Origin of the sequence: Bowdeniella nasicola, assembly GCF_900107735.1 — a bacterium.
GTDB classification, from domain to species: Bacteria; Actinomycetota; Actinomycetes; order Actinomycetales; family Actinomycetaceae; genus Bowdeniella; species Bowdeniella massiliensis.
In genome coordinates this window covers 54,886-112,556 of sequence record NZ_FNQV01000007.1, presented here as the reverse complement: position 1 = coordinate 112,556, position 57,671 = coordinate 54,886, and the positions used below count along the sequence as shown (strand labels likewise).

48 protein-coding genes and 2 tRNA genes (2 of these 50 only partly in view) are annotated in these 57,671 nt (G+C 66.5%); 33 read left to right on the top strand and 17 right to left on the bottom strand.

What is annotated here, in order from left to right; genetic code table 11:
• The 5 genes in view from BLU67_RS06815 to BLU67_RS06795 are tightly spaced (at most 5 nt apart) and all read left to right on the top strand, a layout consistent with a single transcriptional unit that may run on beyond the window.
• Window positions 1-818 carry the 3' portion of a carbohydrate ABC transporter permease gene (locus tag BLU67_RS06815; protein WP_092564075.1) on the top strand. Its footprint begins 19 nt before the window's first position, so the window shows 818 of its 837 coding nt (coding positions 20-837); its start codon lies off the left edge, out of view; its stop codon occupies window positions 816-818.
• A complete protein-coding gene (locus BLU67_RS06810; RefSeq protein ID WP_092564072.1) occupies window positions 815-2,248 on the top strand; it encodes a glycoside hydrolase family 3 N-terminal domain-containing protein in 1,434 nt (477 codons plus the stop codon). Before BLU67_RS06815 ends, BLU67_RS06810 begins: the two co-directional genes overlap by 4 nt.
• Window positions 2,249-2,253: 5 nt before the next feature.
• The gene (locus tag BLU67_RS06805; RefSeq protein ID WP_176780724.1) at window positions 2,254-3,441 is read left to right on the top strand and encodes an anhydro-N-acetylmuramic acid kinase; all 1,188 of its coding nucleotides are present in this window, start codon (window positions 2,254-2,256) and stop codon (window positions 3,439-3,441) included.
• The gene (locus BLU67_RS06800; protein WP_092564065.1) at window positions 3,438-4,379 is read left to right on the top strand and encodes an N-acetylmuramic acid 6-phosphate etherase; all 942 of its coding nucleotides are present in this window, start codon (window positions 3,438-3,440) and stop codon (window positions 4,377-4,379) included. The genes BLU67_RS06805 and BLU67_RS06800 overlap by 4 nt, the downstream gene beginning before the upstream one ends.
• 4 nt (window positions 4,380-4,383) lie before the next feature.
• Complete coding sequence (locus BLU67_RS06795; RefSeq protein ID WP_092564062.1) at window positions 4,384-5,277, top strand: MurR/RpiR family transcriptional regulator; 894 nt, start codon at window positions 4,384-4,386, stop codon at window positions 5,275-5,277.
• Here the strand turns inward: BLU67_RS06795 and BLU67_RS06790 are convergent.
• Together BLU67_RS06790 and BLU67_RS06785 are read right to left on the bottom strand one after the other, a co-directional pair.
• Entirely contained in the window at window positions 5,229-6,257 is a 1,029-nt protein-coding gene (locus tag BLU67_RS06790) for a BadF/BadG/BcrA/BcrD ATPase family protein (RefSeq protein WP_092564059.1), read from the bottom strand. The genes BLU67_RS06795 and BLU67_RS06790 overlap by 49 nt on opposite strands.
• A 276-nt stretch (window positions 6,258-6,533) precedes the next feature.
• Window positions 6,534-7,406, bottom strand: coding sequence for an alanyl-tRNA editing protein (locus tag BLU67_RS06785; protein WP_092564056.1), 873 nt, complete (start codon window positions 7,404-7,406; stop codon window positions 6,534-6,536).
• Between the two features lie 341 nt (window positions 7,407-7,747).
• Between BLU67_RS06785 and BLU67_RS06780 the strand changes: the two genes are divergently transcribed.
• Window positions 7,748-8,656: an EamA family transporter gene (locus tag BLU67_RS06780; RefSeq protein ID WP_222842410.1), complete on the top strand. Its 909-nt coding sequence runs from the start codon at window positions 7,748-7,750 to the stop codon at window positions 8,654-8,656.
• Here the strand turns inward: BLU67_RS06780 and BLU67_RS06775 are convergent.
• Window positions 8,653-9,609 carry a DNA topoisomerase IB gene (locus BLU67_RS06775; protein ID WP_092564053.1) on the bottom strand — a complete coding sequence of 319 codons (957 nt, stop codon included), beginning with the start codon at window positions 9,607-9,609 and terminating at the stop codon, window positions 8,653-8,655. The genes BLU67_RS06780 and BLU67_RS06775 overlap by 4 nt on opposite strands.
• A 151-nt stretch (window positions 9,610-9,760) precedes the next feature.
• On the opposite strand from BLU67_RS06775, the gene BLU67_RS12255 reads away from it, so the two are divergent.
• Complete coding sequence (locus BLU67_RS12255; RefSeq protein ID WP_176780723.1) at window positions 9,761-9,913, top strand: hypothetical protein; 153 nt, start codon at window positions 9,761-9,763, stop codon at window positions 9,911-9,913.
• A 74-nt stretch (window positions 9,914-9,987) separates the two neighbouring features.
• On the opposite strand, the gene BLU67_RS06770 is transcribed toward BLU67_RS12255, so the two are convergent.
• The gene (locus tag BLU67_RS06770; protein WP_092564050.1) at window positions 9,988-11,184 is read right to left on the bottom strand and encodes a DUF6882 domain-containing protein; all 1,197 of its coding nucleotides are present in this window, start codon (window positions 11,182-11,184) and stop codon (window positions 9,988-9,990) included.
• Between the two features lie 404 nt (window positions 11,185-11,588).
• Between BLU67_RS06770 and BLU67_RS06765 the strand changes: the two genes are divergently transcribed.
• Entirely contained in the window at window positions 11,589-12,857 is a 1,269-nt protein-coding gene (locus BLU67_RS06765) for an MFS transporter (RefSeq protein WP_092564047.1), read from the top strand.
• A gap of 27 nt (window positions 12,858-12,884) precedes the next feature.
• Here the strand turns inward: BLU67_RS06765 and BLU67_RS06760 are convergent, their stop codons facing one another.
• The gene (locus BLU67_RS06760) at window positions 12,885-14,801 is read right to left on the bottom strand and encodes a dolichyl-phosphate-mannose--protein mannosyltransferase (protein WP_092564044.1); all 1,917 of its coding nucleotides are present in this window, start codon (window positions 14,799-14,801) and stop codon (window positions 12,885-12,887) included.
• Window positions 14,802-14,866: 65 nt separating this feature from the next.
• On the opposite strand from BLU67_RS06760, the gene rsmI reads away from it, so the two are divergent.
• The 9 genes from rsmI to BLU67_RS06715 all read left to right on the top strand — a co-directional run bounded on the left by rsmI (window position 14,867) and on the right by BLU67_RS06715 (window position 27,842).
• Window positions 14,867-15,763, top strand: a complete 897-nt coding sequence (gene rsmI / locus BLU67_RS06755) for a 16S rRNA (cytidine(1402)-2'-O)-methyltransferase (RefSeq protein WP_092564041.1) — start codon at window positions 14,867-14,869, stop codon at window positions 15,761-15,763.
• A 126-nt stretch (window positions 15,764-15,889) separates the two neighbouring features.
• Window positions 15,890-17,857, top strand: coding sequence for an acyltransferase family protein (locus BLU67_RS06750; protein WP_261977059.1), 1,968 nt, complete (start codon window positions 15,890-15,892; stop codon window positions 17,855-17,857).
• Between the two features lie 64 nt (window positions 17,858-17,921).
• Entirely contained in the window at window positions 17,922-19,709 is a 1,788-nt protein-coding gene (gene metG, locus BLU67_RS06745) for a methionine--tRNA ligase (RefSeq protein WP_092564035.1), read from the top strand.
• Between the two features lie 104 nt (window positions 19,710-19,813).
• Window positions 19,814-20,800 (top strand): TatD family hydrolase, encoded by a 987-nt coding sequence (locus BLU67_RS06740; RefSeq protein ID WP_092564032.1) that lies wholly within the window; start codon window positions 19,814-19,816, stop codon window positions 20,798-20,800.
• A 130-nt stretch (window positions 20,801-20,930) separates the two neighbouring features.
• A complete protein-coding gene (locus BLU67_RS06735; protein ID WP_092564030.1) occupies window positions 20,931-22,040 on the top strand; it encodes an aggregation-promoting factor C-terminal-like domain-containing protein in 1,110 nt (369 codons plus the stop codon).
• A 101-nt stretch (window positions 22,041-22,141) separates the two neighbouring features.
• Window positions 22,142-23,410, top strand: coding sequence for a resuscitation-promoting factor (locus tag BLU67_RS06730; protein WP_176780722.1), 1,269 nt, complete (start codon window positions 22,142-22,144; stop codon window positions 23,408-23,410).
• Between the two features lie 147 nt (window positions 23,411-23,557).
• On the top strand, window positions 23,558-24,712 hold the full coding sequence (rsmA, locus tag BLU67_RS12555) for a 16S rRNA (adenine(1518)-N(6)/adenine(1519)-N(6))-dimethyltransferase RsmA (RefSeq protein WP_261977058.1): 1,155 nt from the start codon (window positions 23,558-23,560) through the stop codon (window positions 24,710-24,712).
• A gap of 3 nt (window positions 24,713-24,715) precedes the next feature.
• Entirely contained in the window at window positions 24,716-26,011 is a 1,296-nt protein-coding gene (locus tag BLU67_RS06720; RefSeq protein ID WP_092564024.1) for a 4-(cytidine 5'-diphospho)-2-C-methyl-D-erythritol kinase, read from the top strand.
• Between the two features lie 19 nt (window positions 26,012-26,030).
• Window positions 26,031-27,842 (top strand): ABC-F family ATP-binding cassette domain-containing protein, encoded by a 1,812-nt coding sequence (locus tag BLU67_RS06715; protein ID WP_092564021.1) that lies wholly within the window; start codon window positions 26,031-26,033, stop codon window positions 27,840-27,842.
• Here BLU67_RS06715 and BLU67_RS12100 read toward each other — a convergent pair.
• The 6 genes from BLU67_RS12100 to BLU67_RS06690 form a co-directional block, all read right to left on the bottom strand.
• A complete protein-coding gene (locus BLU67_RS12100; protein WP_143027362.1) occupies window positions 27,839-28,690 on the bottom strand; it encodes a hypothetical protein in 852 nt (283 codons plus the stop codon). The genes BLU67_RS06715 and BLU67_RS12100 overlap by 4 nt on opposite strands.
• A 46-nt stretch (window positions 28,691-28,736) precedes the next feature.
• On the bottom strand, window positions 28,737-29,426 hold the full coding sequence (locus tag BLU67_RS12095; protein WP_143027361.1) for a DUF6318 family protein: 690 nt from the start codon (window positions 29,424-29,426) through the stop codon (window positions 28,737-28,739).
• Window positions 29,427-29,486: 60 nt separating this feature from the next.
• Window positions 29,487-30,029: a MarR family winged helix-turn-helix transcriptional regulator gene (locus tag BLU67_RS06705; RefSeq protein ID WP_092564014.1), complete on the bottom strand. Its 543-nt coding sequence runs from the start codon at window positions 30,027-30,029 to the stop codon at window positions 29,487-29,489.
• A gap of 118 nt (window positions 30,030-30,147) precedes the next feature.
• Entirely contained in the window at window positions 30,148-31,356 is a 1,209-nt protein-coding gene (locus tag BLU67_RS06700; RefSeq protein ID WP_092564011.1) for an ABC transporter permease, read from the bottom strand.
• The gene (locus BLU67_RS06695) at window positions 31,353-32,306 is read right to left on the bottom strand and encodes an ABC transporter ATP-binding protein (protein ID WP_092564008.1); all 954 of its coding nucleotides are present in this window, start codon (window positions 32,304-32,306) and stop codon (window positions 31,353-31,355) included. Before BLU67_RS06695 ends, BLU67_RS06700 begins: the two co-directional genes overlap by 4 nt.
• Window positions 32,307-32,413: 107 nt before the next feature.
• A complete protein-coding gene (locus BLU67_RS06690; protein WP_092564159.1) occupies window positions 32,414-33,013 on the bottom strand; it encodes a TetR/AcrR family transcriptional regulator in 600 nt (199 codons plus the stop codon).
• A 74-nt stretch (window positions 33,014-33,087) separates the two neighbouring features.
• On the opposite strand from BLU67_RS06690, the gene BLU67_RS06685 reads away from it, so the two are divergent.
• The 12 genes from BLU67_RS06685 to BLU67_RS06630 all read left to right on the top strand — a co-directional run bounded on the left by BLU67_RS06685 (window position 33,088) and on the right by BLU67_RS06630 (window position 46,772).
• Window positions 33,088-33,159 (top strand) — tRNA-Gln (locus tag BLU67_RS06685).
• Between the two features lie 91 nt (window positions 33,160-33,250).
• Window positions 33,251-34,366, top strand: a complete 1,116-nt coding sequence (locus tag BLU67_RS06680) for a bifunctional UDP-N-acetylglucosamine diphosphorylase/glucosamine-1-phosphate N-acetyltransferase GlmU (protein WP_261977057.1) — start codon at window positions 33,251-33,253, stop codon at window positions 34,364-34,366.
• Window positions 34,367-34,378: 12 nt separating this feature from the next.
• Window positions 34,379-35,359, top strand: a complete 981-nt coding sequence (locus BLU67_RS06675; protein WP_092564005.1) for a ribose-phosphate diphosphokinase — start codon at window positions 34,379-34,381, stop codon at window positions 35,357-35,359.
• 214 nt (window positions 35,360-35,573) lie between these two features.
• Window positions 35,574-36,227 carry a 50S ribosomal protein L25/general stress protein Ctc gene (locus tag BLU67_RS06670; protein WP_092564002.1) on the top strand — a complete coding sequence of 218 codons (654 nt, stop codon included), beginning with the start codon at window positions 35,574-35,576 and terminating at the stop codon, window positions 36,225-36,227.
• A gap of 87 nt (window positions 36,228-36,314) precedes the next feature.
• Entirely contained in the window at window positions 36,315-36,947 is a 633-nt protein-coding gene (gene pth, locus BLU67_RS06665) for an aminoacyl-tRNA hydrolase (RefSeq protein WP_092563999.1), read from the top strand.
• A gap of 20 nt (window positions 36,948-36,967) precedes the next feature.
• Window positions 36,968-38,875, top strand: coding sequence for an ABC transporter ATP-binding protein (locus BLU67_RS06660; protein WP_222842409.1), 1,908 nt, complete (start codon window positions 36,968-36,970; stop codon window positions 38,873-38,875).
• 9 nt (window positions 38,876-38,884) lie between these two features.
• A complete protein-coding gene (gene mfd, locus BLU67_RS06655; protein ID WP_092563993.1) occupies window positions 38,885-42,400 on the top strand; it encodes a transcription-repair coupling factor in 3,516 nt (1,171 codons plus the stop codon).
• A gap of 182 nt (window positions 42,401-42,582) precedes the next feature.
• On the top strand, window positions 42,583-43,083 hold the full coding sequence (locus BLU67_RS06650) for a hypothetical protein (protein ID WP_143027360.1): 501 nt from the start codon (window positions 42,583-42,585) through the stop codon (window positions 43,081-43,083).
• 75 nt (window positions 43,084-43,158) lie between these two features.
• Window positions 43,159-44,439 (top strand): phosphopyruvate hydratase, encoded by a 1,281-nt coding sequence (gene eno / locus BLU67_RS06645; RefSeq protein WP_092563988.1) that lies wholly within the window; start codon window positions 43,159-43,161, stop codon window positions 44,437-44,439.
• 218 nt (window positions 44,440-44,657) lie between these two features.
• Window positions 44,658-45,296, top strand: coding sequence for an FtsB family cell division protein (locus BLU67_RS06640; RefSeq protein ID WP_176780721.1), 639 nt, complete (start codon window positions 44,658-44,660; stop codon window positions 45,294-45,296).
• Window positions 45,283-45,795, top strand: a complete 513-nt coding sequence (locus BLU67_RS06635; protein ID WP_092563982.1) for a DUF501 domain-containing protein — start codon at window positions 45,283-45,285, stop codon at window positions 45,793-45,795. The genes BLU67_RS06640 and BLU67_RS06635 overlap by 14 nt, the downstream gene beginning before the upstream one ends.
• Entirely contained in the window at window positions 45,792-46,772 is a 981-nt protein-coding gene (locus BLU67_RS06630; RefSeq protein WP_092563979.1) for a Ppx/GppA phosphatase family protein, read from the top strand. Before BLU67_RS06635 ends, BLU67_RS06630 begins: the two co-directional genes overlap by 4 nt.
• 410 nt (window positions 46,773-47,182) lie before the next feature.
• Here BLU67_RS06630 and BLU67_RS06625 read toward each other — a convergent pair whose 3' ends face one another.
• Together BLU67_RS06625 and nhaA (BLU67_RS06620) are read right to left on the bottom strand one after the other, a co-directional pair.
• Complete coding sequence (locus BLU67_RS06625) at window positions 47,183-49,000, bottom strand: HNH endonuclease signature motif containing protein (RefSeq protein ID WP_092563976.1); 1,818 nt, start codon at window positions 48,998-49,000, stop codon at window positions 47,183-47,185.
• 436 nt (window positions 49,001-49,436) lie between these two features.
• Window positions 49,437-50,867, bottom strand: coding sequence for a Na+/H+ antiporter NhaA (gene nhaA / locus BLU67_RS06620; RefSeq protein ID WP_092563973.1), 1,431 nt, complete (start codon window positions 50,865-50,867; stop codon window positions 49,437-49,439).
• 207 nt (window positions 50,868-51,074) lie between these two features.
• On the opposite strand from nhaA (BLU67_RS06620), the gene BLU67_RS06615 reads away from it, so the two are divergent.
• Window positions 51,075-51,148, top strand: a tRNA-Leu gene (locus BLU67_RS06615).
• Between the two features lie 24 nt (window positions 51,149-51,172).
• Here the strand turns inward: BLU67_RS06615 and BLU67_RS06610 are convergent.
• From BLU67_RS06610 to BLU67_RS06595, 4 genes are read right to left on the bottom strand one after another with little or no spacing between them, the layout of a single operon-like run.
• The gene (locus BLU67_RS06610) at window positions 51,173-51,874 is read right to left on the bottom strand and encodes a response regulator (protein ID WP_261977056.1); all 702 of its coding nucleotides are present in this window, start codon (window positions 51,872-51,874) and stop codon (window positions 51,173-51,175) included.
• Window positions 51,875-51,909: 35 nt separating this feature from the next.
• Window positions 51,910-53,301, bottom strand: coding sequence for a sensor histidine kinase (locus BLU67_RS06605; protein WP_092563970.1), 1,392 nt, complete (start codon window positions 53,299-53,301; stop codon window positions 51,910-51,912).
• Window positions 53,302-53,337: 36 nt separating this feature from the next.
• Window positions 53,338-54,150, bottom strand: coding sequence for a hypothetical protein (locus tag BLU67_RS06600; RefSeq protein ID WP_092563967.1), 813 nt, complete (start codon window positions 54,148-54,150; stop codon window positions 53,338-53,340).
• Window positions 54,147-55,040, bottom strand: a complete 894-nt coding sequence (locus tag BLU67_RS06595) for an ATP-binding cassette domain-containing protein (RefSeq protein WP_092563964.1) — start codon at window positions 55,038-55,040, stop codon at window positions 54,147-54,149. Before BLU67_RS06595 ends, BLU67_RS06600 begins: the two co-directional genes overlap by 4 nt.
• A gap of 249 nt (window positions 55,041-55,289) precedes the next feature.
• Here BLU67_RS06595 and BLU67_RS06590 point away from each other — a divergent pair, with 249 nt between their 5' ends.
• The 3 genes from BLU67_RS06590 to nhaA (BLU67_RS06580) form a co-directional block, all read left to right on the top strand.
• Window positions 55,290-56,204 (top strand): Bax inhibitor-1/YccA family protein, encoded by a 915-nt coding sequence (locus BLU67_RS06590; protein ID WP_092563961.1) that lies wholly within the window; start codon window positions 55,290-55,292, stop codon window positions 56,202-56,204.
• Between the two features lie 8 nt (window positions 56,205-56,212).
• A complete protein-coding gene (locus BLU67_RS06585) occupies window positions 56,213-56,620 on the top strand; it encodes an FKBP-type peptidyl-prolyl cis-trans isomerase (protein ID WP_092563958.1) in 408 nt (135 codons plus the stop codon).
• Between the two features lie 130 nt (window positions 56,621-56,750).
• Window positions 56,751-57,671, top strand: partial view of a Na+/H+ antiporter NhaA gene (gene nhaA / locus BLU67_RS06580; protein ID WP_261977055.1) — the 5' portion only. The gene runs 480 nt beyond the window's last position; 921 of the gene's 1,401 nt are visible here — the first part of the coding sequence; it begins with the start codon at window positions 56,751-56,753; its stop codon lies off the right edge, out of view.

Sequence of the window (57,671 nt, the reverse complement as noted above, 5' to 3'; positions counted from 1 at the left end):
CCCACCCAATCCGCACTGTCGGCAAGATCGTCGCGATTATTGCGCTGCTCATCTACAGCCTGTTTCCGGCCTACTGGATGATCTCCACTGCGCTCGATACTCGGCCCAATGCCCGCGGCGCGCACGTTCTGCCCTCCGGGCTAACCTTCGATCACTTCCATACGGTCCTCACCCGCGGCGGGTTCACGACGTTCTTGCAGAACTCGATCATCGTGGCGGTTGCGACCGTGCTGATCTCCGGGGCCGTGGCGCTCTTTGCGTCCGTGGCGGTCGCGCGGTTTAACTTCTCGCTGCGCAAATCGATGCTCATCATGATCCTCATCGTTCAGATGATCCCGCTCGAAGCGCTCGTCATCCCGCTGTTCTTGCAGGCCAAGACTCTCGGCATGCTTAATACCTACTACGGGCTAATCCTCGTCTATCTGGCCTTCTCGCTGCCCTTTGCCGTGTGGACGCTACGTGGATTCGTCGCGGCCGTGCCAAAGGAACTCGAAGAAGCCGCCTACCTCGATGGCTGTTCCTGGTGGCAGATGTTTTGGCGGGTACTCTTTCCGCTCGTCGCCCCGGGCCTCGTCTCGACCTCGATCTTCGCGTTCATTACTGCGTGGAATGAGTTCATCTTCGCCCTGACGTTCATGTCGGACTCCGCGAAGTACACCGTCGGGGTGGGGCTGCGAACCTTCTTCGGGCAGAACACGAACGATTGGGGTCCGATCATGGCGGCCTCGACCCTCATCACACTGCCGGTGCTGATCTTCTTCCTCATTATCCAATCGAAACTCTCCTCCGGACTCATGACGGGAGCGACGAAGGGATGACGAACTGCGATCGCGACATCCTCGCCGTCCTCATGGCCGCCGTGCCGCCTGAGCCATGGCCGCAGTGGTTCACAGACGCGCTGGATCGTGGGCTCGGGGCCGTGTGCCTGTTCGCCACGAACACCGTGGGCGGGCTGCGGGAGACCGAGCGCCTCATCGACCATCTGCGCCAACGCCAACCCGACATCATCGTCGCGATCGACGAGGAGGGCGGCGACGTCACGCGGCTGCAGGCCGAAGACGGCTCCGCCTTGCCTAATGCGTGCGCGACCGGGGTGGCGCAGGCGCGCGAGCGCGGGCGATACCTCGGTGATCTGCTGGCCGCATGCGACATAGACCTCAACCTCGCACCCGTCGTCGACGTGGCAACCGAGGCCGCGAATCCCGTCGTCGGGGTGCGATCTTTCAGTTCCGATCCCGAAACCGTCACCCGGGCGGGGGCCGAAACCATCGCCGGGCTCGCCGAGCGCGGCCGGGCAAGCTGCTTGAAACACTTTCCCGGCCACGGCGATACGCGCACCGATTCACATGCCGCGACGCCGCGCGTCCTGGGCGATCGCAAGGCCATCGCGACCACACACCTCGCGCCATTTGCGGCGCTCGCATCCGATGTTGACGCCATCATGACGGGGCACATCGAGGTGCCAGCGCTCGGCGAGGGGGTGGCGAGCCTATCGCCCTGGGCCTACGAGCTCATCCGCTCGCTCGGTTTTACCGGGCCGATCCTGACCGACGCCCTCGATATGGCGGGCGCGGGGGAGGACCCGGCGCTCACCGAGCGCGGGCTGACGCCGATCGCGGCGCGCGCCTATCGGGCGCTCGTTGCCGGCGCCGACCTGCTGTGCCTGGGCGCGCCACCGCGAGAACACGAGATTTTCACCGGCGGCTACGAGGCCGTTCAGGCGGCGCTCTTCGATGGCGCGATCGACCGGGCCGGGCTCGCGCAGCGCGCCGCGCGCATCGCGACGCTGCGGCGGCCGGCCACCCGGGCCCGCGTCGATGAGGCAGCCGCGCTCGAGTTCGGAACCTCGTGCGCCTTGGCGCATGCCCGCGCCATCGGAGATGTGGTGCGCACCGCCGCATTCGACCTGCTCGACGTACGCAGCCGACCGGCCTACGCCGCCGCGACAACGGCGCCCGCGATCGCCGACTTCGCCGCGAGCCGCGATGCCCGCATCTACCTCGAGCTCGCAGCCGTCCCCGCAGACCGCGACCTCATCATCATCACGCGCAATCCCGCGACCGACGCCGCCGAACGCGACCGGCTCGACGCGGCGCTCGCCGAGCGGGGCGACGCCCTCGTCCTGCACACCGGGCTTGCGGCCGCCGCACCCGAGGCCCGCCACGTCCTTGCCATCCAGGGTGTCTCGCGCGCGCACCTCGCCGCCGCCGATCTCCTGCTGCGCGGGGAGGCGACGTGCGGATCCTAGGCATGATGAGCGGCACCAGCGCCGACGGGATCGACGCGGCCCTGCTCGACTTCACCATCACGGGCACGAACCTTGCCGCGAGCGTGTGTGCCAGCGAGCTGCGCGCCTACCCGAGCGAGCTGCGCGAGGCGATCTTGCGTGCGCAAGACCCGAGCCGCACCACCGCCAACGACATCGCCGAGCTGCACGCCCGGATCGGCAACGCACACGCCGATTTCGCGCGGGACATCCTCGCGGTCGCGAGCGCCGACGCCATTTGCCTGCACGGCCAAACCTTGAACCACCTCGTGCGCGAGGGCCGCACGATCGCCTCCCTGCAAGTGGGGGATGCGGCCCGCGTCGCCGCAGCCACCGGCCTGCCCGTCATCCACAACGTGCGCGCCAACGACATCGCGCTCGGCGGCGCCGGCGCGCCCTTTGCCCCGCTGCTCGACGTCATGCTCGCCCAGCACCTCGCGCCCGTCGCGCTCGTGAACATCGGCGGCCTCGCGAACCTCACCGCGATCACGAGCGCGGGCGTGACGGCCTTCGACACCGGCCCCGGCAACTGCCTTATCGACGCCTACCTGAGCGACTCCAGCGGCGGGCAGCTCAGCTACGACGACGGGGGCGCCCTCGCCGCCCGCGGCACCGTGCACGAGGACGCGCTCGCCGAGCTGCTCGCCGATCCCTACTTCGCGGCCGCGCCGCCGAAGTCCACCGGGCGGGAGTACTTCACGCTGCAGTGGGCCGAGGCCGCCCTGGCACGCGCCGGCCTCACCGTCGCCGGCAGCGCACCCGATCCCGATATCGTCGCGACCTTCACGGCGTTGACCGCGCGCACGATCGCCGAGGCATGCCTCGCCGCCGGGGCGACGCGCACCTATATCGCCGGCGGGGGAGCGCACAATGCGAGCCTGCTGGCCGCGCTCGGCGCGGCGGGCCTCGATATTCGCCCGATGGCCGAGCTCGGCATCAGCGCGGATCTGAAGGAGGCCGTCCTCATGGCCGTCCTCGGCTTCGCGGCGCTGGCCGGCCTGCCCGCCACCGTCACCGACACGGGTGCCACCCGCCCCGCGGTGCCGGGCGCCATCGCGCTACCACCAACCGCGCCAGCGGGCGCGCTCGCCGCGTTGCTTTCTGCCCCACCCCCGGTCTTTGCGGCCGCCTGGCCCACCCCGCTCATCCTCACCCACCGGAAGGACCCGTCATGACCCCACAGTTCGACTACCTCATCGGCCATGACGTGCCCACTGAACAGCGCAACGAGTCCACCCTCGGCATCGATCGCCTCGCCACCGGCGAGCTCGTCACCCGCCTCATCGACGCCAACGCCACCATCCACCGCGCCGTCGCCGCCCAATCCGGCCAGCTCAGCGCCGCCGTCGAGGCCGCCCTCATCAGCTGGGTCGCGGGCGGCGTCATCCACTACGCCGGCGCTGGCACCTCCGGGCGCCTCGCCGTCCTGGACGCCGTCGAACTCCTGCCCACCTACGGCGTCGGCGAGGACCGCGTACGCGCCCACCTCGCGGGCGGCGCCGCCGCGATGATGCACGCCGTCGAGGGCGCCGAAGACGACCGTGCCGCGGGCGAGGAGCTGGGCGCAAGCCTCGCACCCACCGACGTGATGTTCGGCGTCACCGCCTCGGGCCGCACCCCGTTCGTCGCGGGCGCCCTTTCCGGAGCCCGGTCGCGCGGCGCGACGACGATCCTGCTCGCCTCCAATCCGGCAGCGGAGCTCGCCGCCCTCGCCGATATCGCGATCCTGCCTGACACCGGCCCCGAGGTCATCACCGGCTCCACCCGGATGAACGCCGCGACCGCGCAAAAAATCGTCCTCAACACGTTTTCCACCGCGCTCATGGTGCGCTGCGGCAAAACCTTCGACAACCTCATGATCGATGTGCGCGCCACGAACGAAAAACTGCGCGCCCGCACCGTGCGCATGATCGTCCAAGCCTCGGGCATCAGCCCCGAGGAAGCCCGCGGCAACCTCACCGAAGCCGGCGGGCACATCGCCCCCGCCCTCGTCATGGCGCTCGCCGGCGTCGACCTCGCCGCCGCGAAAGCCGCCCTCGCCGCCTTCCCGCCGGATCCGCACCGCGCGGGCGACCCGTCGGGGATCCGCAGCGCCCTCGCCGCGCTAGGTTAGAGACATGAGTACGAGCGACGTTACCTCGGTATTGCGCGGCATGCTGCCCTCGCTACCGACGAAACTGCACCGCGTCGTCACCTTCTACCTCGACAACCCAGCCTCCGCCCCGAAGCTCACGATCAACGAGGTCGCCGCCGCCACCTCCGTCGCGCCCTCCACTCTGACGCGCCTGGCGCGCATGGCGGGCTACGACTCCTTCGGCGCCTTCCGCTCGGCGCTCGCGGCCAACTGGGCGATCCGCTCCTACACATCCCGCGAGGACGAGGCCTCCTCGGACATCTCCGCCGACGACGACCTCGCCTCCGTCGTTAAAAAGATCGCCTACCTCGATACGGAATCCGTCGCATCCACGGCGCGTTCCATCGATCTCGACGTCCTCGCGCGCGTCACCGAGCGCCTCGTGGGCGCCCGCCGCATCCTCATCTTCGGCGTCGGTGCCTCCCACATCGTCGCGAGCGATCTGCACCAAAAACTCCTGCGCATCTCGCTGCCCGCTCACAGCCCGGGCGAGATCCACACTGCGCTCACCATGGCCGCGCTGCTGCGCCCCGGCGACCTGCTCATCGCATTTTCCCACTCGGGTGCGACCCCGGAGGTCCTCGACGTCGCCCACATCGCCCGCGAGCGCGGCTGCGGCGTCCTTGCCGTGACGAACGATCGCTCCTCGGAGCTCGCGCGGCTGGCCGACGACGTGCTGTTCACCGCCGCCTACGAGACGTCCTTCCGCGCCGGGGCGACGGGCTCTCGCCTGGCGCAGCTGACGGTCGTCGACTGCCTCTTCATCGCCGCCGCGCAGCAGACCCTCGACGAATCCCAGCGGGCCCTCGAACTCACCTTTGACGCGATTCAGTCGCGCCGACGCAACTCCGCGGCCGCCAAACCCGCGACCCCGTAGAGCGGCTCGCGCGCCGCCACCCCAATCAGCTCGAGGCCGTCGATACCGCCGCCGCGCCCAGGGCCTTCGCCGCCGCGCTCGACGCGCTCAATGACCGCGGCACGCAGGGGCGCGCACTGCGTCGCGACGCCACCAGCCCACACGAGGGGGAGCGGCCCCGCCACCCCGCGCTCCCGGAGCTCCCGCGCGCACAGTGAAATCCCACGCGCAATGCGGTCCGAAGCCTCGCGAAGGATCCGCGCCGCGACGCTATCCTCGCCGCCGGTGTCCGTCGTGAGGACCTCGCTCCAGATGCGGGCGAAGCGCCCCCAGCTGGCCGGCGGCAGCGAATCGATGCTCGCAATGAGCGCCTGCGTATCGGCCGGAATGTCGAGCATCGCCAGCAGCCGCGGCGTCAGCTCGGTCGCCTCACCCGTGCCGTCAAGGTCGGCCGCAACCGCCCGCAGCACCTGCTGGCCGAGCCACGTCCCGGAGCCCACATCGCCGAGCGCCCACCCCAGCCCGTCGGTGCGCCGCACGAGCTGCGAGTCGCATATCGCCGCCTGGATCGCGCCCGTGCCCGCAAGCGCGAGCACCCCGGTGGTGTGCCCCGCCTCGTTGGCGAGGAACGCCGCCGCGATATCGTCCGTCAGCATCAGCGGGACCGTCCCCGCAGCCGCGCCGTCGCCGCCAGCGCATCCCGCGCCGCGAGCCAGGACGCTGCGCGCGAGACCAGCCTCGGCCGCCTCCTGCACCTTCGCCCGGCCCGCCCCGCCGGCACCCGTCACGGCGAGGTAAACCAGCTCCACCGCTGCGGTGTCCTCGCCTGCCAGCAGCGCGTCAATCCCGGCACCGAGCGCCGCAGCAAACTCCGCGGGAGTGATCGCCGAACGGAGGTTTGCTCCTGGCCCGTCGTGGCGAGTACGGATCACCCCGGACGCATCGAGCAATGCGAGTTTCATGGAGGTGCCGCCGATATCGCCAATGATCGCGAGAGTCATGCCCCCATCGTATGTCGCGCCCCGGACGCCCCCGAGAAACTGACAGCGTCTTCTGGCCCCCGTTTCAGGCTCTTTTCAGGTTGGGCTTGCAGTATTTAAGACATCAGGAGCTGATGAATGACATGGACATTGGCTCCGTCGCATGGATAGGCCGTCTGACTGAGGGGAAAGACGACCGGGGCGAGTTCCCGTTTCACTCCGCGGGCTCGCTCAGACTGGTGAAAGGCGCCCCGACCCATCCTCCCGGGTCGGGGCGCCGAACCATGTCCGCGCTCTTTACTCGACGACGGTAACCCTCGTCGTCATGAGGACCTCGCGAGTATTTCCCTCGCCTGAGACTCCAAAATCCACGACGGCCGCACTCAGCTGGGACAGCGACGTCACGTGCGTGCCGCCACAGGGCAGGCTCACGTCTCCCTCGGGCAGGTCGCACACCCAATGCCGTCTCCCCGACAGATCGCCGCCGTCCGCCTCGATCCGCACCCCGGCGCCCGAGGCGAGCCATTGCGCGAGCCGCTCATTGACGTGTTCCGCAATTGTGTCCGGATCGTCGAAGGCGCTCGCCGGCAAGCCCTTCTTCCGCAGCGACTTACCGAGCCGATAGGTATCCTCCGATACCAACGGGGCGATGCGAGAGGACTGGATCGCGAGCCGATCGAAGGCCGGACTGCCGAGCGCATCGAGCGGCGCAGACTTTGTCCAGAACTCCGCGAGCGCCTCATCCAGGGCGAGCGCAGCCAGGTGGCAGGCTGTGTGCGCGGCGCTCAGCGAGAACCGGTAGGCGGCATCCACCTCAACGAGCGCCTCGGCACCCAGCTCCGGGGCCGGCCCGTCGATGACATGCGCGACGACAAACACCCAGCCCTCGGTGCCCGTGCGCACCGGCACCTCGTTACCGAGATAGAGCATGCCCTCGTGGATCGCGCCGACGAGGACGTCCCGCAGCTCACGAGCCTCACCGCCGATCGTCAACGTCCCCCGGTCCGCGCCCTGATCCGGCCAGGACGGATCGACGGGGTGCGCGCACGTCGTGTCAAGAATGACGGCGACGCTACCGTCCCCGCGCTCCTCAATATGGGCAATCGTCGAGGCGCCGGAGGTCTCACCGGCGGGGTACGTCACTGTGGTGTCGCGTGTCGGCAGCGTCATACCAATGAGGCTACCCGCCGCGCATCGCCTCATCACAGCGACTTCTAGCGCGCGTCTCAGGCTTCTTTCAGGTCCGCGCCCCATACTCGAAGACATGAGGGAGCCGATGATGACATGGCATCGCCTCTCTCGCATGGATAGGCCGTCTGACTGAGGGGAAAGACGACCAGGACGAGATCCCACTCCACTCCGGGGATCCGTCCTTAACTGGTGAGAGCGCCCCGATCCTCCTCCCTGGGTCGGGGCGCTCGCCCATGTCCGCGCTGTGGGGTGGGGCGATTCATACGGCCGCCCGCTATGAACTTTTTTGCTCCACTCGCGCGCGGGCATAGCCTTGCAACGTGAGTCTTTGGCGCGAAAAGCAGCGAGCCAGGGCAGCCGCAGTGCCGCCCTGGCTCCTTGCTGTCCTCGCGATGCTCTCCGTCCAACTCTCGGGCGCCTTCGCCGTCGGATTGATCGAGGACGTCGGTCCGCGCGGCGCCGCCTGGCTGCGCGTCGCCGCCGGGGCCGTCCTCATCCTGCTCATCGCTCGCCCGAAGATCCGCGGCCTCACCCTTCGCGACGCCGGCCTCGTCACCGCCCTCGGCGTCACGACGGGCTCGCTGACCTTCCTCTTTTTCGTCGCGATCCAGCGCATCCCGCTCGGCACCGCCGTCGCCCTGGAATTCCTCGGCCCGCTCGTCCTTGCCGCCGTCACGAGCACATCGCGGCGCGCCCTTGCCTATCCCGCCCTCGCCATGATCGGCGTCGTGCTGCTGACCCGGCCCTGGATCGGCGACGTCGACCTCATCGGCATCCTGTTTGCCCTCGGCTCGGGCACCGCGTGGGCATTTTACATCATCCTCACCCAGCGCGCCGGCGACCGCTTCTCCGGCATCAGCGCCCTCGCCTACACGATCCCCATTGCGGCCATCGCCTACGCACCGATCGGGCTACCCGAGGCGATCCCTCACCTGTCGGTTCCGGTCATCGCGACGGCGCTCGGGCTCGCACTCCTCATGCCGGTCATCCCGCTCGCGTTCGAAATCGTCGCGCTGCGCGCCATGGCCCCCGCAGCCTTCGGAACGCTCATGGCGCTCGAGCCCGCCATGAGCATCATCATCGGCGCGATCGTCTTAGCCCAAGTGCCGCTGCCCATCCAGGTCCTTGGCATCGTGCTCGTCGTCGCCGCCGGAATCGGCTCGCAGCGCTTCGCCGCCCGCGATGTGTCGCCCACGCCCATCGCGTGGCCGGAGAGCGACGAAGCCTAGGTCAGCAGCGCACGCACCTTCGCGTCCGTCGCCTTACCGGAGATGACCGTGCCCTTTTCGAACAGCTCGATCACCCGCGGGTTGATATAGGAATCGCGCGCGATCGCCGGCGTATTGTGCAGCCACTCGGCCGTCGTCTTGATCGCCGCCGTCACGGCCTCGGGGGAGGTATCGCCGGCCTTGGCCGCGCGCGACAGGGCCTGCGCCGCGACGACGGTGCCCTGCCAGGTGCGAAAATCCTTCGCCGTGAAATGCCCGCCCGAGGCCTCCGCCAAATAGGCGTTGATGTCCGCCGCGCTCACCCCGTGCCAGGTCCGGCGCCGGCCCTGCTGCTCCGGCCAACACACCGCCAGAGCCGAGCGCGGAGTCTTGGGCCGCGAGTCAAAGAACTCCGCGAGGGCCGCATCCTTCACCCGCACATCCCACTCGCCGCCCGACTTACCCCGAAACGTCAGATGCACGATCGACTTGGTCACCTCGACGTGGCGGCGCTGCAAGGTCGAGGCGCCAAAGGACTCATTCTCTTTCGCGTACTGGCTGCCGCCGACTCGCAGCCCCATCGTGTCGATCATCCGCACGGCCGCAGCGAGCGCCCGGGCACGCTCATCGCTGCCTTTCAAATCCTTCGTCACGCGGCGTCGCACCGAGGGCAGTGCCTCGGCGAAGGCGAGGGATCGGATGAACTTTTCATCGTCTTGCTGGGCGCGCCACTCGGGGTGGTAGATGTATTGGAGCCGGCCCGCATCGTCGACACCGGTCGCCTGGATATGGTCATCGGCGCTCGCGGCAATCCACACGTCGTCCCAGGCCGGGGGAATGACGAGGTCTTTGATCCGCTGCAGCTGCTTGTCGTTGGTCACGCGCTTGCCGTTGGCGCCCCAATAGGTGAATCCCTTGCCGGCGCGACGGCGCGTGAAGCCGCCTGAGCCCTGCTCAACCCGTCGAACCGTCATGCGCGTTGCTCCATAGACGCCAGCATGACAGCGCGCGGCGCGATGCGCGCGCCCAACGTACGACATGCCGCCGCCAGTCATTGATGCGGCAATATCTTGATGTTAAGATATACGGCACAAAGTTCGACCACAGGCTGTAAGGAGGGCACACGTGATCAAGAAAGTGAACGAATTCCTGTTCAACACATTGAAGCCGACGGGCCACCCCGCCTACAGCGCGACTCGCGAGGCTCCGTCTTCGCTGAAGACGAAGCGCACGAAGGATCGTGCACGGCAGGCGGCCGCCCGCATCTTCCGCGGCTAATCCTCGCTGAAGACGACAACAGCGCGCCGGGAAAATCCCGGCGCGCTGTCGTGTCTCCTGGCAGCAGTTACTCCCTAGCGACCACCAAAGAGGCGGGAGAAGAAGCCCTTCTTCTTTTCGGGCTTGTCCTCCTCTTCGCGCACCCGATCCTCGCGGACCGGCTCCTCGCGCACGGGCGCTTCGGGCGCCAGGCGCTCGGCAGGCTCTTCGACGTCCTGGCGGTCTGCCTCGCGCGCGGCGTGCGATTGCGCCTCGGCCACTCGTTCCTCCTCCGGGCAACGCTCGAGCGAGGAATCCGCCGGCGCCGCCGACTCGGCAACCTCGGCATCCTCCTCAAAGACCTCGGCTCCGACGACCTCCACGTTCTTACGCTCCTCAGCCACCTGCTCCTCGGGCGCGACCTCCAGTCCGGAGACCTCCGCCGCGCGATCCTCGCTCGCCTCGACGGGCCTCTTCGGCTCGACAGGCCCCTCCGTCTCGGCAGGTACCTCCGTCTCAGCGGGAACATGCGGCGCGACAGGTTCGGAAACCGCGGGTGCGTCGTCGACGGCGCTCGCCATCGGCGGCACCTCGCGTGCCGGCTCCGCCTCGTCGTCGGTGCGGCTCGTCGCTTCAATGTTGACGATCCGCCCCGCAGAAAACACGACGGTCGCGCTACCATCGGCCGCCAGCAGCGTCACGGTATCTTCGCCCTCGCGGTGCGAGATCCCGCGCAGCTTGGCGTACTCCAGCAGGGCCGCCCGATGATCGGAGACCGTGATCGACATCAGCGCCTGCGCGATCACTCGCCCGATGCACGCCACCGAGGGCTCACCGAGCTCCAGCTTCGGGCTTTCCAGCAGGAACCACACGTCCGTGCCGGGGCCCGCTGAGGCTGCATAGTGCGTCCACACGCCCGTCAGGGCCTTCGCCGCGAGCGTCAGCTCCAGCGGCAAGTTCCGGTTGGCCTCAATCGGCAGTTCGACCTCGGTCAGCGCGTGCGTGCCATCCGCGCGCGCCTTAACTTCTTCGGCCCGCCGCACGACGGCCGCAGGAAACCCGTTGATGTTGTCCCACGCCCAGTGCCACGTCATCTCCTGGACAGCAACCGTGCCGAGCAGGGAGGGACGCGTCACGATGGCATCATCGCCCTCGCCCCACGTCAGGCTCGGATTGTCCGAGCCGAGCTCTGCCTGCCACGGCAGATCCTCGACGAGATCCTCCAAGACGATCTGCGCCTCGGTGGACATGAACGCCGCGCGATTGACGAGCTCCGATAGTTCATAAGCCATATCTGAAGTCTAGAGCTGCCGGCCCCAGCGTGCAGCGCACCCGCGGCGGGATCCGCGCCGCGCCGCAGCGATCGCCGAACATGGCTGACGCCCCGACCCAGGGAGGCAGGTCGGGGCGTCATTCACCAGTCTGGACGGGATCCGCGGAGTGAAGCGGAATCGCGTCCCGGTCGTCTTTCCCCTCAGTCAGACGGCCTATCCATGCGATTCAGGCCAATGCCATGTCTCATCTGGCCTGATGTCTATAACAATGACGGGCCTACCTGAAAGGAACCTGAAAGCGCCAGGGGAGCCACCTGGCAGTTTGTTCCTCACATCCGCTTGCATCCGGGCGCGCCCGCGCGGCATGATTGGACGGCTCTTGCGGGCCGTTGCCCGCACTCACCACGTTGGAGGTCTCCGCTATGTCAGCGCGTGCCCAGGCTCGCTCGCTGGCCGCGGCCTACCGTGATCTGTTCGCCCTATCCGGGTGGGTGTTTATTGTCGTCGCCTTCATTGGTCGCGTCCCGCTCGCCATGGCACAAATGGGGACGCTGCTCATGGTCACCGCGGCCACAGATTCCTACACCGCCGGCGGCACGTGTGCCGGCGCCCTCGCCGTCGCTAACGCCATCGGCTCCCCGATCGCTGGCGGCCTGACCGACCGCATCGGCCAAAAGCCCGTCGTCATCGTCCAGTCGATCGTCTCCGGCCTCGGCCTGCTCGCCCTCGTGTTCCTCACGAACGCGAGCCTTTCCTGGCCGATCCTCGCGCTCGCCGCCGCGGCCGCCGGCTTCTTCCTGCCCCAGATCGGCACCCTCGCGCGCATCCGCTGGCGCGAACTCGTCTCCGACGAGTCCGGCCCCAACCGCGAGCGCCTCAACACCGCGTTCTCCTGGGAGGGCGCCGGAGACGAAGCGAGCTTCGTCCTTGGCCCCGCGACGGTCGGCATCCTCACCGCCATCATCAACGCGCAGTTCGCCGTCACGACGGCCGCCGTCCTCGTCATCGTCTTCGGCACCTGGTTCGGGCTGCACCCGACCTCACGCCTCGTGGCCGGCTCGCGCACGCACGCCCTGCGCATCGGCAGCGCCATCACGACGATTGCCGCCCTCATGATGGCGAGCCAATTCCTCGTCGGCACAATGTTTGGATCGGTCCAAACCGGCACGACGGTCCTCGCGCGCGCCGCCGGACAGGACGGCATGGCCGGGCTGCTGCACGGCGTGCTCGGCATCGGTTCCGTCGTCGCCGGCATCACAATCGCGGCGATCCCCGCCACCTATACCTTCGACCGCCGAGTCCGCGTGTTTTCCATCTCGCTGCTCGTGCTGTCGATCCCGCTGCTATTCGTCCACTCGCTCGGCTGGCTGACGCTCGTCCTAGCCATCATGGGCTTTGGCATCGCCCCGCTCATGATCACGAACTTCTCGGTCGTCGAAACGGTCACGCCCCCGACGCGCCTCGGCGTCGTCATGACGATGCTCGCCTCAGTGACGGGACTGGGCTATGCCGTCGGATCTTCGACGGCCGGCCGCCTCGCCGACTGGGGGCGCACCGCCACCATCAACGGCGAGGTCATCGGCGGCTACACGCCCGCCTATGCCGTCACCGTCACGGGCGCGCTCCTCGCCGTCATTGTCGCGCACATCGTCGCGGCTCAGCTCGTCCGCCGCCGCTCCGAGCTCAGTTAGGTCGCCAGCCCGCCCCTGCCACAGCGGCTAGATCCACATCGAGCCGAGCCACATGTGCGCGCGCCAGAACCACTTCGGCACTTCCATCGCCGTCCAGATGGGGTAGAAGAAGACGAACACGAGGCCGACGATGCCGACGGCAACGCCCCAGGTGATTCGGGCCGAGCGCGTCAATCGCCGTGGCAGCGGCTCGTCATAGGGCCGCTCACCGGGCGCGATCCCATCGATTTCGGCGGCCTCCTCGCGCTCGATCTCCTCCAGCACGACGGGGCCCGCGAGCTCGGGAATCGCGTAGCTCGGCGTGATGACGCCGGGCGCCCACGGCTGCACGATCGTGCCGTCCTCGCGCGCATAGGGCAGCGGCGGCAAATGTCGCACGTGCCCGGTGAGATAGCCGAGCGCGAAGACCCACGTGAGGCACACGAACGGCACGAAGGCGATCGTGTAGAAGGTGAAGATCGTGCGATCGGAGAAGATCAACCACGGCACGTACAGCCCGAAATACCCGACGAGAATCGCCCACGCTCGCCAATCCCGACGCGCGATCGCGGCCCACAACACCACGAGCAACCCGAGCGCGGCCGGCCACCAAATCGCGGGGTTGCCGAGTGCCGTAATCGCCTGCGCGCACTCGCCCGAGCTCAGCCCGCAATTAGCCCCCGGGCTCGTCTCCCAGAAAAATGACGTCGGCCGCAGCTGGATCAGCCACCCGAACGGGTTGGACTGATAGGTGTGATCGGAGTGCAGCGAGACGTGGAAGCGGTACATCGCCGCGTGGTACTCCCACAGGTTGTTCAGCACATCCGGTAGCCAGCCGCGCGGCACGTCATTGCCGCCATCGCGCAGCCCCTGTGCCCACGTCCGGTAGTAGCCCGACGAGGAGGCAAACCAGGAAAACCACGACGCGAGATACACGAGCCCCGCAACCGGCACGAGGTTGACGAAGGCCGGTAGCCCGCCGCGAAACACACCGGCGCCGATCCACAATCGCGCCCCGACGGCCCGCCGCGCCGCGATATCCCACGCGAGCGCCGCCAGGCCCGCGGCCGCAAGCATGTACAGCCCGGACCATTTCACGCCCGTCGCGAGTCCGAGGAACACGCCGGCGACGACGAGCCACGGCCGCCACCACAGCGCCGGACCCCACGGGTCATTGAGCCGCGAGGGTTCCTCGGCGATCCGCCTGGCGAGCCGCGCCCGCGAATCATCGCGATCGCGCAGCAGCGCCCAGAACCCGAAGAGCGCAAAGAGCATGAGGAAGCCGTCGAGCAGCGCGATGCGCGTCTCGACGATGTGAATGCCATCCATGGCGAGCAGCGCCGCGGCGGTGATCGCCACCGTCGTCGAGCGGAACAACCGGGCCGCAATCCGCCCGATGAGCCACACCGAGATAATGCCGGCAATCGCGACGGTGATGCGCCACCCGAAGGAGGAGTCCACCCCAAAGAGCCGGATCCCGATCGCAATCAGCCATTTGCCGACGTCGGGATGGACGACGAAGGCAGCCTTTTCTTGCAGGTAGGAGGTATCTCCGGCGGCAAACGCGTCGTTCGGATTCTCGTTCCACGTGCCCGCATAACCCTGATGCAGCAGCGAGTAGGCGTCCTTGACGTAATAAGTTTCATCGAAGACGAGCGACGTCGGGTGCCCGAGCCGCCAGAGCCGCGCAACGGCGGCAAATATGGTGACGACGGCGAGCCCGAACCACAGCATCGGGGGAGTGGGCGTGGGATGCGGCAGGCGGAGCCGATCTCGCAGGAAGGCCTCCCGCGCGCGAACGGTGGAGAGCTTATCGAGCGCGATGTGCGTCGCGGTCGCCATCGCAGTGCTCGCCACTTGGGATTTGCTTGGCACTGGCTTACCGTCGCCGACGGCCACACCAATTTCGTCATAGGAGGAGTGGCTGTGCTCGCTCTCGGCTTCGCGTGTGGGATCCTCATTCACACATCGCAGTCTATGTCTGAGACGATGAAACAACGACAGATCCGTTACCAACTGGAGGCCGACCAATGCGAACGCCGCAGCTGAGTGCTGGCCTCACCCTGGCCGCGACTCCCATCGGTAATCTTGCTGACGCTTCGCATCGGCTCGTCGCCGCCCTCGGCCAGGCCGATGTCATCGCGGCCGAGGATACGCGGCGAGTCCGCCAGCTCGCTGCTGGCCTCGGCGTAACGCTATCCGGCCGCATCATTGCTTTTCACGATCACAACGAGGAGGCGCGGGCGGATGAACTGCTCGATCTTGCGGCCGCTGGTCAGGCCGTCCTGGTCGTGAGCGATGCGGGGATGCCGACGATTTCCGATCCGGGCTTCCGCCTCGCCGCGCGGGCACATGAACGCGATATCCCGCTCACGGTGTTGCCGGGTCCATCCGCTGTCGTCACGGCGCTTGCGCTGTCAGGAATCGCGACGGACTCGTTTTGTTTCGACGGCTTTCTGCCGCGTAAGGGTCGCCGCCGGGCAGCCGCGCTCACTCGCCTCGCGGCCGAGCCGCGCACATCGATCATTTTTGAATCCCCGCACCGGCTGGCCGCGACGCTGGCGGAGCTCGCCGCTGCATGCGGACCAGAACGTGAGGCGGCTATCGCCCGCGAGTTGACGAAGATACACGAAGAGGTACGCCGCGGTAGCCTGATCGAGCTCGAGCAGTGGGCGCGCCAGGGCGTGCGTGGCGAGATCGTCATCGTGATTGCGCCGTGCTCCAGCGCACCCGGAGTTGGGGATCCCGGCAGTACGTCCCCCGGACCGCTCGGAGACGAACCAGCCGAGCCCGATCCCCGATTCGTTGCAGAGGTGCGCCGACTGGCGGAACTAGGGCTGAGAATGAAGATCGCGGCGCGTCACGTCGCGACCCGTGAAGGCATCAACGCGAGAGAACTCTTCAACTTGGCCGTCGCTGATTCCTGACGCCAGCGCCGTCACCTCGCGGTATATCGGTCCGTCCCGTGGCGTCCCACCGAGGAATTAGTTTCGAATGGGTAAATCATCCCGTGGTTACTAGGTCTCGGGCCCGAATCCTGCTGGAGTGTATGTGTGTCGACGTCCTCAACCAGTCCAGTCCGCTCATCGCGTCCCTCAGTCCGCTACCCCGGATTGGATGGGATGCGCGCGCTAGCCGCAGCCATCGTCTTGGTCTACCACCTCATTCCAGGTGCTGCTCCCGCGGGCCTTATTGGAGTTGACGTTTTCTTCGTAATCTCCGGTTACCTCATTACCCGCCTACTCATCAACGAGTACGAGCGGAACTCCCGGATTGAGCTGAAGGCGTTCTGGCTGCGTCGCCTTCGGCGGCTTTTCCCGGCGCTCGCCTTCATGGTGCTGGTGTGCGTAGCACTCGCGGCCCTCGTCGGTGGCGATGCGCTGGTCAAGGCACGACTGCAGACGATCACCGCGCTGACCTACACCTACAACTGGGCGCAGATCGCGACGGGCAGTGACTATTTCGCCGCGAGTGACCCCCTGCTGCTGACCAATGTGTGGTCGCTCGCCATCGAGCAGCAGTTCTACATTGTCTGGCCCCTGGTCCTGCTGGTCATCGTACGCTGGCGAGGCCGAGCCATCGTGCCCGGACTGCTCGCGATCGCTTCGGCGACCAGCATGGCGATCATCTCCGGCACGAATCTCTCGCGCGCCTACTATGGCACCGACACGCACTTGTTCGGCCTCATGATCGGTGCAATCCTCGCGATGATTATCTCTGGGCGGGCGCCTCGTCCCAGCTCGCCACGTCTCGTGCGCCTCGTTGGCCTATGGGGGCCCGCAGGTTGGCTCGCCGTCGCTGTCCTTGCCGCGATCGGTACGCAGATCTACGACGACGACCGCGGCTTGTATATCTGGGGGTTGCCTGTCGCTTCGCTCGCGAGCGCAATCATCATCCGCGCGGTCATGCCCGACGTCACCGTGGCTTCGGCAATGGCGCGCGGTCTGTGCGCGATCCTGGAGCATCCGGTTCTGGTCTGGATCGGTACACGCAGTTATGGCTTATATCTGTGGCATTGGCCATTGCTCGTGCTCGCGAACTATCAGTGGCCATCAGCCTCTCCCTATCTCGTGGGCGCCTGCGTCGCCGCGCTGTCACTCGCGCTAGCAGAGATTTCACTGCGCTATGTAGAAGACCCGATGCGCCGAGCGGGCATTATCGCAACCCTGCGGGCCTGGGGAGCGATCGTCGTCGCTTCCTTCCGGCGCGGCCCGCACCGGCTGCGAGGAGATAGCTCGACGATGACTTTCCGTCACCTCAGCGTGGGTAGACGGATCGTCACGCTCGCCATGACAACGGTAACTGCCGCCGCTGTCGTCTTAGCGTCCGTGGGGTTGGCCGTCGCGCCGACCAAAACCACGCTGCAAATGCAGATCGATGCTGCGCGCGCCCAGCTGGATCAACACAATGATGCCCGCAGAAACGGTGCGGCCCCGCAAGGTACAGCAAGTCCTAAACCCACTGAACCGTCGCCTCCACCGTCGGATAAGAAACCGCCCGCGACGGATGAGGACAAGACCGGAAATGTCTCGCTTTCCTTCATCGGTGACTCCGTCATGCTTGCTGCCTCTCCCGCGATTACCGCACGTTGGCCCAAAGCCCTCGTCGACGCGGAGGTCTCGCGCGCGATGCCGAGCATCGATCATCTCATCTCCCGGCAGTTGGCCGCTGACTCCCTCGGCGATGTCGTTATCGTTGGGCTCGCTACAAACGGCACGATTCGCGACGATCAGATCGAGGGGGTGCTACATGCCATCGGCGCGGATCGCCGTCTGGTGCTGGTCAATGGTTACTCCCGCCCGAAGGCCCGGTGGGTGATCGACGCGAACGCCGCGATCGATAACGCCGCAAGGCAGCATCCAGACCGCGTCTTTGTCGCGAACTGGCACACTGTCGCCGCCGACCACCAGGACCTGCTCGCCTCGGACCAGACCCACCCTCGCAAGGCCGGTATTGACCTGTATGTCAAGACCCTGCATAGCGCCATCAACGAGGCAGCAACCTCTCTCGATGGCCATTAACCGCTGCCAAGCTCACGCCGGGCGTATTTAGCCCGGACAACGCGCCGCAGGTAGGCTTAAAGCCATGAGTGCAGTGCTATCCGCCGTCGCGTGGCCCTATGCCAACGGCCCCCGCCACATCGGCCATGTCGCAGGTTTTGGAATCCCCTCCGATGTCTTCAGCCGGTACATGCGAATGGCCGGCGAGGACGTCCTCATGGTCTCCGGTACCGACGAGCACGGCACCCCCATCCTCGTCGCCGCGGACGCCGCCGGCGTCACCGCCCGCGAACTCGCAGACAAAAACAACCGCATCATCGTCGAGGACCTCGTCCAGCTCGGCCTGTCCTATGACTTGTTCACTCGCACGACGACGGTCAACCATTACGAGGTCGTGCGCGCCATGTTCTCCCAGGTGCGGGACAACGGCTACATGAGCGTGGAAACCACCCACGGCGCAATCTCCCCGTCGACGGGCCGCACCCTGCCCGATCGCTACATCGAAGGCACCTGCCCCATCTGCGGCGCAGCCGGCGCCCGCGGCGATCAGTGTGATAACTGCGGCAACCAGCTCGATCCGACCGACCTCATCAACCCGGTTTCGCGCATCAACGGCGAGACGCCTGCCTTCGTCGAAACCGACCATTACTTCCTCGATCTGCCGGCGCTCGCGGGCGCACTGTCCACCTGGCTCGACGAGCGCGAAGCCTCCGGCACCTGGCGCCCCAACGTCATCAAGTTCTCCCAAAACATCCTCGAGGACATCCGCCCCCGCGCCATGACGCGCGACATCGACTGGGGCATCCCTGTACCCGGCTGGGAGGACCAAAAAACCAAGCGCCTGTACGTCTGGTTCGACGCGGTCGTCGGCTACTTGTCGGCGTCCATCGAGTGGGCGCGCCGCTCCGGCGATCCGGAGGCCTGGCGCCGCTGGTGGAACGATGAGGACGCGCTGTCCTATTACTTCATGGGCAAGGACAACATCACGTTCCACAGCCAGATTTGGCCCGCCGAACTCCTCGGCTACAACGGCGAGGGCGAGCGCGGCGGCAGCCCCGGCGATCTCGGGTGCCTGAATCTGCCGACGGAGGTCGTCTCCAGCGAATTCCTCACGATGGAGGGCAAAAAGTTCGCCTCCTCGCGCGGGATCGTCATCTATGTTCGCGACATGCTTTCGCGCTACCAGCCGGACGCGCTGCGCTACTTCATCTCGGCCGCGGGCCCCGAAACCCAGGACGCCGATTTCACCTGGGCCGAATTCGTGCGCCGCACCAACACCGAACTCGTCGCCGGCTGGGGCAATCTCGTCAACCGCACCGCCGCCATGATCGCGAAGAACTTCGGCGAAATCCCTAGCCCCGGCGAGCTGACCGAGGTCGATACTGCCCTCGTCAACCAGATCGCCGACGGCTTTACGCGCGTCGGGGACCTCATCCGCCACCACCACCAAAAGGCCGCCATCGCCGAGATCATGAAGCTCGTGGGCGAAGCCAACAAGTACGTCGCGGACACCCAGCCCTTCAAACTCAAGGCCCCCGAGGAGCGCGAGCGCCTCGCCACGATCCTGCACACCCTGGCCCAGGCGGTCTCGGACCTCAACATCATGCTGAGCCCGTTCCTGCCGCATGCCGCCAATGAGGTCGACGCCGCGATCGGTGGCGACGGCAACGTCGCGCCCCTGCCACGCATCGAAGAGGTGAGTGACCTCGACGGGGGACCGGACTATCCGATCATCACGGGCGACTACACCCAGGTTCCGGCCTGGGGTCCGCGCCCGGTGACGATCGGCGCGCCGATTGCCAAGCCGACGCCGATCTTCACTAAGCTCGACGACGCCATCATCGACGAGGAACTGAGCCGCGCCTCCAACTAGCAGGTCCCAGTTAGCAGTCCGCAACTAGCGGCCCGTAGCGAAAGACACTGGGTCCCACCAGCCCGGCAACGTCGACTAGTCCGGCAATGTCGATAGGAGTAACGATGTCGAAGAAAAAGCCGCGCCTGTGGCCAACGCTCGAGGAGCCCTACGGTTTCGAGCTGATCGATAATCACACGCACCTGCCGATGTCGGAGCGTGAGATCCCGCGGGACTCGATGGGCTTTGCGATGCCGCGCGCCGAACAGCTCGCTCGCGCTTACGAGGCCGGCGTCGTCGCGGTCATCTCCTCTGCCTGCGACGTGGCGGACATCCGCGCGGCCGACGCCGAACTCACCGCCGACGCCGCATCGGCCACCGACGCCTCGCGCGCGCCCGCGCGCACGCCCGCGCCCGCGCGCGAGGAAGCAGCCGTCTACTGGGCCGTCGCGATTCACCCCAACGAGGCAGCCGTCCACGCCGGCTACCGCGACAAGAGCCCGGACGGCCTCACCCCGCACGTCAAGGACTTCCACGCCCTCACCCCCGAGGAAACCCTCGCCCTGGTCGAGCGCGTCGCCCGCACCCACCCCGGTCGCGTCGTCGCCATCGGCGAAACCGGCCTGGATTACTTCCGCACCGGCGAAGCCGGCCGCCCCGCCCAGCGCGAGGCCTTCGCCGCCCACATCGCGCTCGCCAAGGAGCTCGGCCTGCCCATGCAGATCCACGACCGCGACGCCCACCGCGACGTCGTCGACGTCCTGCTCGCCGAAGGCGCCCCCGAGCGCACCATCTTCCACTGCTTTTCCGGCGACGCCGAACTCGCGGCCATCTGCAATCGCCACGGCTGGTACATGTCCTTCGCCGGCCCCGTCACCTATCCCGCGAACGACGAGCTACGAGCCGCCGTGGCCGCCGCCGACGAGGCCCTCCTGCTCGTGGAAACCGACGCGCCCTACCTCACGCCCGCGCCGTTCCGCGGCCGCCCGAACGCCGCTTTCCTCGCCGGTCTCACGCTTCAGCGCATGGCCGAGGTTCGCGGCCTGCCCGCGGCAGACCTCGCCGCCCGCATCCTTGCCACCACCCGCGACGTCTACGCCATCCCGGCCTAAGCCTTGAAACCTCCCAGTTTTGGTGGAACACGTCTCTTGTGGGCGCCGCGCGAGCGTCGTACAGTGGAAATCGTGACTGCGACGGTGCCCCCGCGCTGCCGCCAGGAAACCCTCCACAAAGGATGAAGTCTTGACTAAATCCGGCCGCCACGCTGCCAAGCCCACCCTCGCCGCGCGCCTGAAGGAACGGTCCTATCAGTTCCGCGCCACCGGCCACCACCCGGCCGCAGCCACCTTCCGCCGCAAGGTCCTCACGGTCGCCTCCGCCGCCACCCTCATTGCCGGCTCCGGCGCCTTCGCCGCGACCCAGACGGGCCTGTTCACTACCGAGGAACCCGCCGCAGCACCCTCCTCGGCCGCCGTCGTCGACGGCCGCGATGCCATCGCCGCGTCCCGCGATCTGGAGCGCCTGTCCCTGGACGCCATCGAGCGCGTCGACATCACCGTCACCGCCGACGGCGAAACCGCGACGCACAACGTCCCTGCCCTCTCCCTTGCCGAAGCCCTCGCCGACGCCGGCATCGTCGTCGGCATGTTCGACACCGTCAACATCCCGCTGTCGCAGACCGCCGCCGAGGGCATGGACGTCGTCATCACCCGCGGCAACTCGGGCATGGCCTCCGACGAAGACGTCACCGAGTTCGAGACGATCGAAAAGCAGGATCCGAACCTCTTCAAGGGTGAGACGAAGGTCGAATCCGAGGGCCAAAACGGCATCACCCGCACCACCTACCGCGTTGAGCTGAACGAGGGCGAAGAAACGGGTCGCACCGCGCTCGCCACCGTCGTCGTGCAGGAAAAGCAGGACCGCGTCGTCCTTGTCGGCACCAAGGAAAAACCGAAGCCGCAGCCCGTCGTTGCCGCCGCCCCGCGCGAGTCCGGATCGACGACGAGCCGCCAGCCGGCCCCCGCTGCGCCGCCGGCCGCGCCCGTGCCCGCGGGCAGCGCGCAGGACATCGCTCGCGGCATGCTCGGCTCCTACGGCTGGGGCGGGGACCAGATGTCCTGCCTGTCGACGCTGTGGCACCGCGAGTCGGGCTGGAACCACCTCGCGCGCAACCCCTCCTCGGGCGCCTACGGCATCCCGCAGGCGCTGCCGGGCCACAAGATGGCCACCGCCGGCGCGGATTGGCGCACCAATCCGGCCACGCAGATCCGCTGGGGCCTGACCTACATCCAGGGACGCTACGGCTCGCCGTGCGCCGCGCTGAATCACTCCTACGCCCGCGGCTGGTACTAACAAATCGGGCGAAAAACAGCCCGCAGCCCCTGTTCGGTGACATGTGAAGTACCGCACGGGCACTGGACGTCCAGGTAACAATGCGATTACGGTCGACGCTTGTGACTGAATTTCCCTCCGAAAACAGCCAGGTTGACGCCGACGCTGCCCCCGCAGCCGACGCCGAAACGACCGACACGAACACCCCGGCGACCAAGCCGAGCTGGCGCAAGCGCGCCGCCATCGTCGCCGCGATCGCCGTCCCGGCCCTCGTGGCCTCCGGCGCTGGCGTGGCCCACGCCCACAAGTCCGTCGCGCTCGACGTCGACGGCCAGGTCGAGCAGGTCTCGACGTTCGCCGGCTCCGTGCAGGGCGTCCTCGCCAAGCAGGGCGTGACCCTCGGCGAGCATGACATCGTCAGCCCCGATCCGAACGCTGCCCTCACCGAAGGCGCTACCATCGTCGTGCGCACCGCCAAGCCCATCGAAGTCATGATCGACGGCGCGACGCACACGATCTGGACGACGGCCGATGACACCGCCGGCGCCCTGGCTGAGCTCGCCGCCTCCGGCCGCTCCGCCTCCATCGTCGCCGCCTCCCGTTCCACCGAGCGCCAGGAACTCAGCCTGCCGCTCATCACCGACGGCAAGGTCAAGCTCATCGTCGCCGGCGAAGAGCGCGAGATCGACGTGGAGGGCGAAACCACCCTCGAGGGTCTGCTTCTCAAGGCCGAGGTCAAGCTCGGCGAGCACGACGACGTTAAGATCACGCCCGCGGACAACAACACCGTCATCGTGACGATCGACCGCGTCGAGCTGGGCGAGCGCACCGAAACCGAAGACCTGCCGTTTGCTACGACGGAACAGAAGTCCGGTGATCTGTTCGTCGGCGAGTCCAAGGTCGTCACTGCTGGCAAGGCGGGCGTCATCACGCGCATCTACGAAACCGTGAGCGTCAACGGTAAGGAAACGAGCGCCAAGCTGAAGGACGAGCAGCGCACCGAGCCGACGGCCAAGGTCGTCGCGATCGGAACGAAGAAGCGTCCCGCGCCGAAGCCCGCGCCGGCCAAGGCCGCCCCCGCGAAGCGTTCGACGGCCGCCAGCTCCGGCGGCTCCAGCTCCGCTGGCTCGACCGGGGGCGCCGCCCCGACCTCCGGCGTGTGGGCCCGCCTCGCCCAGTGCGAATCCGGCGGCAACCCCCGCGCGGTCTCGGCCTCGGGCACCTACCACGGCCTCTACCAGTTCTCGGTAGCGACGTGGCGCTCCGTGGGCGGATCCGGCCTGCCGAGCCAGGCCTCGCCTGCCGAGCAGACCAAGCGCGCCCAGATCCTGCAGCAGCGTGCGGGCTGGGGCCAGTGGCCGGCCTGCTCCGCCAAGCTCGGCCTGCGCTAAACCCTGCCTGCGCTGACCCTCCACCTCAGCACAACCAGCGCCGCACCGGCCGGACAGATCCATCCGTTCTGTCCGGCCGGTGAGTCGTATCTAGCAAGCGGTCAGCCGCATGGCAGCGAGCCCCGGTTCGCCCGCTAGGCTGAAGGCGTGACCGTTCGCCTCCTGACGCCCCCGGACATCCGCGCCCTTGCCGAGCGCCTGAACATCCGCCCCACCAAGCAGCTGGGCCAAAACTTCGTGCACGACGCCGGAACCGTGCGCGCGATTGCCGCGAGCGCGGGCATCGCCCCCGGCGATAACGTCCTAGAAATCGGCCCCGGCCTCGGCTCGCTCACACTCGCGCTGCTAGAAACCGGGGCCCGCGTCTCGGCCGTCGAAATCGACCCGATCCTCGCCGGCGCCCTCCCGGAGACCATCGCCACCTTCGCACCCGAGGCCGCCGCGAACTTCGCCGTCACCTGCCGCGACGCCCTCACCATCGCCGACGCGAGCGACCTCGCCGTCCCAGAATCCTTCGCGAGCGCCGAGCCCCCGGCGAGCCCCTTCACCCCCACCGCGCTCGTCGCGAACCTGCCCTATAACGTCGCGGTCCCCATCCTCTTGACGCTGCTCGCGGCCCTGCCGAGCCTGACAACCGTCGTCATCATGGTCCAAGCCGAAGTCGCCGACCGCATTGCCGCCGAACCCGGCTCCCGCATCTACGGCGTCCCCTCCGTCAAAACGCAGTTCTACGGCACCGCCCGCCGCACGCGCACCATCGGCCGCACCGTCTTTTGGCCCGTGCCGAACGTCGACTCCGCCATCGTGCGCATCGACCGCCACACCGTCCCGCTCATTCCCGACGAGCATGCCCCCGGCATCACGACCGACGAGCCTGCCCGTGACATCACAGCCGATGAGCCTGCCCCCGGCATCACGACCGGCTCGGGCCCGGTGCCGATTTTCGCGACGGCCGACGGGTTCCTCAAACCCCACAGCAAAGCGCACAAGGCGGCCGAAAAGGAATACAACTCGAGCCAGCCTGCGCCCGCACCCGCGCCCGCGCCCGCACTCGCGCGCCCGCCCGCGCGCGAGGAGATCTTTCGCGTCATCGACGCGGCCTTCGCCCAACGCCGCAAAACCCTGCGCGCCGCGCTCGCCTCCTGGGCGGGCAGCCCCGCCACCGCGGAAGCCATCCTGACTCGCGCCGAAATCGACCCAAAAACCCGCGGCGAACAACTACGCATCACCGATTTCATCGCCATCGCCCGCGCGAAAAACGAACTCGACGCGAGCGCAGCGCCAGAAGATGGCACGATGTAAACCATGGCAGAGTCCGTCACTGTGCGCGCCCCCGGCAAGGTTAATTTGTTCCTTGCCGTCGGTCCCAAGCGTCCCGACGGCTTCCACGATCTAGCCACCGTCTTCCAAGCCATCGGCGTCTACGACACCATCACCGCGTCCGCCGCTCCGGCCGGCATCAGCCTCACGATGTCCCACCTGGGGGAGGACCTACCCACCGACGATCGCAACCTCGCCGTGCAGGCCGCCCGCCTCATCGCCGAGCGCGCCAACGTCGACCTACGCGAGCGTGGCGTCCACCTGAGCATCGACAAGCACATCCCCGTCGCGGGCGGCATGGCCGGCGGCAGCGCGGACGCAGCCGGCACCCTCGTCGCCCTCAACGAGCTGTGGCGCAAACCCCTCGCCCCCCACGCCCTCATGGATATCGCCGCCGAGCTCGGCTCCGATGTGCCCTTCTGCCTCATGGGCGGCACCGCGATCGGCTACGGCCGCGGCGAAGTCCTCAGCCCCGTCCTCGCGCGCGGCCAACACTGCTATCTCATCGCGACGATGATCGACGGCCTCTCCACCCCGGCAGTTTTCCGCGAATTCGACGCACTGAACCCCACCCCGCAGGCCGCGCCCGAGGTCTCCCCGACGCTGCTGCACGCCCTTGCCCAGGGCGATACGGCACTCGTCGCCTACGCCTTCCGCAACGACCTCATGACGCCCGCGCTCAACCTGCACCGCGGCGCCCGCCACGTCATCGAGTTTTTCTGCAATAACTCGCTCACGGTCATGGTCTCCGGCTCCGGGCCGACCCTCATCGCTCAAGTCGACTCCTTCGAACGCGGCCAGGTCCTCGCCGAACGCCTCGCCACCTGGCCCCACGTCGCCGACGCCTTCGTCGCCTACGGCCCCGTCCCCGGCATCGAGCTCGTGCGCACCTCGCGGCGCGCCGCGTCCAACTCCCCGTTCGGCAAGGACCATCCGAACGGCGACGGCCCGAACCACGACGATCCAACCGTTCACGATCCAATCGACGACGACGCGAACGCCTACGATCCGAACGCCTACGATCCGAATGCCTACGACACAATCGACGACTACGACTTCGACGATTCGATCGACGTGGACGGCCCGCTGCCGCCCACCGAGGACCTCCCCACGCTGTTCGATGAGCCCACCAGCGAGGACCTGGACGAATCCATCTCGCGCCACCCCTCCTCCCGCCCCGGCGTTCGCCCGCTGCTGCGAGTGATCGAGGATCCCGACGACGACGCGAGCACCGCCACCGCCAGCGACGACGCGAACATCACCCCGGATAAGGACTCGTAACCGCGTAACATAGCCTCACGTGGCTATCCCTTTGATCGTCGGCGAGTCTCTGCACCTCGATTACCCGACCCGCACCGTTTTCAACGACGTCACCCTCGGCGTCGAAGAAGGCGATCGCATCGGCATCGTCGGACGCAACGGCGACGGCAAATCCTCCCTCCTCAACATGCTGACGGGCGCCCTCGAACCCCACGGCGGGCGCGTCACCCGGCGCGGCGGCATCCGCGTCGGCCACCTCACCCAGGCGGACCCCCTACCCGAGGGCGCCACCGTCCGCACCGCCATCGTCGGCGACGCCCCCGAGCATGAATGGGCCGCCGATCCCGCCATCCGCGACGTCCTCGCGGGCCTCGTCTCGGATCTTGCTTTCGACGCCCCCGTCGCCAACCTTTCCGGCGGTCAGCGCCGCCGCGTGGCGCTGGCCGCCCTGCTGGTCGGCGACTATGACGTCCTCGCCCTGGACGAACCCACGAACCACCTGGACGTCGAAGGCATCGCCTGGCTCGCCGGCCACCTCAAGCGCCGCTGGCCCACCGGCGCCGGCGCGCTGCTGGTCATCACCCACGACCGCTGGTTCCTCGACGAAGTCTGCACCGAGACGTGGGAGGTGCACGACGGCATCGTCGAGCCCTTCGAAGGTGGCTACGCGGCCTACGTGCTGCAGCGCGTGGAGCGCGACCGCATCAAGGCCGCCACCGAAGCCAAACGCCAAAACCTGCTGCGCAAGGAACTAGCCTGGCTGCGCCGCGGCGCGCCCGCCCGCACTTCAAAACCTAAATTCCGGATCGACGCCGCCAATCAGCTCATCGAGGACGTCCCACCCATCCGCAACCCGCTCGAGCTCAAGAGCCTGGCCGTCTCCCGCCTCGGCAAACGCGTGATCGACCTCGACGACGTGTCCTTCAGCTTCGACGCCAAGCCCGCCGCGCCCGTGCTGCGCGACGTCACCTGGCACATCGCACCGGGGGAGCGCACCGGCATCCTCGGCGCTAACGGCTCAGGCAAAACAACGCTGCTGAACCTGATCGCCGGCAGCCTCAGCCCCACCGCAGGGCGCATTCGCACCGGAACGACGGTACGCATCGGCCACCTCGACCAGCAATTCTCGCAACTCGCCGCCATCGCCACCGACCGCGTGCGCGAAGTCCTCGCCCGCACCAAGGCGTCCTTCACCGTCGACGGCAAGGACCTCACCCCGGCCCAGCTCCTGGAGCGCCTCGGCTTCGCCCGCGAGCACCTCTCAGCCCGCGTCGGCGAACTCTCCGGCGGGCAAAAGCGCCGCCTCCAGCTGCTGCTCCTGCTGCTCGCCGAACCGAACGTCATCATCCTCGACGAGCCCACGAACGATGTCGACGCCGATATGCTCGCGGCCCTGGAAGACCTCCTGGACTCCTGGCCGGGCACGCTCCTCGTCGTCTCCCACGACCGCTACCTGATGGAGCGCGTGACGGATCAGCAGTACGCGATTCTCGACGGACGCCTGCGCCACCTGCCCGGCGGCGTCGAGGAGTACCTTCGCCTCCGTAGCGCCGAGCAGCGCGGCGGAGCCAGCGCCCCCGCATCCCCAGCTAGCCCGAGCGCCGGCTCCATCCCAGCTGCGACGACGCTCTCGGGCGCCGCGATCCACGCAGCGCAAAAGGAGGTTGCCTCAATCGAGCGTCGTCTTGCCAAGATTGGCACCGAGGTGGAGCGCGTCCACCAGGAAATGGCGGAACACGATCAAAGCGATTACGAAGGCTTGCAGGTCTTGACGCGACGCCTGAACGCATTCGATGCCGAGACTGCCGAGCTCGAAGATCGCTGGCTCGAACTCACCGAGGAGATTGGCTAGGGCTGATTGTGTGGGTCTAGTGGGGTGCCTTTGAGCCAGTCGTAGTCGGTGTCGTGGTGTTTGCCGCCGGTGGCTTTATCGGGATCGGTGAGCAAAATATGGTACTCATCCACACGCTGCGGTTCGGAAGAAACCGTGGTCTCAAGGGTGCCGGGCACTTCAACCCACGCCGAGCCTGCCACTTGGTAGGCACCCGACCACGTGGTGGTCACCGAGATCGTCTTATCCCCGATCGTCCACCACTCATGCCAAAACCTCTGGTTCGGATACGGAGTATTCGGATCCCCCGTGACATACGGGGGACTGCCATCGTCATAAGTGAAGGTATGAGAGACGGGTGTGAAGCGGACATGGAATGCGAAGCCGAGCAGGTCTCCGGATACGACGTGTTGACGTGCGGTGGTGGCGACAATGACCGGCATGTTCACGGTGTGGCGGCCCTGATCGGGCTGGATGAGTAGCTCGCCCTTGGCCACCGGGAAGTCCTTAAACTCCTCAATCGACAACGGTCGCGGAGGCGCCGCTGCCTGCCCCACCGGTCGCGCCGCAATCCGCACCGGTGCGGCCGCCTCAGGAGGGAGCGTGGAGCATTCGACCTCCAGCGTTGGATCCTGCGGGTCTGGACAGATCGCTATCCACGACTTTGCAGGAATGATCGTCAGCTGATTCTCGCGGGAGCTTGGTGCAATGGCCGACCCTTTAGACTTATCTTTGACTCTTGGTCTCTTTCCTATTGCCGCTCGAACTTTGGTATCACCAGCGGTCTGGGATGTGATTGAGAGATGGCACTCCGACATATCTGAAATCAGAGTGCAACCGTGGTTTTTCTTGCCATCTTGGGGAGCCACTGGAAGCCAGAGGGTAGTTACCAGAGTTGCTACCAACAATGCGGTCCTACTCATCCCCCCAGCGCCCTTCGCTCAGTTTCAAGTAGACCGGTACCCATCGTGATTCTTGGAATCCGACTGTGGCAAATCTGTCTGCGGTGGTATCTGTTTCTACATTCTTGATAACACCTCCAGGTGCTACCAACTCAATGGACTTTCTTACTTCAGTTCGAACCCCTACTTCATCTAGAGCGTAGCCCTCGGGGTCTGCCGCCAAACTGACAGGTCGATACGTGGGCTGCGAACGGAAGAACTTTAAGTGTTGGTTTCTCTGAACGAGATCGCGGAGGTCATCACAATTCTGACAAAGACCAGAATCAATTTCGTTGAGAATTCCTGCATCCCCAGTTTGTACGGCGTATTCGGCCATTGCTTCGAAGTAGACGGCAGCGTCTTTGGCGCCCTGTTCGGTTTCCTCGGTGAGTGTTGCCGGCGGGGTGGGTTTTTCCCACGCAGGGAACAGGCGCTCGAGGTCCTCCTTAGGGACCTGCGCTCCAACTGTGAGGTCATCGAGCGTCCACTGCCCAGGTGCGGGAGTGGACTCGGTTGGGCTCGGGCTCGCGGCGTCCGTCGTCGTGTTTGATGAGCCGGATGCGGGCGGATCAGATTCGTTCTGGCTAGTGCAAGCAGAAAGCGCGAGAGCGGAAGCAAGCGCGAATGCAGCGGTGCGAGCCAGGGAACGCGGCACTAAAGTCATGACGCTCACAGTAGCGACATGGGCGCAATCGCGAAACCATTTCCTTCAAACTGTGGACAACTAAGCCGTCGCCGATGTGGAATCGCTGCTCGCGATCTCATCACTTCCGTCGAAGGGAAGTAGGAGCTCGCGCAGGAGGCAGGCCAGGCTCTCCCGATCAGCAGCAGAAAGGGTTTCCAAGACGGTGTACTCGGACTCCACGAGGGTTTCCATTGCGGAATCGACACGCCTCAGGCCTTCGGGGGTAAGTCTGACGCGGACCATCCGGCGATCCTGCGGATCAGCAAGGCGGGTGACGAGCCCGTGGTCGACCATTCGGTCGATGCGGTTCGTCATCGTTCCGGAAGTGACGAGTGTGCTCGCAATGAGCTTTCCTGGCGTCAGCTCGTAGGGCTCGCCTGCGCGGCGAAGCGCAGATAGGACATCGAATTCCCAGCCAAGCAGTTTGTGCTGGGCGAACGCTTCCTTGCGGGCCAGGTCCAGGAGCCGGGCGAGACGGGAGACTCGCGAAAATACCTGCAGGGGAGCAACATCGAGATCTGGCCGCTCCCTGTTCCAGGCAGCGACGATCCGATCAACTTCATCGAGACGTGCAGGTTTCACGCCTTCGAGATTACTCGATATCAAGAGACCTCGGGAGGGGATGTAGAAAACGCCCCGCGTCAAACCCTGGTAGGTCTGTTCGCGGGGCGTTCTCGCCGCCTAGCGCGGAGCTCTCAGGCTATGCGTTACGACGGACAGTGTTTCGGCCGGTCAACGCTTCCTTCAGCGACATCCGGCTGCCGGTGTGCAACACAGCGCGCTGGTATATCTTCCCGCCGAGCCACAGCACCACGAAGATCGCAGCGATGAGGAGCGCAAGCGCAAGGAGGATCTGCCACATCGGAACTGCGCCCAACGCCATACGGACGGGCATCATGAATGGCGAGAAGAACGGAACGAGCGACAACGCAAACGTCGCGGACGAATCCGGCGAGTTGGGCACCAGGAACATTCCCAGGTAGAAGCCGCCGAGAATGATGAACGTCATCGGCGTCGTAATCGCGCCAACATCTTCCTGCCGCGAGACCGTTGAGGCCAGCGCCGCCCAGATCACCGAGTACAGGACGAACCCGAACATTGTCCACATCAACAGCTGCAGGACAAACAGGATCGGAGACGAGGGCAGGATGTCCGTCATCCCGGTCACGTAGCCGACAGCGGCGAAGACACCGATATATGTAAGGAACTGGAGAAGGATCGTGGCTCCAATGCCGATGACCTTTCCGGCAAGCAGCTGCGACGGGCGAATCGTGGCGAGCAACAGCTCAACCACCCGGCTCGTCTTCTCTTCAACGACGCCCATCGACAGAATCGCACCACCAGAAATCAGGGCGAACATTACGAGCGAGAGACCGATCATCGCAACGAAGAGGGCCTTCCCCTTCGATTCCGAGTCGGTGCCATCGATGCTCGTAATGGTGGGAGTGGACTGCGCAACCTTTTGCATCACCTGAGCGGGATTCCCGCCGAGGTTCGCGATCTCGGTAGCTAGTGTCTGCTGCCCGGCGATGCCCTGGACCATGCTGTTCAATGCAAGCCGTGGCGAATCTCCGACGAGGAACTCGATGTCGTCGGGGCTGCCCGTGAGGTAGCCGTCGATGTCGCCGTCGCGGATTTGCTGTTCGGCTTCCGCCCGCTCGAGAGTTTTGAGCTCAACCGTTTGGCCTGATTGTTCTCCGGCGCTCTTGAGGATATCCCCAACTTGTTGCACTTCGGATGCAACCCCGACGGTGTAGGCCGGGGCGTCGTCGTCCTTGGTTGCGAAGTAGTTGACGACGAACATACCGACGGCGATAAGGGCCGCCACCACGATCATGGCGATGATGGAGGACTTCTTCAGCATGTTCGTTTTGAACTCACGAGCAGCTACAAGCATGATGTCGCTCATTTTGCTGCCTCCTTTGCGTCATCAGATTCGGCTGGGTCCTCAGTAACCACCACGTTCTGGAAAAGTTCAGCAAGGCTGCGGTGGTGATCTCTGAACTGGGTGAGGTTGCCGGTGCGAGCTGCTGCGTCAACGACGGCCGAGCGAGCACTTGCATCACCCGTCGGGATTGAGACTCGCGTCGTAAACCCTTCTTGCCCTTCGATCTCGACGCTCGGGTGGGACTTGAGGGGCAGCGCCCACGAACCTGTCGAATCGTCGGCGACGGTGACATCGATCAGGGTGCGAGGGGTCGAACGAAGCTCGTCGATCGTTCCCTCGGCGATCATTTGACCGTTGCGAACGATTCCGACGCGGTCGCACAGCCGCTCCACGAGGTCGAGCTGGTGGGAGGAGAAGACGACCGGAACGCCGGCCTTAGCTCGTTCAACGAGGACGGAGCTCATGACGTTGACGGCAACGGGGTCTAGACCTGAAAACGGTTCGTCGAGGATCAGAACTTCGGGATCGTGGACGAGCGCCGCAGCGAGCTGCACACGCTGCTGATTACCCAGGGAAAGCTTTTGCACATCGTCATCTCGTCGAGCCGCGATTCCCAGACGATCAGTCCAGCGCTCCATCGCGTCCTTGGCTTCTTCCTGGCTGAGGCCATGAAGTCGCGCCAAATAGATGAGCTGCTCGCCGACCTTCATTTTCGGATAGAGCCCGCGCTCTTCCGGCATGTAGCCAACCCGGCGGCGCGCGGCCAGATCGAGCGGCTTGCCGCCGAGCGTGACTTCACCCTCGTCGGCAGATAGCACTCCTAGCGCAATGCGCATCGTGGTGCTCTTGCCGGCGCCGTTTGATCCGACGAAACCAAAGATCTCACCACCGTGGACGGTGAACGACATATCGTCGAGTGCTTGCAGAGTCCCGAACTTCTTCTTCAGTCCGGAGATGACAAGATCTGTCATCAGGCCCTCCTACGTTTGGTGTACGGGCAACACAGTACAGCGCATTGCGGGGTCAATGATGGACACTTGTAGGACAGTGGAGGGCCCGGCCGGGCTCGTGGTGGCGGTTAGGACGTGTGGCTGAGCGTCGGGTCCTTTTCCAGGCCCTGCAGTCCGTTCCAGGCGAGGTTGATGAGATGGGCGGCGACGTCGGTGCGCTTGGGTTTGCGGGCCTCGAGCCACCACTGGCCGGTCAGGGCGATCATGCCGACAAGCATTTGGGCGTACAGCGGGGCCATGGAGGGGTTGAGGCCGCGGGCCTTGAACTGGGCGGCGAGGAGGTGTTCGACCTGGACGGCGACGTCGCCAATAAGCGAGGAAAACGTCCCGGTGGATTGGGTCACAGGTGAGTCGCGCACGAGGATGCGGAAGCCGTCGGAATTCGTCTCAATGTATTCCAGCAGGGCGAGGGAGGTGCGTTCGACGATCGCGCGCGGATGGCCGCCGTCGGACAGGGAATCAGAAATGGCGGAGGTGAGCTTTTGGACTTCGCGGTCGACGATGACGGCGTACATTCCTTCTTTTCCGCCAAAGTGCTCGTAGATGACGGGCTTGGAAACCTTGGCGGCGGCGGCGAGCTCCTCGACGCTCGTGCCGTCAAAACCCCGCTTGGCAAAGAGCTTGCGCCCCACGGTGATGAGCTGTTCGCGGCGCTGGGTGCCGGTCATACGGGCGCGGGGTGCGGGGGTTTTCTCGGTTGCCACACCACCATCATGCCTGAGGTAGACTGCAAACGGTTCTTTCCGCCCTTGTGTAATGGCAGCACGCAGGCCTTTGGTGCCTTGAAGTCCGGGTTCGAATCCTGGGGGCGGAGCTTTTCCTGCCGGGGGCGCAATCGGGCGGTAACCTGGTGAGGAAATAGGGCGAGAAATCGCCAGTCGCACCCCTAAGGAGCACGAGAGCTCGTGAGCGCGAACGAGGCCACCCCAACGACGTTATCTGCCGTCATCGTCCTAGCCGCGGGGGCCGGTACCCGCATGAAATCTGTCACGCCGAAGGTGCTGCATACGGTGGCGGGCAGGAGCCTGCTCGGGCACGCCATCAGCGCCGCGCGCTCGCTCCATCCGCAGCGGGTCTGCGTCGTCGTGAGGCATCAGCGCGATGCTGTCGTCGACCATGCGCTGGCCGTGGATCCGGAGCTCGTCATCGCCGATCAGGACGATATTCCCGGCACGGGACGCGCGGTGCAGTGCGCGCTTGAGGCGCTCGGTGAGCTGAGCGGGCCGGTGCTCGTGACGGCGGGCGATACGCCGCTGCTCGATGGCGAGGAACTGGCCGGGCTGGCCGAGGCGCATGCGACCAGCGGCAACGACATCACGGTGCTATCCGCCCGGGTGCGAAATCCGCGCGGCTACGGCCGGATCGTGCGCACGGAGGCTGGTTCGGTGCGCGCCATCGTCGAGGAAAAGGACGCGAGCGAGGCCGAGCGTGCGATCGACGAGGTCAACACGGCGACCTACGTTTTTGACTCCCAGCTGCTGGCCGACGCCCTTTCCGACGTCGGCCAGGATAACGCCCAGGGCGAGGTGTATTTGACGGACGTCATCGCGATCGCGGTGGCGCGCGGCAAGCGCGTCGGGGCGCATGTGCTTTCCGATCCCGCGACGGCCGAGGGCGCGAATGACCGCTCCCAGCTGGCGCAGCTCGGCGCCGAACTCAACCGGCGCACGATGACCAAGTGGATGCGCGCGGGCGTGACGATCATCGACCCGGGCTCCACGTGGATCGACGTCGACGTCTCCTTCGGCACCGACGTCACCATCCACCCGGGCTGCCAGGTGCTGGGCGCGACGACAATCGGCGACGGCGTGCAGATCGGCCCGGACACGACGATCGCCAACTGCGAGGTCGGTGCGGAGGCGAAAATCATTCGCACGCACGCAAATCTTGCCATGGTAGGTACGGGCGCCCACGTCGGGCCCTTCGTCCACCTCGGGCCGGACTCCCGCGTCCTTGATGGCGAACGCATCCATCCGTTTTCCGATATCACCAGCATCGACGCCGCAACGCGCGAAGGTTAGGAGCCAAGGATCATGACCGGTATCCACACGCAGGGCGAGAAGCACCTCGTTCTTATCTCCGGGCGGGCGCATCCGCAGCTCGCGACCGAGGTGGCGCAAGAGCTAGGTATCGAAGTCCTGCCCTCGACGGTCTACGACTTTGCTAACGGCGAGATTTACGTGCGGTTTTCCGAGTCGGTGCGCGGCGCGGACGCGTTCGTCCTGCAGTCGCACACGGCTCCGATCAACACCTGGCTCATGGAGCAGCTCATCATGGTCGACGCGCTGAAGCGCGCCTCGGCCAAGCGCATCACCGTCGTGGCGCCGTGCTACCCGTATGCGCGCCAGGACAAAAAGCACCGCGGGCGCGAACCGATCTCCGCGCGGCTGGTGGCCGACCTGTTCGAAACCGCGGGCGCCGATCGCATCATGAGCGTGGACCTGCACGCCGCGCAGACGCAGGGCTTCTTCAACGGGCCCGTCGACCACCTGTGGGCGATGCCGATCCTGACGGACTACGTGCGCACCCGCATCGATACGAACAACTGCACCGTCGTCTCCCCGGACGCCGGGCGCATCCGCGTCGCCGAAATGTGGGCCGCCAAACTCGGCGGGGGACCGCTCGCCTTCGTGCACAAAACGCGCGACGTCTCGCGCCCGAACCAGGCCGTCGCCAACCGCGTCGTCGGCGATGTTGAGGGGCGCACGTGCGTGCTCGTCGACGACCTCATCGACACCGGCGGCACGATCGCCGAGGCCGTGCGGGTACTGCTGAACGAAGGCGCGAAGGACGTCATCGTCGCGGCCACGCATGGCGCGCTGTCCGATCCGGCGGCCCAGCGGCTGTCCGAATCCGGGGCGCGCGAGATCATCGTGACCGACACGCTGCCGATCGAGCCCGAAAAGCGCTTCCCGCAGCTGACGGTACTGCCGATTGCGCCGCTGCTCGCGCGCGCGATCCGCGAGGTCTTCGACGACGGGTCCGTCACATCGCTGTTTGACGGCAACGCCTAGGGTGTTGCGCGGGCGAGTGATCGGCTAGCATAGATGCCGTTGCCTCGGCGAGGGAGGCGCGCGGGCCCCGGCCTGCAGCGCACTCCGTTATCGACGCGGCCAGGTTGTTAGCGCTCCGCTGGGACATGGTCGCCCCAGAGGCCGGCGCGCCCCGGTGGGTGCGCTGCACCGCACAACCGCGTGAGATGCTCACGCCCGACCATTAGGAGAGCTCATGCCTGAACAGCTCAACGCTCAGCTCCGCACGGATTTCGGTAAGGGCGCTGCCCGCCGCATCCGCCGCGACGATCTGATTCCCGCCGTCCTTTACGCCAAGGGCGATGACCCCATCCACCTGACGCTGCCGGGGCACGACACGTTCCTCATCATCAAGGACAACGTCAACGCCCTCATCAACGTCACCTACGACGGCGGCAAGTCCCTCGCGCTGGTCAAGGACATTCAGCGCAACGCCGTCAAGCGCACCATCGAGCACATCGACCTCGTCATGGTGACGCGCGACCAGAAGGTCCAGGTTGACGTGCCCGTCACGATCACCGGCGAGTCCGCGCCCGGCACCATCACGCTCGTGGAGATGGTCTCGATGACGGTCACCGCGCCCGTGATCGACATTCCCGAGGTCATCGAGGTCTCCGTCGAGGGGCTCGAGGACGGCACTGTTGTGCGATTTGAGGATCTTACGCTGCCCGATGACGTCGAGGCCGACTACGAGGTTGATCAGCCGATCGTCATCGTGGAGATTCCGCGGATCGACGAGTCCGACCTTGAGACGCCCGCCGCTGAGGACGAGGGCGCCGAGGGCGAGGACGCGGGCGATGCCGCGGCCGAGGAAGGCTCCGAGGACGCCGAGGACGGCGCCGAGGGCTAATCCCGCGAACGTGTCAGGCGGCGTCTGCGCTTCATGCGTGGGCGCCGCTTGGCGTATGGTTCGAGCGGCGAGAAAGGTGAGGGCGAGATGGCGGATGCGACGCGCGGCAGCGAGACGGCGGGCCGTGCGGGGCCGTGGCTCATTGTGGGGCTCGGCAACCCGGGGCAAAAATACGTCTACAACCGGCACAACGCCGGCTACATGGTGATCGGCGAGCTGCTGCATCGCAGCGGCGGGCGGCTCGCGCGCCACCGCTCGGGCGCGAAAGTGGCTGAGGTGCGGCTCGGCATCGGGCCGGGCGGGGTGCCCGGGCCGCGGGCGATCCTCGCGATCACGGATACCTATATGAACGTCTCCGGGCAGGCGGTGCGCGCGCTCGCCGACTTCTTCTCGATTGCGCCCGAGCGGGTGCTCGTGGTGCACGACGAGCTCGACCTGCCGGAGCACACGCTGCGGCTCAAGCGCGGCGGCGGCGAGGGCGGGCACAACGGCCTGAAATCGATCACGCAGCACCTTGGTATGCGCGACTATGCCCGGCTACGCATCGGGGTGGGGCGCCCGCCCGGCCGGATGGATCCGGCCGCCTACGTGCTGCAGGACTTCCCGGCGGCCGACCGCGGCGAGTGGGCCGTGACGATCACGCAGGCCGCCGACGTCGTCGAAGACGTTGCCCAGCGCGGCTTTGAGCGCGCGCAAGGCGAGGCGAACACCGCGGGTTAGCGAGAGGTAACGGAGCGAGCATGTCGATGCATTCAATGGGCGGCCCGGGCGGGTACGCGTCGAGTTTTCGAAAAGACCAGTCCGTGCGCGGGGCGTCCGTGCCGAAGGGCACGACCAAGCGCATCCTCGCCTACGCCCAGCCCTACCGTGGGCTCATCGCTGCCTTCCTCGCCACGCTCCTGATCGATGCGCTGGCTGCTGTCGCGACCCCGCTGTTGCTGCGCGCGATCATCGACGACGCCGTGCCCGCCGCCGATCGGCGCCTCGTCGTGCTGCTGGCCTCGGCCGTCGCGGGCGTCGCGATCATCGAAGCGAGCCTTGCGATCGCCTCGCGGTGGTTTTCCGCGCGCCTCGGCGAATCGCTCATCTACGACCTGCGGCGCGAGGTCTTCGCCCACGTGCAGCGCCAGTCCATGTCGTTTTTCACCGCCTCGCGCACCGGCAACCTCGTGACGCGGCTCAACTCGGACGTCATGGGCGCCCAGCAGGCCTTCACCTCCGCGCTCGCGGGCACCGTGTCGAACGCGGTGACGCTCGTCGTCGTCCTAGCGACGATGATCGCGCTGAGCTGGCAGATCACGCTGCTCGCGCTCGTCCTCGTCCCGATCGTGCTGCTGCCGGCGCGCAGCGTGGGGCGGCGGCTCGCGACGCTGCGCCGGCGCGGAATGGAGCTGAACGCCGACCTCGGCAATCGCATGACCGAGCGCTTTAACGTGGCGGGCGCCCTGCTCGTCAAGCTCTTCGGCTCGGCCGACGTGGAAGCTGCCGAATACGGCGCCCGCGCCGCGGCAGTGCGCGATATCGGTATCAAGCAGGCGATGACGGCGCGGGTGTTCTTCGCGACGCTCGCCGCCATGGGATCGCTCGCGACTGCCCTCGTCTACGGGGTCGGCGGCATCATGGCGATCACCGGCGCCGTCTCGGTCGGTACGCTCGTCGCCTTCGCCGCACTGCTCACGCGGCTGTACGGGCCGCTGACCTCGCTGTCGAACGTCCAGGTCGAGATCATGAGCGCGCTCGTGAGCTTCGATCGCGTCTTCGAGATTTTGGACCTGCGGCCGCAGGTTGCCGAGCCAGCCACCCCGCGCGCGCTGCCCGCCGGCCCGATCGGCGTCGAGCTGGATTCGGTGACGTTTGCCTACCCGCGCGCCTCCGAGGTCTCGCTCCTCTCGCTAACGAGCTCGGACGCCGCCGATTCCGGGGCGCGCGTCAGCGACGACGAGGGCGAGGCGACGCCCGTCATCCGCGACGTCAGCCTCACCGTCGAACCGGGCAAAATGCTGGCCCTCGTCGGGCCCTCGGGGGCCGGCAAGACGACGCTGACCGCGCTCATAGCGAGGCTGTATGACCCGCAGCACGGCGCGGTGCGCCTCGGCGGCATCGACGTGCGCGAATTGGCCGCCGATGACCTGCACGCGGCGCTCGGTGTCGTGACCCAAGATGCGCACCTGTTTCACGAGTCGGTGCGCGATAACCTCGCGTTCGCCGCGCCGCGCGCGAGCGATGAGGACATGTGGCAGGCACTCGACGCCGCGCACGTCGCGCACGTCATCCGCGCGCTGCCCAAGGGCCTGGACACCGTCGTCGGCGACCGCGGCCACCGCTTGTCCGGCGGCGAAAAACAGCGCGTCGCGATCGCCCGCCTGCTGCTGCGCAGCCCCCGCGTCGTCGTGCTCGATGAGGCCACCGCGCACCTGGATTCTGCCTCCGAAGCGGCCGTCCAGCGCGCGCTCGATGAGGCGATGAGTGGGCGCACCTCCGTCGTCATCGCGCACCGCCTGTCCACCGTCCTCGCGGCCGACGAAATCGCGGTGATCGACGACGGGCGCGTCGCCGAGCGCGGCACGCATCGCGAGCTGCTGGCCGCCGGCGGGCTGTACGCGCACCTGTACCGCACGCAGTTCGCACTTGGCGGCGAGCCCACCTAGGCTGGGTGCGTGAATCTTCGCGCCCTCCTGCCGCTACTTTCTGCCGATTCCTCCTTCGCCGCGCCCATCGAGCGCGCCGCCGGGCGGGGGATCGCCGAGATCGTCGCCACCCCGGGCATCCGCCCCGCGCTACTCGCCGAATTAGCGCGCGTGCGCCCGCTGGCCATCGTCACGGCGACGGGCCGGGAGGCCGATGAGCTGCAGGCGGCGCTCGCGGGCTACCTGCAGCCGCACGACGTCGCCGTCCTACCGGCCTGGGAGACGCTGCCGCACGAACGCCTCTCGCCGCGCCCCGATACCGTCGCGCGGCGCCTGGCCGTGCTGCGACGCCTGGCCCACCCCGATCCGGCGATCCCCGCCGCGGGGGCGCTGCGCGTCGTCATCATTCCCGTGCGCGCGCTCATCCAGCCCGTCGTCGCGGGCGCCGCCGAGCTTGCGCCGGTGCGCCTTGCCGTCGGCCAGGAAGCGGACTTAGAGGAGGTCGCCACCCAGCTCGCCGATGCCGCCTACACGCGCGTGGACATGGTGGAGCGGCGCGGCGAGTTCGCGGTGCGCGGCGGCCTGCTTGACGTCTTCCCGCCGACGGAATCCCACCCCTTGCGCATCGAGTTTTTCGGCGACGAAGTTGACGAGATTCGGGTGTTTTCCGTCGCCGACCAGCGCTCGATTGAGGCCCGCGAGTTTGTCTGGGCCCCGCCGGCGCGCGAGATCCTGCTGTCCTCGCGCGTGCGCGCGCGGGCGCGCGAGGCCATCGCTGATTTCCCGGGCGCGCGCGAGATGCTGGAAAAGATCGCCGATGGCATCGCCGTCGAAGGGATGGAATCGCTCGCTGGGCTCCTCGTCGACGATATGCACTCCGTCGTGGCGAACCTCGATCCGGACAGCCTGCTGATTGCGCTCGATCCGGAGCGGCTCGCGCGGCGCGTCGATGATTTGCTCGCGACGACCGACGAGTTCCTCTCCGCGGCGTGGACGAGCGCGGCCGCGGGCGGCACAGCGCCGCTGGCGGTCCGCAAGGCGTCGTTTTTGACGCTCGATGAGACGCGCACGGCGGCGATCAACCGCTCGCTCGGTTGGTGGGAGGTCTCGGCGCTGGCCTCCGGCGCGAGCGAGGAGCACGTGATCGACGCCGAGGCCGCCCACCGCTACCGCGGGCGCATCGATGAGCTCGCCAACGACCTTCGCACCTGGCTGCACGAGGGGCGCCGCGTCGTCATCACGACGGACGGGCCCGGGCCAGGCCGGCGCGTCGCCGAACAGCTCGGGCAGGCGGGCATTGCCGCGCAATTCACGCCGGAGCTTGCGGATGGGGTCGATCCCGGCACCGTGCACGTGACGCTCGGTGCGCTTACGGAGGGGTATCTCGCGCCGGGCGCGCGCGTCGTCCACCTCGCCCACGCGGACCTGACCGGCAGACGCCGCGATACCGCCGCGGCGGGCCAAAAAATGCCGACGAAGCGCCGCAAAACCGTCGATCCGCTTGCGCTCAAGCCCGGCGACTACGTCGTCCACGATACGCATGGCGTCGGCCGCTTCGTCGAACTCATCACGCGCTCGGTGGGGGCGGGCGCGAAGAAGGGGATGCGCGAATACGTCGTCATCGAATACGCGCCCTCGCGCCGCGGCGGGCCAGCCGACCGCCTCTTCGTGCCCACCGATTCGCTCGACCAGGTCACGAAGTACACCGGCGGGGAGTCCCCCAGCGTCAACCGGCTGGGCGGCAGCGACTGGGCGAAGACGAAATCGAAGGCGCGCAAGGCGATCCGCGAGATCGCGGCAGAGCTCATCCGCCTGTACGCGGTGCGCACGAGCGCCAAGGGCCACGCATTCTCGCCCGATACGCCCTGGCAGCGCGAGCTGGAGGAGGCCTTCCCCTACATGGAAACGCCCGACCAGCTCGCCACGATCGAGGACGTCAAGGCCGATATGGAGCGTGCCGTGCCGATGGACCGCCTCATCTGCGGCGACGTCGGCTACGGCAAGACGGAGATCGCGGTGCGCGCCGCGTTCAAGGCCGTCCAAGACGGCAAGCAGGTGGCCGTGCTATGTCCGACGACGCTCCTCGTCCAGCAGCATTTTGAGACGTTTTCCGAGCGCTACGGCGGTTTTCCGGTGCGCGTAGCCGCACTCTCGCGCTTCCAAAGCGCCGCCGAGGCCAAGCGCATCAAGGACGAGCTGAAGGCCGGCACGATCGACGTCGTCATCGGCACCCACCGCCTCATCACCGGCGAGGTCTACTTCAAGGACCTGGGCCTCGTCATCGTCGACGAGGAGCAGCGCTTCGGCGTCGAGCACAAGGAAGCGCTCAAGCAGTTGCGTGCCAACGTCGACGTGCTCGCCATGAGCGCCACCCCGATCCCACGCACCCTAGAAATGGCGGTCACCGGCATCCGCGAGATGTCGACGCTCGCGACGCCGCCCGAGGAGCGCCACCCCGTCCTGACCTACGTCGGGCGGTATGAGGAAAAGCAGATCGCCGCGGCCATCCGGCGCGAGCTACTGCGCGATGGCCAGGTGTTTTTCATCCATAACCGGGTCGAATCGATCGACAAGGTCGCGGCGCGGCTGAAGGAGCTCGTGCCCGAGGCCCGCATCGGTATCGGCCACGGCAAGATGAACGAGACCCAGCTGGAAAAGGTCATCGTCGATTTTTGGAACCGCGAGTTCGACGTTCTCGTGTGCACGACGATCGTGGAGACCGGGCTTGATATCTCCAACGCGAACACGCTCATCGTCGACCGCGCCGACGCCTTTGGCCTCTCCCAGCTGCACCAGCTGCGCGGGCGGGTCGGCCGCGGCCGGGACCGCGCCTACGCCTACTTCCTCTACCACCCCGAAAAGACGCTGACCGAAACCGCCTACGAGCGGCTGCGCACCATCGCCGCCAACACTGACCTGGGCGCCGGCATGCAGGTCGCGATGAAGGACCTGGAGATCCGCGGGGCGGGCAACCTGCTCGGCGGCGAACAGTCCGGCCATATCGCGGGCGTCGGCTTCGATTTGTATGTCCGCATGGTCGCGGAGGCCGTCGCCGCCTTCAAGGGCGAATACTCCGGCAGTAAGGACATGAAGCTCGAACTGCCCGTCGACGCGCACGTGCCCGAGGACTATATCGGTCACGAGCGGCTGCGGCTGGAGGCCTATTCGAAGATTGCCGCCGCCCGCACCCGCGAGGATCTCGACGCGATCGCCGCCGAGCTGACCGACCGCTACGGGCCGATCCCGCGCGTCGTCGAGCGCCTCTTTACCGTCGCGGAGCTGCGGGAAGCCGCGCGCGCGATCGGGCTGGAAGAGGCGATCGTGCAGGGCCAGATGCTGCGCGTCGGGCCGTTGCAGCTCAAGGACAGCCAGCAGGTGCGCCTGAAGCGGTTGCACCCCGGCACGCATATTCGCCTCGCGACGCGCCAGGTCCTCATCCCGATCCCCAAGCCCAAGGGCCTGGGGGAGCGTTCCATGTCCGACGATGACCTACTGGCGTGGGTGCGCGATCTGTTCGCGCTGCTAACCTCGATCATTCGCGGTTGAGGTAGCGGCCCCCGACTCGGCTTGCTAGCGGCGCCGACAGTGCTTCCACAGCACGATGGCGGCATCGGCTCTCCCTGCAACGAGTGGCGTCACTTCGATTGTGTCACAACCGCGCGATGAGATCAGGCAAGCGATTGGCGCGTAGGATAGAGCCGGACTGTATGTGCAACTCGGAGGTTTTCGTGCTTACTCATTCCCGCCGCCCGCTCGCGGCCGTCGCTGCTCTCGCCCTTGGAGTCTCCGCCCTCGCCGGCTGTCAGGCAGGCCAGGCCGCTCGCGTCGGCAATGAGCGGATTTCGGAGACGACGGTTTCCACGGTGGCCGCGGAACTGCCGCGAGTGACGGGCCAGGGGGCATCGCAGTCGAGCGCGCTGGCAAACCTGGTCCTTGCGGGCGCGATCACGCAGGCCGCGGGGGAAAACGGTATGGCGATGTCGAGCGATGACGTGCGCGCCAAGCTCGCCGAGCTCGGAATGGATGCGTCGGGCCTGAGCGATGAGACCCTGAAGGTGGCCGCGGCTTCGCTGCTGAACCAGCAAATCACCGCCTCCCCGAAGGCGGCCGAGATTGGCGAGCGCGTCAACGAGATCCTCACGAGCGCCGAGGTTAACCCGCGCTACGGCATTGATACGGCCGCCGGGCAGCCGCTGCCCAAGCCCGCTTGGTTCACCTCCCAGCAGTGACATTCGTCCTGCCCTTTTGCCCGTTTTGGCCCTAGGCTTAGAGCGTACGTTCCCACGAACACGTAAGGAGCCATAGTGGCTAGCATCGAAGCTGTAGGTGCACGCGAGATCCTCGACTCCCGGGGCAACCCGACCGTCGAGGTTGAGGTCTACTTGGAAGACGGCACGGTCGCCCGCGCCGCCGTTCCCTCCGGCGCCTCGACAGGTGCATTTGAAGCGGTTGAACGTCGCGACGGCGACAAGTCCCGCTACGACGGCAAGGGCGTCCAGGGCGCCATCGAGGCCGTCATCGACGTCATCGCTCCCGAGATCCTGACGCTGGATGCCTCCGAGCAGCGCGTCATCGACGAGGTACTCATCGACCTGGACGGCACGACGAATAAGGGTAAGCTCGGCGCCAACGCGATCCTCGGCGTCTCGCTCGCCGTCGCGAAGGCCGCCGCCGATTCGGCCGGTCTGCCGCTGTTCCGCTACCTCGGCGGACCGAACGCGCACGTGCTGCCGGTGCCGATGATGAACATCCTGAACGGCGGCTCGCACGCCGACACCAACGTCGACATCCAGGAGTTCATGATCGCTCCCGTCGGCGCCTCGACCTTCAAGGAAGCCCTGCGCTGGGGTACCGAGGTCTACCACACGCTGAAGTCCGTCATCAAGGAGCGGGGCCTGTCCACCGGGCTCGGCGACGAGGGCGGCTTCGCGCCGTCGCTCGAGTCGAACGCTGCGGCGCTCGACCTCATCATGGAAGCCATCGAGAAGGCCGGCTACCGCCCGGGCGAGGAGATTGCGCTCGCGCTCGACGTCGCCGCCACCGAGTTCTTCAGCGATGGCGCCTACCAGTTCGAGGGCGAGGCCCGCGACACCGAGTACATGATCAACTACTACGAGGGTCTGCTCGAGAAGTATCCGCTGGTCTCGATTGAGGATCCGCTGAGCGAAGACGAGTGGGATGCCTGGAAGCTCATGACTGAGCGCCTGGGCGATCGCCTGCAGATTGTTGGCGACGACCTGTTCGTCACGAACCCCGAGCGGCTGAAGAAGGGCATCGACACCCACACCGCGAACGCGCTGCTGGTCAAGGTCAACCAGATTGGCTCGCTTTCCGAGACGCTGGACGCGATCGATCTCGCGCACCGCGCGGGCTTCAAGACGATGACCTCGCACCGCTCCGGTGAGACCGAGGATACGACGATCGCGGATCTCGCCGTGGCGACGAACTCCGGTCAGATCAAGACCGGCGCGCCGGCTCGCTCCGAGCGCGTCGCGAAGTACAACCAGCTGCTGCGCATCGAGGAGGAGCTGGAGGACGCGGCGGTCTACGCCGGGCACTCCGCCTTCCCGCGCGCCAAGCGCTAACCAGCTACCGCCCCCGCGGGATTCGGTTTCGTCCGGCGGGGGCGCAGCTATGTCCTCGCGCGTGCGCGGGTGCACCTAGGTATGTGCGCGCGGGCCCGGGTGCGCGCAAGTGTGTGCGGGAGAGTGTGGTGCGTGTGTGCGCGACGCTGCGGCGGACTTCGCTCACATTCGGCGCGTAGTCGTGCCGGGCGAGCGACTTTAGGCGCACAATGGGAGGCGTGAAATCCCGCAGACCCTCCTCCCCACGCCGCGTGCGCCGCCCCAGTGCTGGCGCGAGCTCGGCGAAGCCGGGCGGCTCGGGGGCAAAGCCCAACGCATCGGGCATCAAGCCTCGCGGGTCGGCACCTAAGCCGGGATCACCGAAGCTTGCCGCACGCGCCAATCGTGGCGCGATGCGTCGTCGTCGAGACAAAGCAACCGGCCTGAAATTCACCACCAAGCGCGGGACGTATTCGATCTCGTGGCGCGCCATCATGTTGCTCGTGACGCTCGCGTTTTCACTGGCTATCGTCGCCTCGCCGCTGCAGCACTATCTGCAGCAGCGCGAACAGGCCCGCGCGCTGCAGGCCGAGGTCGCGGAACTACAAGCGGACATCGCGAAATACGAGCGTGAGAAGGCTCGCTGGCAGAACCCGGACTTCGTCGCTAGCCAGGCGCGTGACCGCCTCGGGTGGGTGCTGCCGGGCGAGACGCCCTACGTCGTCGTCGATCCCCACACCGTGACCGGCGAGAAGCCGCCGGATGACCCGCGACGCGGCGTGCCCGAGCGCGAGATCCGCCAACCCTGGTACCTGACCATTGCTGATTCCGTGGAGATTGCCGCGGGCCTGAAGGAGGCACCCGATGCCGGTAACTGACGCCGATCGCAAAACCCTTGCCCACCAGCTGGGGCGGGTGCCGCGCGGCGCGGTCGATATTGCGACACGCTGCACGTGCGGACGGCCGCTCGTCGTGGTGACGGCACCGAGGCTCGATGATGGCACGCCATTTCCGACGACCTTCTACCTCACGCATCCCGCGATCGTGAAGGGGATTTCGACGCTGGAGGCGCGCGGCGTCATGCACGAGATGAACGAGGAACTGCATGCCAACTCGGAGCTCGCGGCCGCCTACCAGCGCGCTCACGAGTCCTACCTGGCGGCGCGCGCTGAGCTCGGCGAGGTCGAAGAGATCGAGGGCATTTCCGCCGGGGGGATGCCAACACGTGTCAAGTGCCTGCACGCCCTTGCCGGTCATGCGTTGGCTGCGGGCGAGGGCGTCAACCCATTTGGTGATCGCGCACTCGAGATGCTGCGGGCAGAAGGGCTATGGGATCCAGACGTGTGCTCCTGCGAGGACGAAGGCGAGGACGCGTGAGTCGCGTTGCCGCGATTGACTGCGGCACGAACTCGATTCGCCTCCTCATTGCCGACGTCCCCTCGGCGCCCGATCGTGCCGCTGCCCCTGGCTCGGCAGCGTTGAGCGATGTCGAGCGGCTCATGCGCGTCGTACGCCTGGGCCAGGGCGTGGATCGCACCGGGATGCTCGCGCCGGAGGCACTGGAGCGGACCTTTGCCGCCGCGGCCGACTATGCCGAGCTGTGCGAGCGCCACGGCGTCGAAACGATCCGCTTCGTCGCCACCTCCGCGACGCGCGATGCGACCAACCGGGATGTGTTCGTTGCGGGCATCAAGGAGCGTCTCGGGGTCGCCCCGGAAGTCATCTCCGGCGAGGAAGAAGCAGCCCTGAGCTTTGCGGGCGCGCTGTCATCCGTCGGCCCCGGTGAGGGCGATTCGCTCGTCGTCGATATCGGTGGGGGATCCTCCGAGCTCGTCCTCGGCGCCGGCGTGCCGCGAGCCCAGTTCTCGATGAACGTCGGCTGCGTGCGGATGACCGAGCGCCACCTGCACTCCGATCCGCCGACGGCCGAGCAGATCGCCGCCGCAAGCGCAGACATCGACGCCGCGCTCGATGAAGCCGAACGCCACGTTGATCTTGCTGCCTCCCGGCGTCTGGTTGGCCTTGCCGGCTCCGTCACGACGATCACCGCGCACGCGCTCGGCCTTCCCGCCTACGATTCGGCTGCGATCGACGGCATGAACCTCAGCGTCGAGCAGATCCACGCCTCGTGCGCTCAGCTGCTGCACGATTCGCGCGAGCAGCGCGCTGGCTACGGTTTCATGCACCCGGGCCGCATCGATGTCATCGGCGCCGGCGCGCTCGTGTGGGACCGGATCGTCGCGCGCGTGCACGCGCGCACGCGCGAGGCGGGCCACCCCATCGCTGGCGCCGTCACCTCCGAGCACGACATTCTCGACGGCATCGCGCTGTCCGCCGCAGGAGCTGTAGCGTAGGCGTATCCAGAGCAAAAGGGGGATGTCATGGATGATGAGAAACGTTTCGTGCGTAGGAAAGTTGTCCTGATCCTAGGAATTGCGCTCATCGGCTGCTTACTCGTAGCCTCGATCCCTTTCGTGGTCAAGACATTCGGTGTGTGGTGGCTTTTCGTTCCCCTCGTCGTGACGTTTTTTTAGGTGTGGCGATTCGCCTGCGCTATGACTGGCTTGGGGAGCGCTGAGCCTTCTGGCTCGTCTGTCCCGAGGAGCGTTTCCAGCAAAGTCATGTTCTAGTCCGATGTGCCCTGCCGCGACCCACTTACGATGACCCGGCCACCAGGCGTTCAGGGAGCGCAGGTCTTTGCCCTCAGACAGCTGAACGCCCCTACCTGCAGTTTTTGCCGGTAGGGGCGTTGGTGTTTTCGACGTTAGATGGGTGGTGGTCCGTTGAGGGTCTCGTCGAAGCGCCAGTCGTTGGCCAGGGTGAAGCCGCGCGGCTGCGTTCCCGCGGGTGCCATGACCGAATCGGCCGCCGCGGTGGTAGACAGTTGGTGATCGTCTGGGCCGGGTGGTGCTTTGCTTCCGATGTTGTCTTTGGGGCGCGGGATATCGCATATCGGCGGCGTGAGTCGCGGGTGGTAGATGGGCTGTTGGTCGGGGTCAATCCTGCGGGGTGGTCTGGCGGCGGGGATTCCGGTTTGGTCGATGATGATGGTCCAGCTGTTGGGGGCGCCGGGTGGTTTCTCGACTCGGGGATGATGTCGTGAGCACACTAAAGCGAGGTTGGTGAGGTTTGTGGGTCCGCCGCTTTCCCAGGAAATGATGTGGTGGGCCACGCATCCCTCGGGTGGGTCGGTACACATCGGGAAGACACATCCACCATCCCGAAGTGCCAAGAGTTTGCGGAGTTTCTTGCTAGCGAGGCGGGTTTCTCGTCCCCGGTCTGCGTCGCGCGTGTCCCACATGTGGCGGGAACGCTCCGGGAACGCCACCGTGAGGCCCTCAACGATCGGTGGGGCAGGTGGCGCCGGAGTCAACCCAGCGGTTTCCGCACCGGTTCCGGTGGCTACCGGCGTAGTAGCAGCGCTGGGACGTGAGGTGTCACCACAGGTGAAGTCATCGTCGGCCATGATGCGGTCGGTCAGGGACTCGGTATCGTCTTCGAAGGTGTCTGCTTCGGGGCCTTCGATTTCAGCGCCGTTGCCGTCGTTACCACCGGAGTGATTCGGCCCGGGACGGCTACCGCCACTATCGTTGCCGGACGGGCCGGGGCCGTCATACGGATCCTCACCATCAGGCGGGTCTTCGTCGTCGAAGAGATCTTCGGAAGGATCTTGATCTGTCGGGTCCTGGCCGTTGTCGGGGTCGTTTCCGGTGAGGTGGGTGAGGTCGTCTGCCTCGGGTGGGTAGTGCCCGGTCATGGTAGTGAACAACGCATCCAACAACCGCGTCTTCCTATCAGCAGCCTTCCGAGCTTTGCTGTGGCGTTGGGCTCGGGCAATGGTCTCAGCCTTCTTCTCCAACGCCGGCATCAAGATCCGCAAATACTCCGCGGGGATATGAGCGAACAGGTTCGCCCCAAACTCCCCATCCTGAATCAGCGTGATCGCGAGCCCCCGCTCATCGAAGGACTGCTTCCTACGTTTCGCGGTCGCGGCATTGTTGGCCTTACGTAGCGCTTCATCCAACATTTCGAGGGTGGTGCGGCATTTCTTACGGAACTCACCCGGTACCGGAGTCTCCGCCTCTTCCAACAATGCTGCTTCCACGTGCGGGAACTCGGTCTCGCTGTAGTGGGGCCGCATCTTCTCCAGCGTTTTGACCGCGGTGTTGAGGTTGTCTTGGGAGATGCGGGATGCTGCGGCGGCTTTCAACACGTTCGGGAACTCAGCCTGGCTACGGGCGGTACGGATCTCGCTGGTGGCAGCGTTCTTCGGGATGCGGCGTTCTTCAGCGATGACATCTGCCATGGACAGGCCATCGATCTCGGCAGCACCCGCCTGATCAGCCGACGCAATAATCTGCGTCCGGAGTGTCGATACCGCATTAAATGCTCGTTCGATGTTGCGGGCCGCGATCAACTTATGCAGCGCCTCCGGCAGATCAACACCATTCTCGACGGCTGCCGCGAGGATCCCGATCCCGAGATTGAGTAGGTCTTCCGACACGACAGGCGCAGTACCTGCGGCCGGGTGGGTGGCAGGCACATCAAAACCAGCCGCCTCGAACAACGACTTCAGTTCCATAATGCGCCTCCCTCCGGCCAATCAGTGAGTGGATGATCTCTGCCTGCTGCGGGGTGCTGCAAGCGACTGACCACGATCAAACCAACACGTCAACACCCGACAATCGAAGACCCACCAGAACGGAGATGCGCAGACGCGCAGGGGAGGGGTGTGGAGGACGACGGCCAGGAGGACGAGGTCAGGATGAGGACTTGCGACCCGGTGCGGGCGTGTGAGCGGGGACAGCGCTGCCGTCAGAGCAGTGAGGTGGTAGGGGGTACACCTGTACGGGTGGAAGCGGGAGATGGGCAAGCACGGCGCTATAGACGAACCAAGGGTGAAAACTCGCTGAATTGCGATTCGTTGAGCTATCCGCCTTAGCGGTATTGGGCTGCGCGGCAGTGCGCGGCAGGCGTGTCTTATTCCGCGAGCAGGCAGATTAGTCGCGGGCAGGGGGTTAGCCGCGACGGACGGCGGTTCGCACGCGGCGCTTGAGCGCGAGCGCGCCCAGGATCGCTGCGAGGAGCGAGCCGACAATGACTCCGATCTTCGCGTGATCGGTGTGCGGCGATTCGCCGAAGGAGAGCCCCGCGATGAGCAGCGAGACGGTAAAGCCGATACCGCCGAGCAAGGCGACACCCACGAGGTCCGGCAGGTCGACTCCGCCGCCCAGGCGCAGCGGTGTGTTCTTCACCAGCAGTGCGGTGCCACCCCAGATGCCGATGAGCTTGCCGAAGGGCAGCGCGAGGATGACGCCGAGGGCGACGGGATCAAGGAAGATATCTGTGAGGGTGCCCGAGCCCTCGATCAGGGTGACGCCCGCCGCGAAGAACGCGAAGACGGGCAGCACCAATCCCGCGCTGTAGGGATGGAAACGCTCGGCCCAGCGGTTGGTGAGCGCCTCGTGCTCGCCACGCTTAATCGTCGCGGGAACCATGAGGCCAAGCAATACGCCGGCGATCGTGGAGTGCACGCCCGAGATGTGCATGAGCGCCCACGCGAGGAGTGCCAACGGGATGAGCAGCAGCGGCGAGGTGATACGCCGGTTGACGAGAACCGCGAAAACGGCGATGACGGCGAAGGCACCGAGCAGCGCAAGGAAGTTCAGTGACTCGGTGTAGAACGTCGCGATGATGATGATGCCGAGTAAGTCGTCGACGACGGCAAGCGTCAGCAGGAAGGTGCGTACCGCGGGCGGGAGGCCGCGCCCGAAGATGCCAAGGAGCGCGACGGCAAAGGCGATGTCCGTCGCGACGGGGATCGCCCAGCCATGCAGGCCGTCCGAGTCAGTGGCGAGTTGAATTGCGACGTAGACGACGGCCGGTCCCACCATGCCGAAGACGGCGGCGAGCACGGGGACCATCGCCTGGCGCAGATCGCGCAGCGCACCGGTGACGAATTCCGTCTTGAGCTCGAGGCCGACGACGAAGAAGAAGATCGCGAGCAGCCCGTCGGACGCCCAGTGCGCAATCGGCAGGTTCAAGTGCAGCGAGGCGGGGCCGATCGTGTACTCGGAGATGGCGTGGTAGGTCGCGCGCCACGGCGAGTTCGCCCACAGGAGCGCGAGGACCGCGCCGAAGAGCAGCACCATGCCCGCGGTGGGCTCGTGGTGCAGCCGCGAGGGGATCGACTCCAGGAACCCGCGCACGCCCTTCGGCCCGATCCGCAACTCGCTTTGGTAGCGGCGCAGCCGCCGGCGCCTGCGGTCGAGGTTGCGGGGGCGTTGGAAGCCATGCGCGCCCGGCGAGTTCGCGCGCGAGGAGCGCACGATTCCCTCGCCCCGGAACGGGATACGTACCGGGTTAGCGTCGGGCGAGGCACCCACCTGGGACAGGCCGAGGGCGCGACGGTGACCCTTCGGATGCGGCGGGCGGACCGGATCTGGCATGGCGTTGAACCTTCGAGGGCGACAATGATGCGATTGAAGCCAGGGTATCGCTCGGGGGCCCGCCCGGCCGCATTTTCCGAATCGTGGCGCGTGTGACGATTAGCGACGGACGAGTCCGCCGCGCCAGTAAGGAAGACGTAATGGGGGTTCGCCGTCGGGGCAGGCCATTGTGACGATTAGGTCCGCGAGCGCTACGCTTATCTCGCCGCCCCCGTAGCCCAATCGGCAGAGGCAGCTGACTTAAAATCAGTCCAGTGTGGGTTCGAGTCCCACCGGGGGCACTCGAGTTGGTGTGCAGCCCGTGCTCAGTGGGGCGTGACGATCCCGTTTTCATAGGCGAAGACGACGGCCTGCACGCGGTCGCGTAGGCCCAGTTTGGCCAGTAGGTTACCGACGTGGGTTTTGACGGTGGTCTCCGAGACGAAGAGTTCGGAGGCAATTTCCGCGTTGGAGGCACCCGTCGCGATGAGTTCGAGAACTTCGCGTTCGCGGACGGTCAGGGAGTTGATCGCGGCGGAGTGTGCGGAATCTGCGGCTTCTTCGGTCGGGAGTTTCTCGCCGAACAGCTCGAGCATGCGCGAGGTGATGCGCGGGGAGAGCACGGCTTCGCCGGAGGCGACATTGCGGATCGCGGTGATGAGGTCGGCCGGCGGGGTGTCTTTTAGCAGGAAGCCGGAGGCCCCGGCGCGCAGTCCGGCGAAGGCGTATTCGTCGAGGTCGAAGGTCGTCAGGACGAGGACTCGGGTGTGGGGGAGCGCCGCGACGATCTGCTTGGTGGCTTCGATGCCGTCGACCTCGGGCATGCGCACGTCCATGAGGACGACGTCGGGGTAGAGGGCCTTGGCCTGGGAGATGGCGGCGCGCCCGTCGGCGGCCTCGCCAATGACCTCGATGCCGTCGGCGCCGTCGAGGACCATCGCAAAGCCCATGCGTAGCAGGGCTTGATCGTCAACGATGAGGACGCGGATGACGGAATCGTTCTCGGCGTCGAATTCCTCGGCGGTCACGCGTGCTCCTTTTGCATGGGGTGGTACTGGTCAGTCTAAATGGGAGAGGACCAGGTGTGGGGTTGGCCTGGCACCCGCAGGGTGGCGCGCACCTGCCAGCCCTTGGTCGTCGGGCCGGCGTGGACGGTGCCGTCGTAGACGGCGGCACGCTCGCGCATGCCGATCACGCCCTTGCCCGAGCCCGGCATGACCTGGCGGCCATCGCCGGCGTCGTTCTCGATGGTGATGACGATATCGCGCCCGGAACGCGAGAGCGTGACGGAGATCCGCTTGGAGGTGCGGGCATAGCGCAGGACGTTGGTGAGGGATTCTTGCACGATGCGGTAAATGGCCAAGTGCAGGCCCGGGTCCGGAGGGAGCTCCGGGCCCGATTCCTCGAGTGTGACGGGCATCCCCGCGCGCTTGTAGGAGGCGACGAGGCGGCGGACGTCGTGCTCACCGGGTTGGGGTTCGCGGGGGACATCGTCTTCGGCATCGGCGGCCGGCTGCCCCGGCAGGGGCGGAGCGCTCGCGGCATCCTGGCGCAACACGCCGACGAGGCGACGGGCGTCTTGGAGGGAGTCGCGCCCGACCTGAGCGAGCTGGGTGACGGCCGTTTTCGCCATGTCGGGATTGCGTTCGAGGGCGACGGCTGCGCCTTCAGCAAGGGTCACCATCACTGACAGCGAGTGGGAGACGACATCGTGCATCTCGCGCGCGATCCGGTTTCGCTCCTGGGAGACGGCAAGCTGCTCGCGCTGTTCATGTTCGAGCGTGAGCTGGCGGGCGCGGTTTTCGAGTTCCGCCATGCGCAGCCGGGAGGAACGAATATTGGAGCCGATGAGGTAGGCGATGAGCAGCAGCAACCAGACGACGAGGACGAGCAGGCCGAAGACTTCCCGCGTACCCCAGATATAGGCGACGCCCGTCGTCGCGAGCAGCGTCGTGGCCGTCGCGGGTAGAGAAATCCGCAGCGCGCATTCGGAGCCGACAGTAAAGACGGCCAGGCATAGCGCCGCCAGATCGATGTAGGGCGTGTACGGCTGGGACAGGGTTTGGCCACTGACTTGCAGGTGCAAGACTGTACGAGCGGCCGTCGTCGTGCCCGCACCAGGCGCCGCTGTGAGTGCGAGTTGGTAGAGGATCGGGACGAGCACCGCGGCGGCGAGGAAACCGAGCGGCTGGCAGCGTCGCAATGCCACCGCAACCGCCATGATGACGACGTAGATGACGGTGATGGCAAGCGCGAGACCGCCAAGGCGTAGGGTGTCGGAGCTGAAGGTTGCCGCGACGTAGAGCAGCGCGATGGAAATGTCCGTCAGCCACGGGTGAGAACGCAGAAACTGCCGCAGCGAACCGCGGCGGGGAGCGCCATCACCGAGTGCCAGGACGTCGTCCACCCCCGAACCGGTGATGGCTCGGGGGTGGGGGATTGGACGCAGTCTCATACTGGTTAGCCTAGGGCGCTTAGCCGCGCCGGTCGGCTAGTTGATGTCGCGCTGCTTGACGAAGATGGCACCGATGAGAGCGACGATCGCGACATACAGCGCAAGGAGCAGCGCGGCGGTGAGGCGGCTCACCGGCGAGGTCGCGAAAACTGCGGGCGTCAGCAGGTGGTTGGTCAGCATCAGGGGCATGTATTCCGTGACCGGGCCCAGCCACTCGAAACGGCTCGAGAGCATCATGATCGGGAGGGGCAACACGTAGATCAGGCCGACGCCCGAAGTGATCGCCCCCGCCGACGACCGCAGGATCGCCGCGAGGGCGAAGCCCAGCAGCGCAAAGAACAGCAAGTAGACGATCGCCCAACCGCTGACTGCAGCGACGTCGTCGGTGACCGCGGAATTGCCGGAGCGAAGCAGCCCGAAACCGAGTGCGGCTACGACCGTGGCAGCCCAATTGGCGAGCACGACGCCCACGACGACAAGAGCTTTTGCGGCAAACACCATGAGGCGACGCGGGACGGTGACGAACGTCGTGATGGCGGCGTTCTTCGTGAATTCGGTTGACATGACCAGAACGCCGATTGCGAGCAGGATGAGGGCCTGCAGCTGCAGGGAGGCCTGGAGTGCCACGTGGGAGGTGACCGACGGATCACTTTCGCTCGGCATCGTGAACGTGATGAGGGCCGGCAGGCCGAGCCCGATCAGTAGCGAGATGCCGGTCGTGATGACGAGCGAGCGAAGCGATAAGAACTTTCGCCATTCACTACGCACGACGCGTGGGAAGCTCACGCGTGGTGCGACAGAGAAGTTGGCGGCGGTTTCGATCGTGGAGATGGCGTTCGCGGTGCTCACTTGGATACCTCCGGGGTTGAGAACTGCACGGAATCGTCGGTCAGCGAGAAGAAGGCGTCTTCCAGTGAGGAGTGCAGCGGTGTGAGTTCGTACAGTGCGATGCCGGCGCGGGCAGCGGCATCACCGATGGTGCGCGCGTCAAGACCTTCGATGACGCCGTCGTTGACGGACGGGTGCTTCAAAGCGGCAAGGAGCGCGTCCATATCGGAGGCGACGACGCGGGTGCGGACTTGTTCGCGGCCCGCCATGACGTCGGCGGTGGGCGCGTGGGCGAGGATGCTGCCGCGGCCGATGACGAGGACGTCGTCGGCGATTTGCGCAAGTTCGCTCATGAGATGGGATGAGACGAGGACGGTGCGGCCCTCGGCGGCCCAGGACCGGGTGAGGTGACGGATCCAGCGCACGCCGGCCGGGTCGAGGCCGTTGACGGGCTCATCGAGTAGATAGACTCCCGGGTCGCCGAGCATTGCGGCCGCAATACCGAGGCGCTGGCCCATGCCGAGGGAGAACGTGCCCACGCGGCGGTCGGCGACCGAGCGCAGACCGACGATGTCGAGGACCTGTTCCACGCGGGCCCCCGAGACGCCGTGGGTATCGGCGATCGCGCGTAGGTGGGCGCGGGCCTTGCGTCCGGGATGGATGCCGCGGGCATCGAGCAGTGCGCCTGCGGTCGAGATCGGCGCGGGCGAGTCCGCGAACTTCTGGCCGTTAATGGTGGCGGTGCCCGAGGTGGGGCGGTCCAGGCCCAGCGCGATGCGCATCGTCGTGGATTTGCCGGCGCCGTTAGGGCCGACAAAGCCCGTGACTTTTCCCGGCGGGATTATCGCCGAGATGTCGTTGACCGCGCGGACATTGCCGTAGATCTTGGTGAGATTGCGGATTTCAATCATGGTCTTTCCTCCTAAGTCCAGCCTAGGAATCGTCCTCGCGGACCGGATCCGTCGAGATGGCGAAAGCTCGGAAAGCACCTCAGGGTAGTAGTGGGGAGGAGCGGGCGCCGCGTGTCCTACGCAAGGAGGAGATTTCCCCCAGATGTTCGCTTAGCGAAAAAGCTTGCTAGCTCCAGATTGTTCGCGCCCGTAGACTAGGGACAGAGCCGGTAGACGCCGCACCCGGCGCCCCCGACTAGGAGGATTAAGATGTCCAACCCATACTTTTCGTCGAATCCAGTGTTCGCCGAAAAATCCAAGCTTGACCGCACCCCGGGCGGCTACCCGACGATGCCGGGCTACACCCCGGGCTCGTCACAGCCCACCGCGCCCGGCCAGCAGCAGCCGGCCTACGGCGAGTACCGCGGCCAGGATTATGCCCAACAGCCGATGAGCACAGAGGAACTGCAGCGCTCCTACGATCAGCCGGCCGCCGGCCCGATGGACACCGGGCGCATGACGCTGGATGACGCCATCATGAAGACCGGCGTCGTGATCGGCACGATCGTGCTGACCGCCGCGATCCACTGGCTTGTGCTCGGCCCGAACATGGGCCTGACGATGCTCGGCCTCGTGGTTGGCCTCGTTCTCGGTCTCGTCAACGCCTTTAAGAAGGAACCCTCACCGCTGCTCATCATGGGCTACGCGGTCGCCGAGGGGCTGTTCCTTGGTGGCATTTCCGCCATGTTCGAGTCGCAGTGGGGCGGCATCGTCCTGCAGGCCGTGCTTGCCACGTCGGTGACGTTCCTCGTCTGCCTTGGCCTGTACGCCTCCGGCATGGTGCGCGTGACCGCAAAGTCGGTGCGGATCTTGATGTTTGCGATGCTCGGCTACCTCGCCTTCAGCCTCGTGAACCTTGTCTTGATGTTCACCGGCGTCACGACCGATCCGTGGGGCCTGCGCGGCGCCACGATCATGGGAATTCCGCTCGGCATCATCGTCGGCGTCCTCGCGGTTGTGCTGGCCGCCTACTCCCTGATCGTCGACTTCGACGCAATCAAGCGCGGCGTTCAGCGCGGCGTGCCGCAGAAGTACTCGTGGGCCGCAGCCTTCGGTATCGCGGTCACGCTCGTGTGGCTCTACCTCGAATTCCTGCGCCTGCTCGCAATCCTGCGCAATAACTAAGGAGCGATATGACTGACACGAACCTGCCCACGGCCTCCGGCCAGTTCGGCGATAAGCCCGAGATCACCTTCCCCGGCGGCCCTGCTCCCCGCGAGCTGGAAGTTCTCGTCTTGGAAGAAGGTAACGGCGAGACCGTCGCCGCGGGCCAGACGATCACCGTGAACTACCTCGGCCAGTCCTGGGATGGTGGAGTCTTCGACAACTCCTACGATCGCGGCGCACCGATCGACTTCCCGATCGGCGTCGGCATGGTCATCGCCGGATGGGATGAGGGCCTCGTCGGCCGCAAGATCGGCGACCGCGTCCTGCTCTCGATCCCCGGCCACCTGGCCTACGGCCCGGCCGGCGTGCCGCAGGCGGGCATCGGCCCGAATGAGACGCTGGTCTTCGTCGTGGATATCCTCGACGCGGAATAATCTCACACCGCTCAGCTGAATCCGGCTGGCACCGCTCAGGGCGGCGCCAGCCGGATTTTGTTAGGGTAATTTCCTGGAGCGCCGGGAAGTCTGGTCGGCACACATCACCCATGTCCGACCCAGGAGTACCGTGTCTCATCCCGATACGTCTGCGAGCCCGTCGCCCGATATCGATGTTTCGGCAAACATCGCCACCGTTCAGACGGCCCCGCCACCGCAGCGCTTGCGTCCGCCGCACCGGCACGCGGGCGCGCGCATCCGCGAGTTTTTAGAAAACGAAACCCGCTCCGGCATGTTGCTGCTCGCCGCGGCGGTGCTCGCGATTTTGTTGGCAAATAGCCCATTTCGCGACAGCTATCACCAGATGGCCGGGACGTATTTGGGTCCGGAGTCGCTCGGTTTGAAAATGTCGGTCGCGCACTGGGCGGCCGATGGGTTACTCGCGATCTTCTTCTTCATCGTTGGGCTCGAGCTCAAGACCGAGTTTGTCACCGGGCAGTTGCGTGATGCGAAGCGCGCGGCACTGCCGATGATCTGCGCCGTGCTCGGCATGGTGGTGCCGGCGCTGCTGTATTCCTTCGTGCAGCAGATGACGAACTCGGGCCTTGGGAATGGCTGGGCGATCCCGGCCGCGACCGATATCGCCTTTGCGGTCGCGCTGCTGGGGATCTTCGGCAAGGGGCTGCCGCCCGGGGTGCGCGTCTTCCTGCTGACGCTCGCCGTTGTCGACGACCTGCTCGCGATTACCGTCATCGCCGTGTTTTACACCGACCGCGTGGACTTCGTGGCGCTGGGGCTGTCCTTCCTCGTGATCGCGGCCTTCGCGGTCCTTGTCCAGCGGCGGGTGACTTCGTGGTGGATTCTCATCCCGCTCGCACTTATTGCCTGGGTTTTCATGTTCCGCTCCGGAGTGCACGCCACCGTCGCGGGCGTCCTGCTGGGCATGGTGGTGCCGGCCAAGATGCGCGGGAATGAGGACGACTCCATGACGCACCGCTTCGTGCACGCCATCCACCCGATCTCTGCCGGTTTCGCGCTGCCCGTCTTCGCC

Excerpts from the sequence above, each read along its gene's own strand:
- BLU67_RS06810 (WP_092564072.1), top strand. The coding sequence starts at position 815 with ATGACGAACTGCGATCGCGACATCCTCGCCGTCCTCATGGCCGCCGTG.
- BLU67_RS06805 (WP_176780724.1), top strand. The coding sequence starts at position 2,254 with ATGAGCGGCACCAGCGCCGACGGGATCGACGCGGCCCTGCTCGACTTC.
- BLU67_RS06800 (WP_092564065.1), top strand. The coding sequence starts at position 3,438 with ATGACCCCACAGTTCGACTACCTCATCGGCCATGACGTGCCCACTGAA.
- BLU67_RS06795 (WP_092564062.1), top strand. The coding sequence starts at position 4,384 with ATGAGTACGAGCGACGTTACCTCGGTATTGCGCGGCATGCTGCCCTCG.
- BLU67_RS06790 (WP_092564059.1), bottom strand. The coding sequence starts at position 6,257 with ATGACTCTCGCGATCATTGGCGATATCGGCGGCACCTCCATGAAACTC.
- BLU67_RS06785 (WP_092564056.1), bottom strand. The coding sequence starts at position 7,406 with ATGACGCTGCCGACACGCGACACCACAGTGACGTACCCCGCCGGTGAG.
- BLU67_RS06775 (WP_092564053.1), bottom strand. The coding sequence starts at position 9,609 with ATGACGGTTCGACGGGTTGAGCAGGGCTCAGGCGGCTTCACGCGCCGT.
- BLU67_RS06770 (WP_092564050.1), bottom strand. The coding sequence starts at position 11,184 with ATGGCTTATGAACTATCGGAGCTCGTCAATCGCGCGGCGTTCATGTCC.
- BLU67_RS06765 (WP_092564047.1), top strand. The coding sequence starts at position 11,589 with ATGTCAGCGCGTGCCCAGGCTCGCTCGCTGGCCGCGGCCTACCGTGAT.
- rsmI (WP_092564041.1), top strand. The coding sequence starts at position 14,867 with ATGCGAACGCCGCAGCTGAGTGCTGGCCTCACCCTGGCCGCGACTCCC.
- metG (WP_092564035.1), top strand. The coding sequence starts at position 17,922 with ATGAGTGCAGTGCTATCCGCCGTCGCGTGGCCCTATGCCAACGGCCCC.
- BLU67_RS06740 (WP_092564032.1), top strand. The coding sequence starts at position 19,814 with ATGTCGAAGAAAAAGCCGCGCCTGTGGCCAACGCTCGAGGAGCCCTAC.
- BLU67_RS06720 (WP_092564024.1), top strand. The coding sequence starts at position 24,716 with ATGGCAGAGTCCGTCACTGTGCGCGCCCCCGGCAAGGTTAATTTGTTC.
- BLU67_RS12095 (WP_143027361.1), bottom strand. The coding sequence starts at position 29,426 with ATGACTTTAGTGCCGCGTTCCCTGGCTCGCACCGCTGCATTCGCGCTT.
- BLU67_RS06700 (WP_092564011.1), bottom strand. The coding sequence starts at position 31,356 with ATGAGCGACATCATGCTTGTAGCTGCTCGTGAGTTCAAAACGAACATG.
- BLU67_RS06695 (WP_092564008.1), bottom strand. The coding sequence starts at position 32,306 with ATGACAGATCTTGTCATCTCCGGACTGAAGAAGAAGTTCGGGACTCTG.
- BLU67_RS06690 (WP_092564159.1), bottom strand. The coding sequence starts at position 33,013 with ATGACCGGCACCCAGCGCCGCGAACAGCTCATCACCGTGGGGCGCAAG.
- BLU67_RS06675 (WP_092564005.1), top strand. The coding sequence starts at position 34,379 with ATGACCGGTATCCACACGCAGGGCGAGAAGCACCTCGTTCTTATCTCC.
- BLU67_RS06670 (WP_092564002.1), top strand. The coding sequence starts at position 35,574 with ATGCCTGAACAGCTCAACGCTCAGCTCCGCACGGATTTCGGTAAGGGC.
- pth (WP_092563999.1), top strand. The coding sequence starts at position 36,315 with ATGGCGGATGCGACGCGCGGCAGCGAGACGGCGGGCCGTGCGGGGCCG.
- BLU67_RS06660 (WP_222842409.1), top strand. The coding sequence starts at position 36,968 with ATGTCGATGCATTCAATGGGCGGCCCGGGCGGGTACGCGTCGAGTTTT.
- BLU67_RS06635 (WP_092563982.1), top strand. The coding sequence starts at position 45,283 with ATGCCGGTAACTGACGCCGATCGCAAAACCCTTGCCCACCAGCTGGGG.
- BLU67_RS06625 (WP_092563976.1), bottom strand. The coding sequence starts at position 49,000 with ATGGAACTGAAGTCGTTGTTCGAGGCGGCTGGTTTTGATGTGCCTGCC.
- nhaA (WP_092563973.1), bottom strand. The coding sequence starts at position 50,867 with ATGCCAGATCCGGTCCGCCCGCCGCATCCGAAGGGTCACCGTCGCGCC.
- BLU67_RS06605 (WP_092563970.1), bottom strand. The coding sequence starts at position 53,301 with ATGAGACTGCGTCCAATCCCCCACCCCCGAGCCATCACCGGTTCGGGG.
- BLU67_RS06595 (WP_092563964.1), bottom strand. The coding sequence starts at position 55,040 with ATGATTGAAATCCGCAATCTCACCAAGATCTACGGCAATGTCCGCGCG.
- BLU67_RS06590 (WP_092563961.1), top strand. The coding sequence starts at position 55,290 with ATGTCCAACCCATACTTTTCGTCGAATCCAGTGTTCGCCGAAAAATCC.
- BLU67_RS06585 (WP_092563958.1), top strand. The coding sequence starts at position 56,213 with ATGACTGACACGAACCTGCCCACGGCCTCCGGCCAGTTCGGCGATAAG.